Origin of the sequence: Mammaliicoccus sp. Q-M61 (assembly GCF_022386055.1) — a bacterium.
GTDB classification, from domain to species: domain Bacteria; phylum Bacillota; class Bacilli; order Staphylococcales; family Staphylococcaceae; genus Mammaliicoccus; species Mammaliicoccus sciuri_A.
Map to the genome: position 1 here is coordinate 1 of NZ_JAJNJL010000013.1, position 52,864 is coordinate 52,864.

52 protein-coding genes, 1 rRNA gene and 1 other annotated feature are annotated in these 52,864 nt (G+C 35.0%); of the genes, 42 read left to right on the forward strand and 11 right to left on the reverse strand.

The annotated features are described in order from the left end of the window. Positions 1-82, forward strand: a 5S ribosomal RNA gene (rrf, locus tag LQ677_RS14870); the annotation flags it as partial. An 87-nt stretch (positions 83-169) separates the two neighbouring features. Continuing rightward, on the forward strand, positions 170-2,053 hold the full coding sequence (locus tag LQ677_RS13350) for an FUSC family protein (RefSeq protein WP_239749025.1): 1,884 nt from the start codon (positions 170-172) through the stop codon (positions 2,051-2,053). A gap of 27 nt (positions 2,054-2,080) precedes the next feature. Here the strand turns inward: LQ677_RS13350 and pdxR are convergent, their stop codons facing one another. Next, positions 2,081-3,469, reverse strand: coding sequence for a MocR-like pyridoxine biosynthesis transcription factor PdxR (pdxR, locus tag LQ677_RS13355; RefSeq protein WP_051575458.1), 1,389 nt, complete (start codon positions 3,467-3,469; stop codon positions 2,081-2,083). 111 nt (positions 3,470-3,580) lie between these two features. On the opposite strand from pdxR, the gene pdxS reads away from it, so the two are divergent. Both pdxS and pdxT read left to right on the forward strand, forming a co-directional pair. Continuing rightward, the gene (pdxS, locus tag LQ677_RS13360) at positions 3,581-4,468 is read left to right on the forward strand and encodes a pyridoxal 5'-phosphate synthase lyase subunit PdxS (RefSeq protein ID WP_239749026.1); all 888 of its coding nucleotides are present in this window, start codon (positions 3,581-3,583) and stop codon (positions 4,466-4,468) included. A 1-nt stretch (position 4,469) separates the two neighbouring features. Further along, the gene (gene pdxT, locus LQ677_RS13365) at positions 4,470-5,045 is read left to right on the forward strand and encodes a pyridoxal 5'-phosphate synthase glutaminase subunit PdxT (protein ID WP_037589905.1); all 576 of its coding nucleotides are present in this window, start codon (positions 4,470-4,472) and stop codon (positions 5,043-5,045) included. A 55-nt stretch (positions 5,046-5,100) separates the two neighbouring features. Here the strand turns inward: pdxT and LQ677_RS13370 are convergent, their stop codons facing one another. Beyond that, entirely contained in the window at positions 5,101-6,321 is a 1,221-nt protein-coding gene (locus tag LQ677_RS13370) for a NupC/NupG family nucleoside CNT transporter (RefSeq protein ID WP_037589906.1), read from the reverse strand. A gap of 175 nt (positions 6,322-6,496) precedes the next feature. Between LQ677_RS13370 and LQ677_RS13375 the strand changes: the two genes are divergently transcribed. The 30 genes from LQ677_RS13375 (at position 6,497) to tuf (ending at position 37,500) form a co-directional block, all read left to right on the forward strand. Then, entirely contained in the window at positions 6,497-6,958 is a 462-nt protein-coding gene (locus tag LQ677_RS13375; RefSeq protein ID WP_025904841.1) for a CtsR family transcriptional regulator, read from the forward strand. 14 nt (positions 6,959-6,972) lie between these two features. Continuing rightward, entirely contained in the window at positions 6,973-7,509 is a 537-nt protein-coding gene (locus LQ677_RS13380; RefSeq protein ID WP_025904842.1) for a UvrB/UvrC motif-containing protein, read from the forward strand. Beyond that, positions 7,510-8,517, forward strand: coding sequence for a protein arginine kinase (locus LQ677_RS13385; protein ID WP_025904843.1), 1,008 nt, complete (start codon positions 7,510-7,512; stop codon positions 8,515-8,517). A 16-nt stretch (positions 8,518-8,533) separates the two neighbouring features. Continuing rightward, positions 8,534-10,987: an ATP-dependent Clp protease ATP-binding subunit gene (locus LQ677_RS13390; RefSeq protein ID WP_037589909.1), complete on the forward strand. Its 2,454-nt coding sequence runs from the start codon at positions 8,534-8,536 to the stop codon at positions 10,985-10,987. Positions 10,988-11,142: 155 nt separating this feature from the next. After that, positions 11,143-12,513: a DNA repair protein RadA gene (radA, locus tag LQ677_RS13395; RefSeq protein ID WP_025904845.1), complete on the forward strand. Its 1,371-nt coding sequence runs from the start codon at positions 11,143-11,145 to the stop codon at positions 12,511-12,513. 22 nt (positions 12,514-12,535) lie between these two features. Continuing rightward, entirely contained in the window at positions 12,536-13,594 is a 1,059-nt protein-coding gene (locus tag LQ677_RS13400) for a PIN/TRAM domain-containing protein (protein ID WP_037589912.1), read from the forward strand. 1 nt (position 13,595) lies between these two features. Further along, positions 13,596-14,282, forward strand: a complete 687-nt coding sequence (gene ispD / locus LQ677_RS13405; protein ID WP_239749027.1) for a 2-C-methyl-D-erythritol 4-phosphate cytidylyltransferase — start codon at positions 13,596-13,598, stop codon at positions 14,280-14,282. Then, positions 14,275-14,754: a 2-C-methyl-D-erythritol 2,4-cyclodiphosphate synthase gene (ispF, locus tag LQ677_RS13410; RefSeq protein ID WP_025904848.1), complete on the forward strand. Its 480-nt coding sequence runs from the start codon at positions 14,275-14,277 to the stop codon at positions 14,752-14,754. Before ispD ends, ispF begins: the two co-directional genes overlap by 8 nt. Positions 14,755-14,769: 15 nt before the next feature. Further along, positions 14,770-16,224 carry a glutamate--tRNA ligase gene (gene gltX / locus LQ677_RS13415; protein WP_204255781.1) on the forward strand — a complete coding sequence of 485 codons (1,455 nt, stop codon included), beginning with the start codon at positions 14,770-14,772 and terminating at the stop codon, positions 16,222-16,224. Between the two features lie 254 nt (positions 16,225-16,478). Further along, the gene (gene cysE / locus LQ677_RS13420) at positions 16,479-17,120 is read left to right on the forward strand and encodes a serine O-acetyltransferase (protein ID WP_025904850.1); all 642 of its coding nucleotides are present in this window, start codon (positions 16,479-16,481) and stop codon (positions 17,118-17,120) included. Beyond that, positions 17,104-18,507 carry a cysteine--tRNA ligase gene (gene cysS, locus LQ677_RS13425; protein ID WP_037589914.1) on the forward strand — a complete coding sequence of 468 codons (1,404 nt, stop codon included), beginning with the start codon at positions 17,104-17,106 and terminating at the stop codon, positions 18,505-18,507. The genes cysE and cysS overlap by 17 nt, the downstream gene beginning before the upstream one ends. Before the next feature lie 13 nt (positions 18,508-18,520). Next, positions 18,521-18,910: a Mini-ribonuclease 3 gene (locus tag LQ677_RS13430; protein ID WP_037589958.1), complete on the forward strand. Its 390-nt coding sequence runs from the start codon at positions 18,521-18,523 to the stop codon at positions 18,908-18,910. Continuing rightward, positions 18,903-19,649: a 23S rRNA (guanosine(2251)-2'-O)-methyltransferase RlmB gene (rlmB, locus tag LQ677_RS13435; RefSeq protein WP_025904853.1), complete on the forward strand. Its 747-nt coding sequence runs from the start codon at positions 18,903-18,905 to the stop codon at positions 19,647-19,649. The genes LQ677_RS13430 and rlmB overlap by 8 nt, the downstream gene beginning before the upstream one ends. Then, positions 19,649-20,167, forward strand: a complete 519-nt coding sequence (locus tag LQ677_RS13440; RefSeq protein WP_037589915.1) for an NYN domain-containing protein — start codon at positions 19,649-19,651, stop codon at positions 20,165-20,167. The genes rlmB and LQ677_RS13440 overlap by 1 nt, the downstream gene beginning before the upstream one ends. A gap of 78 nt (positions 20,168-20,245) precedes the next feature. Next, the gene (locus LQ677_RS13445) at positions 20,246-20,860 is read left to right on the forward strand and encodes a sigma-70 family RNA polymerase sigma factor (RefSeq protein WP_239749028.1); all 615 of its coding nucleotides are present in this window, start codon (positions 20,246-20,248) and stop codon (positions 20,858-20,860) included. Positions 20,861-20,910: 50 nt separating this feature from the next. Beyond that, a complete protein-coding gene (gene rpmG, locus LQ677_RS13450; RefSeq protein ID WP_075577615.1) occupies positions 20,911-21,051 on the forward strand; it encodes a 50S ribosomal protein L33 in 141 nt (46 codons plus the stop codon). Positions 21,052-21,065: 14 nt separating this feature from the next. Then, positions 21,066-21,245, forward strand: coding sequence for a preprotein translocase subunit SecE (secE, locus tag LQ677_RS13455; RefSeq protein WP_025904856.1), 180 nt, complete (start codon positions 21,066-21,068; stop codon positions 21,243-21,245). 14 nt (positions 21,246-21,259) lie between these two features. Beyond that, the gene (nusG, locus tag LQ677_RS13460) at positions 21,260-21,808 is read left to right on the forward strand and encodes a transcription termination/antitermination protein NusG (protein WP_025904857.1); all 549 of its coding nucleotides are present in this window, start codon (positions 21,260-21,262) and stop codon (positions 21,806-21,808) included. 147 nt (positions 21,809-21,955) lie between these two features. Next, positions 21,956-22,378, forward strand: a complete 423-nt coding sequence (gene rplK / locus LQ677_RS13465; protein ID WP_025904858.1) for a 50S ribosomal protein L11 — start codon at positions 21,956-21,958, stop codon at positions 22,376-22,378. 114 nt (positions 22,379-22,492) lie between these two features. Beyond that, complete coding sequence (rplA, locus tag LQ677_RS13470; RefSeq protein WP_037589918.1) at positions 22,493-23,185, forward strand: 50S ribosomal protein L1; 693 nt, start codon at positions 22,493-22,495, stop codon at positions 23,183-23,185. 41 nt (positions 23,186-23,226) lie between these two features. Then, positions 23,227-23,367 (forward strand) — a sequence feature (ribosomal protein L10 leader region). Positions 23,368-23,409: 42 nt separating this feature from the next. Beyond that, on the forward strand, positions 23,410-23,916 hold the full coding sequence (gene rplJ, locus LQ677_RS13475) for a 50S ribosomal protein L10 (RefSeq protein ID WP_025904860.1): 507 nt from the start codon (positions 23,410-23,412) through the stop codon (positions 23,914-23,916). A gap of 40 nt (positions 23,917-23,956) precedes the next feature. Beyond that, entirely contained in the window at positions 23,957-24,319 is a 363-nt protein-coding gene (rplL, locus tag LQ677_RS13480) for a 50S ribosomal protein L7/L12 (RefSeq protein WP_153653597.1), read from the forward strand. An 82-nt stretch (positions 24,320-24,401) separates the two neighbouring features. Then, complete coding sequence (locus tag LQ677_RS13485; RefSeq protein ID WP_239749029.1) at positions 24,402-25,010, forward strand: class I SAM-dependent methyltransferase; 609 nt, start codon at positions 24,402-24,404, stop codon at positions 25,008-25,010. Between the two features lie 206 nt (positions 25,011-25,216). Further along, positions 25,217-28,771, forward strand: coding sequence for a DNA-directed RNA polymerase subunit beta (gene rpoB, locus LQ677_RS13490; protein ID WP_037589920.1), 3,555 nt, complete (start codon positions 25,217-25,219; stop codon positions 28,769-28,771). A 100-nt stretch (positions 28,772-28,871) separates the two neighbouring features. Then, positions 28,872-32,489, forward strand: a complete 3,618-nt coding sequence (gene rpoC, locus LQ677_RS13495) for a DNA-directed RNA polymerase subunit beta' (RefSeq protein ID WP_037589922.1) — start codon at positions 28,872-28,874, stop codon at positions 32,487-32,489. Between the two features lie 135 nt (positions 32,490-32,624). Then, positions 32,625-32,879, forward strand: coding sequence for a ribosomal L7Ae/L30e/S12e/Gadd45 family protein (locus tag LQ677_RS13500; RefSeq protein ID WP_025904865.1), 255 nt, complete (start codon positions 32,625-32,627; stop codon positions 32,877-32,879). 91 nt (positions 32,880-32,970) lie between these two features. After that, on the forward strand, positions 32,971-33,393 hold the full coding sequence (rpsL, locus tag LQ677_RS13505; RefSeq protein ID WP_037589923.1) for a 30S ribosomal protein S12: 423 nt from the start codon (positions 32,971-32,973) through the stop codon (positions 33,391-33,393). A gap of 85 nt (positions 33,394-33,478) precedes the next feature. Continuing rightward, positions 33,479-33,949, forward strand: coding sequence for a 30S ribosomal protein S7 (gene rpsG, locus LQ677_RS13510; RefSeq protein WP_025904867.1), 471 nt, complete (start codon positions 33,479-33,481; stop codon positions 33,947-33,949). A gap of 142 nt (positions 33,950-34,091) precedes the next feature. Beyond that, positions 34,092-36,173 (forward strand): elongation factor G, encoded by a 2,082-nt coding sequence (gene fusA, locus LQ677_RS13515; protein ID WP_196307514.1) that lies wholly within the window; start codon positions 34,092-34,094, stop codon positions 36,171-36,173. A gap of 136 nt (positions 36,174-36,309) precedes the next feature. Continuing rightward, positions 36,310-37,500, forward strand: coding sequence for an elongation factor Tu (tuf, locus tag LQ677_RS13520; RefSeq protein ID WP_037589925.1), 1,191 nt, complete (start codon positions 36,310-36,312; stop codon positions 37,498-37,500). Positions 37,501-37,571: 71 nt separating this feature from the next. On the opposite strand, the gene LQ677_RS13525 is transcribed toward tuf, so the two are convergent. Genes LQ677_RS13525 through LQ677_RS13535 form a run of 3 tightly spaced genes read right to left on the reverse strand, consistent with a single transcriptional unit; the run spans position 37,572 to position 41,102 of the window. Beyond that, positions 37,572-38,747 (reverse strand): M20 metallopeptidase family protein, encoded by a 1,176-nt coding sequence (locus LQ677_RS13525; protein ID WP_037589926.1) that lies wholly within the window; start codon positions 38,745-38,747, stop codon positions 37,572-37,574. After that, positions 38,731-39,930 (reverse strand): M20 metallopeptidase family protein, encoded by a 1,200-nt coding sequence (locus LQ677_RS13530; protein ID WP_239749030.1) that lies wholly within the window; start codon positions 39,928-39,930, stop codon positions 38,731-38,733. The genes LQ677_RS13525 and LQ677_RS13530 overlap by 17 nt, the downstream gene beginning before the upstream one ends. A gap of 2 nt (positions 39,931-39,932) precedes the next feature. Beyond that, the gene (locus tag LQ677_RS13535; RefSeq protein WP_126476316.1) at positions 39,933-41,102 is read right to left on the reverse strand and encodes an amidohydrolase; all 1,170 of its coding nucleotides are present in this window, start codon (positions 41,100-41,102) and stop codon (positions 39,933-39,935) included. A gap of 153 nt (positions 41,103-41,255) precedes the next feature. Here LQ677_RS13535 and LQ677_RS13540 point away from each other — a divergent pair, with 153 nt between their 5' ends. The 4 genes from LQ677_RS13540 to LQ677_RS13555 all read left to right on the forward strand — a co-directional run bounded on the left by LQ677_RS13540 (position 41,256) and on the right by LQ677_RS13555 (position 45,856). Then, positions 41,256-42,443 (forward strand): glycine C-acetyltransferase, encoded by a 1,188-nt coding sequence (locus tag LQ677_RS13540; RefSeq protein ID WP_025904873.1) that lies wholly within the window; start codon positions 41,256-41,258, stop codon positions 42,441-42,443. 468 nt (positions 42,444-42,911) lie between these two features. Next, complete coding sequence (locus LQ677_RS13545) at positions 42,912-43,874, forward strand: L-threonine 3-dehydrogenase (protein ID WP_037589928.1); 963 nt, start codon at positions 42,912-42,914, stop codon at positions 43,872-43,874. Between the two features lie 106 nt (positions 43,875-43,980). Continuing rightward, positions 43,981-45,075, forward strand: a complete 1,095-nt coding sequence (locus LQ677_RS13550; protein WP_049319454.1) for a branched-chain amino acid aminotransferase — start codon at positions 43,981-43,983, stop codon at positions 45,073-45,075. Between the two features lie 70 nt (positions 45,076-45,145). Continuing rightward, complete coding sequence (locus tag LQ677_RS13555) at positions 45,146-45,856, forward strand: HAD family hydrolase (protein WP_239749031.1); 711 nt, start codon at positions 45,146-45,148, stop codon at positions 45,854-45,856. A 49-nt stretch (positions 45,857-45,905) separates the two neighbouring features. Here LQ677_RS13555 and LQ677_RS13560 read toward each other — a convergent pair whose 3' ends face one another. Together LQ677_RS13560 and LQ677_RS13565 are read right to left on the reverse strand one after the other, a co-directional pair. After that, a complete protein-coding gene (locus LQ677_RS13560) occupies positions 45,906-46,574 on the reverse strand; it encodes a deoxynucleoside kinase (RefSeq protein WP_025904877.1) in 669 nt (222 codons plus the stop codon). Then, positions 46,564-47,178, reverse strand: coding sequence for a deoxynucleoside kinase (locus tag LQ677_RS13565; protein ID WP_037589930.1), 615 nt, complete (start codon positions 47,176-47,178; stop codon positions 46,564-46,566). Before LQ677_RS13565 ends, LQ677_RS13560 begins: the two co-directional genes overlap by 11 nt. 83 nt (positions 47,179-47,261) lie before the next feature. Between LQ677_RS13565 and tadA the strand changes: the two genes are divergently transcribed. The 4 genes from tadA (at position 47,262) to LQ677_RS13585 (ending at position 50,099) form a co-directional block, all read left to right on the forward strand. Further along, complete coding sequence (gene tadA, locus LQ677_RS13570; RefSeq protein ID WP_037589959.1) at positions 47,262-47,729, forward strand: tRNA adenosine(34) deaminase TadA; 468 nt, start codon at positions 47,262-47,264, stop codon at positions 47,727-47,729. A gap of 59 nt (positions 47,730-47,788) precedes the next feature. Beyond that, a complete protein-coding gene (locus LQ677_RS13575) occupies positions 47,789-48,658 on the forward strand; it encodes a Cof-type HAD-IIB family hydrolase (RefSeq protein WP_107576865.1) in 870 nt (289 codons plus the stop codon). Between the two features lie 104 nt (positions 48,659-48,762). Then, the gene (locus LQ677_RS13580) at positions 48,763-49,341 is read left to right on the forward strand and encodes an NADPH-dependent FMN reductase (RefSeq protein ID WP_037589932.1); all 579 of its coding nucleotides are present in this window, start codon (positions 48,763-48,765) and stop codon (positions 49,339-49,341) included. Between the two features lie 350 nt (positions 49,342-49,691). Next, on the forward strand, positions 49,692-50,099 hold the full coding sequence (locus LQ677_RS13585; protein ID WP_239749032.1) for a GNAT family N-acetyltransferase: 408 nt from the start codon (positions 49,692-49,694) through the stop codon (positions 50,097-50,099). A gap of 65 nt (positions 50,100-50,164) precedes the next feature. Here LQ677_RS13585 and folE2 read toward each other — a convergent pair whose 3' ends face one another. The 4 genes from folE2 to LQ677_RS13605 all read right to left on the reverse strand — a co-directional run. Further along, a complete protein-coding gene (gene folE2, locus LQ677_RS13590; protein WP_239749033.1) occupies positions 50,165-51,043 on the reverse strand; it encodes a GTP cyclohydrolase FolE2 in 879 nt (292 codons plus the stop codon). 18 nt (positions 51,044-51,061) lie between these two features. Next, on the reverse strand, positions 51,062-51,730 hold the full coding sequence (gene bshB2 / locus LQ677_RS13595) for a bacillithiol biosynthesis deacetylase BshB2 (RefSeq protein ID WP_037589936.1): 669 nt from the start codon (positions 51,728-51,730) through the stop codon (positions 51,062-51,064). A gap of 12 nt (positions 51,731-51,742) precedes the next feature. After that, positions 51,743-52,102, reverse strand: coding sequence for a YojF family protein (locus LQ677_RS13600; RefSeq protein ID WP_025904884.1), 360 nt, complete (start codon positions 52,100-52,102; stop codon positions 51,743-51,745). 77 nt (positions 52,103-52,179) lie between these two features. Continuing rightward, positions 52,180-52,864: MurR/RpiR family transcriptional regulator (locus LQ677_RS13605; protein ID WP_239749034.1), on the reverse strand; the 685-nt coding region annotated here is incomplete at its 5' end.

Consider the following 52,864-nt stretch of genomic DNA (forward strand, 5'->3'; position numbering starts at 1 on the left):
CCCATGCCGAACACAGAAGTTAAGCTCTTTAGCGCCGATGGTAGTTGGGCTTACGTTCCGCGAGAGTAGGACGTTGCCGGGCAAATATTTATAAATGGATGCGATGAGCCGCACTCGAGACCTGTTAGGTCTCTTTTTTTTGCTTGAAAATTGTGAGAGGTGATATAACATGAAAAAGTATTTTGATGTGATGTTTAAAGTGAATAAGAACAATCTTGCAACTAAAAAAGCATTTATGCAAGCTATTATTGTTTTTATCATTTTAGCTGGAAGTGTATTACTTGGAAGATTCGATCTAGGACTAACTGCCTTACTAGGATCATTTAGTAATATCTACATTATTAATGGATCATATCCTTCACGAATTAGAAAAGTTATAGCAGTTTCTATAGTATTAAGTGTTTGTATCATGTTAGGAACGATTACAATAACGATTCCATTTTTATATGCATTAGTATTAGGACTCATAGGGATGATAGGTCATTTCGTTTTAAAAGCTTTTCAAATACCTGGACCTTCTTCTTTATTCTTTGTACTTACATATAGTGTAGCTTCTATTATGCCAATTATGCCTGAAGATTTCCTAAACAGAGGATTACTTGTATTATGTGGTGGTATTGTTAGTACAATTGTTGTAATAATTGATGCAATGTTTAATCATAAAAAACCGGAAGCAGAAAGTGTATCAAATATTTATAAAAATTTAGCATATTTAACTGAAAATTTTAGTGGGGAAAAATTTGATAATGCACGTAGTAATACTTTAAATGCGATACATCATGCAACAAATACTTTGACGACAGCTAATGCTTTTTGGAATAAAACGCATGGTTATAATAGAATGTTGCAGTTAAAAGGACGCAGTGAAGCTATATGGTCTGCTTGTTTAGAATTATCTTCTCAAGGTTATAAAGAGTTACCAATAGAAATAAGTGAAGCACTTACTTATATTCAGCTTAGAATTGCAGGAAATGAATCTGCTCAATATGTACCGATTAAATATGATGGAGAGAGCTCTTACATAAAGTCATTAGCTGAATTAATTAATGATACAGTCATTATTCTTAACGATAAGAATTTACAATTTGATAAACAAATTATTTATAGAAAACCGATGTACTCAAGAATTATTAAAGAAAATTTATCAAGAGATTCATTAGTTTTAATGTCTTCGATGCAATATGGAATTATATTATTTACTTCAGTTATTATTGCATTTGGTATGGGGTTTGAAAGAGCATATTGGATACCAATATCTTGTTGTTCTGTATTATTAGGTTCATCATCACTCTCTACAATCCAAAGAGCATTGCAAAGAACAGTAGGTACAATTACAGGTATGTTAGTCGCAATTTTAATTTTATCATTTGAGCCTAATACATGGACGATTGTCATACTAATGGCCATCTTGATGGGGACAGCTGAGTTATTAGTCGCATTTAATTATACAATTGCAGTCACATTCATCACGCCGAATGTTCTTTTAATGTCAGCAGCAATCACTCAACATTTCGATACATATTTAGTGATGCCAAGAATTGTTGATGTTGTAATTGGTTCAGTAATAGGTTTAATTGGTGTACTGATAGTAGGAAGAAATCAAGCATCTAAAAAATTACCTAAGACGATTAATAATACGTTAAAACTACAAGCAAGTTTGTTTCATGCAATATTTTCTTCTAATAAGTATCATCATAATATTGCAAAATCAAAAGTCATCACAGATTTGCACACTGAGATCATGAATACGAAGGCAATGTATCAAGCTGCGTTGAATGAAATGGATAACAAAGTTAAAAAGATTGAATATGTTTATCCGATTATATTTACAGTTGAACAATTAGCATTTACGTTAGAAAGAGCTTATGCACAAGGTAAGATTACGACGCTATCAGACCATGACTTAGGACTTTATTTAGCGACTTATGAGAATATTTGTAAGAAAGTGGTCTTTAATGCAGACTATGAAAAAATTGATTTACCAGAATTAAAAGAATATACAAGTATTAGAAATGAACTAATGAAATTACAAAGTTTAAGTCATAGCAAATAAAAAAAGACTTCGCGATGAAGTCTTTTTTTATTTGGTTAAACATTCTATTAAACTATTGATATGTGTTTTGGCATCTTCAATATTAATACCACCGAATCCGAGAACAAAGTGAGGTTTCTCATCAGTTTGTTTAAAGCGATAATGAGAGAGGGGTTTAATATCGATATTGCATGCTTCAATTCTTCTTATACATTCCTCTAAAGATAAACCATTATGAACATTTAATATAAAATGCATTCCCGTTAATTCCCCTGAAATCGAAAATGTTTCAGGATATTTTTTGAGTTGTTCGAGTATAATATCTCTTTTAGTTCGATATATTTTTCTCATGCGATTTAAATGTCTTTCGAAATGACCTTCATTCATAAATCTTGCTAACATGTATTGAGTATGTCTTGGTACGGTGCCACCTTCTATGTTTGTCTTTTTGTGATATAAAGCAATTAAATTTTTCGGAAGTACAGCATATGCTACACGCAACGAAGGCGAAATAGATTTAGAGAACGTACTAACATATATGACGCTATCTGAATGATCTAAACTTTGTAGTGCTGGTATCGGCCTTCCACTATATCTAAACTCTGAATCATAGTCATCTTCAATAATAAATCGATTGTCTTGTTCTGAAGCCCATTTGATGAGTTGTGTTCGTCGTTTTAAGTCCATAATGACACCAGTTGGAAATTGATGACTTGGTGTTATATACACAACATCACTATCCGTTTTGATAATTTGCTCTATATCAATCCCATTTTGCGTAACGGGGATAAAGTCAAATGGGATATGTTTTCTTTTTAATAAATCTCTCACTTGTTTGTATAATGGATCTTCTATCATATATTTAGACTCTGAAATGATATCCGTAATAATGGATAGTAACTGCTCTGTTGACGACCCAACGACAATTTGATCTGGAGAACAATTTACGCCACGACTATGAAAGACATAATAACTGATTTCTTTTCTTAAATTAAAATCACCTTGTTTATGGCCACTATCTAATAAATCTATTTGCTGTTCATCAAATGCTTCTTTAGCGTATTTTCTAAAAAGGTCGTTTGGGAAATGCGTTTTGTCTATTGCGCCTAGTTTAAAGCTATATTGATACTTTTGTTCTTCTATATAGTGAGCTTCAGGAATCTTGGATTTATAGGTTACCGGTAGATTAACGATGTCATTAATATAAAAGCCAGAACGATTTTTACTATAGATATAACCTTCATCGCAAAGTAGCTGATAAGCGTGTTCTATCGTTGTTTGACTAACTGATAAATAATGACTTAATTGCCTTTTTGAAGGTAATTTTTCGTTATACCTCATAACGTCGTTAATAATGTTTTTTTTAATATTTTCATATAGTTGTATGTATATAGGCGTATTAATCTTTCTATTGATGTCGAACATGAGCATTTCCATTTTATTCACCTCGAAAACTGACCACTAATTATTTGATAAATCTGACTCTTTTACCAGTTCAGAATTTAGTATAACCTACTAGTAAGCGATTTAAAAGGAGGAAGTTTTTCGATGTCAAAAATTACTGGTTCAGATAAAGTTAAAAGAGGTATGGCAGAAATGCAAAAAGGTGGCGTAATCATGGATGTGGTTAATGCCGAACAAGCTAAATTAGCTGAAGAAGCAGGTGCTGTTGCTGTAATGGCATTAGAACGCGTACCATCTGATATTAGAGCAGCTGGTGGGGTAGCAAGAATGGCTGACCCACGTATTGTAGAAGAAGTTATGAATGCTGTATCTATTCCTGTTATGGCTAAAGGTAGAATTGGTCATATTACAGAAGCATGCGTATTGGAATCAATGGGCGTTGATTATATTGATGAGTCAGAAGTGTTAACACCAGCTGATGAAGAATATCATTTGAAAAAAGATGAATTTACAGTGCCATTTGTTTGTGGTTGCCGTAATTTAGGTGAGGCTGCACGTAGAATTGGTGAAGGTGCTGCAATGTTACGTACGAAAGGTGAACCAGGAACTGGTAATATAGTTGAAGCAGTTCGTCATATGAGACAAGTGAACGCAGAAGTGCGTAAATTAGTTGTGATGAGTGACGACGAAATTATGACTGAAGCTAAAAATATTGGTGCACCATATGAAGTATTAAAAGAAATTAAAGATTTAGGTCGTTTACCAGTTGTAAACTTTGCAGCAGGTGGGGTAGCAACGCCAGCTGATGCTGCGTTAATGATGGAATTAGGTGCTGATGGTGTATTCGTTGGATCTGGTATTTTCAAATCTGAAGCTCCAGAAAAATTTGCTAAAGCAATTGTTCAAGCAACTACACATTATCAAGATTATAAATTAATTGCTGAATTGTCTAAAGAATTAGGACCAGCTATGAAAGGTTTAGACATCAATCAATTATCATTAGAAGAACGTATGCAAGAGCGTGGATGGTAATATGAAGATAGGTGTCCTAGGTTTACAAGGTGCTGTAAGAGAACATATAAAGCATATTGAAAAAGCTGGCCATGAAGGTATTACAATTAAGCATGTAGAGCAATTAGATGAAATTGATGGTTTAGTCTTACCTGGTGGAGAATCAACGACTATGCGTCGTTTAATGGATTTATACGGCTTTACTGAAGCACTTAGAAATAGTTCATTACCTATGTATGGAACTTGTGCTGGGTTAATACTTTTAGCGAAAGAAGTAGTAGGCCAAGAAAGTCATTTAAATAAATTGGATGTTGTTGTTGAGAGAAATTCATTTGGTAGACAAGTAGATAGCTTTGAACAAGATTTAGATGTTAAAGGTATTGAAGAAGCGGTTAATGCCGTATTTATACGTGCACCTCACATACAATCAGCTCATGAAGGTGTTGAGGTATTATCTAAGGTTGAAGATAGAATTGTAGCTGTAAGACAAAATCAATACTTAGGTATTTCATTCCATCCGGAACTTACTGAAGACTACAAAATAATGGCGTATTTCATTGAAGAAATCGTAAAACAATACCAAACAGAGCAAGTATAACAAACAAAAAAGCAGTCTACAGAACGATTATTGTTCTGTAGACTGCTTCTATTTATTATAAGAAAAATCCTGCGATTGTAGCTGATAAGAATGATACTAATGTTGCACCGTATAATAATTTAATACCGAAACGTGCGACATTATCCCCTTGTTTATCATTTAATGATTTAACAGCACCCGCGATGATACCAATAGAACCAAAGTTTGCGAATGAAACTAAGAATACTGAAATGATACCATTTGCTCTTTCTGAAATATCTGCATCAGGTAGAATACCCATCGCAACAAATTCATTTGAAAGAACTTTAGTAGCCATAATACTACCTGATTGTACTGCATCTGCCCAAGGAACCCCTGTTAAGAAGGCAAATGGTGCAAATACAAATCCGATTAATGTTTGGAAGTCCCATGATACTGAACCGCCAGAAACGAAACTTAAAATGTTAGATGTAACACCATTTAATAGTCCGATTAATGCAACATAACCGATTAACATTGCTGCTACGATAACGGCAACTTTGAAACCATCTAAAATATATTCACCTAACATTTCGAAGAATGATTGTTTTTCTTCTGATTCTTGAATCATGATGTCGTCTTCTTTTGGATCTACTGTATATGGATTAATAATGGATGCCATAATAAATCCACCAAATAAGTTTAATACGATAGCTGTTACAACGTATCTCGGTTCAACCATCGTAAAATATGCACCAACGATTGATGCAGATATTGTAGACATAGCTGAAGCTGTTAATGTATACATACGATGTTTAGGAATTAATGGAAGTTGTTTTTTGATAGAAATAAACACTTCTGATTGACCTAAAATTGCAGATGCGACCGCATTATATGATTCTAATTTACCCATACCATTAACTTTAGAAATAATTAAACCTAAATATTTAATGATAAGAGGTAAGATTTTAAGATATTGTAAAATACCGATAAGTGCTGATACAAACACAATTGGCATTAATACGTTAAGGAAATAAACTGAAACAGGCTTATCTGTCTTAGGATCGATATTTGCAATACCTGCAAATACGAAGTTTATCCCTTCCATAGCTTTTGCTATGATGTAACCAAAACCACTTGAAATACCACCTATGATAGTTAATCCACCTGTTGTTTTTAATAATAAGAAAGCAAATATAAACTGGATTACGATCATTAATCCTATATACTGCCATCTAACACGCATTTTATCAGAGCTTACTAACCATGCTAGAAATAGGAATAATAAGATACCGATAATCCCGATAATATAATGCATAATTGACACACCTTTCCCTTCGTTTATACTCAATCATAACCTACCTTATATGATAACTTATTTCTTTTGAAAGCGGTATAAAATTTTAAAAATTTTTAAAGAAACAAATTAATTGAAATAATAAACAACAGAACATATAATATAGTCAAAGAAGGTCAAAAGAGGTGATGAATTAATGCACAACATGTCGGATATCATTGAGCAATACTTAAAGCAATTGCTAGAGGAGGCTCAAGGAGATGTCGTTGAAATTAAACGTGCACATATTGCTGAAAAGTTTGATTGTGTACCTTCCCAATTAAACTATGTTATAAAAACAAGATTTACAAATGAGCACGGATACGCTATCGAAAGTAAAAGAGGCGGCGGTGGTTACATTCGTATTTCAAAAGTTGAAACGAATAGTCAATCAGCATTCATTAGACATCTAATTGAATTGACAGGTGATCAAATCTCACAAGCAAATGCATTTAGAATTGTGGATGGTTTGTATGAAAATGACTTAATTACAGATAGAGAGAAAAAAATGATTGTTCAAACGCTTCATAGAGATACATTGCAAATAGAAATACCATATAGAGATATTATTCGAGCAAATATATTGAAACGTATACTTGCCGTCATACATTATAGTTAAAAAGGAGTGACAGTATGCTTTGTGAAATTTGTGGTAAAGAAGAAGCAACAATTCAATTAACATCAACAGGTAAGAAACATAAAACAGAACAATGGATATGTAAAAACTGTGCTTCAGAACATTTTTATTTCCAAGATGATCATATGAGTGATCAAAATTTGGACCAAGAATTTGTTGTGAACCAATTTCTACAATATTTAGTAGGTAAACATGGTATTAACTTTAAACAAGTTCAACCACAAGAAGAAAAGCACTGTCCTACTTGTGGCATGACTTTAACAGATATTGCTAAAGTTGGTAAGTTTGGTTGTCATGACTGCTATGAAACTTTTAAAGATGATGTACCGCAAATTATTAGAAGAGTTCAAGCGGGCAGTGGGGAGCATACAGGTAAAATACCTGTATCTTCAAGAAGTAAAATACAACTCAAACAACAAATTGCTGAGAAAGAAAAAATACTCCAAGGCTTAATTGAAGAGCAAGCCTTTGAAGATGCAGCAGTTGTAAGAGATGAAATAAAAGCATTGAAAGCAGAAGGTGAGGTCGAGTAAATGGAAGAGCATATGAATGAACATATTAGCGATTGGATGAAAGAAACAGAAGACACGCCAATTGTCATGAGTTCTAGAATAAGACTTGCACGAAACCTTCAAGACGAAGTTCATCCGCTCAAATATGAAGAAGATGACGAAACAGGCAACAAAGTAATAGAAAAAGTGAGTAAAGCATTATCAGAATTGAAATTGACGAAGTTATCAGATTTAAGTGAACTAGATCAAAATAAACTCGTGTTCAAACACCTTATTAGCCCAGCTCTGACAAAACAGAAATTTGGTGCAGTATTATTAAATGAAGATGAATCAACAAGTGTTATGATCAACGAAGAAGATCACGTTAGAATACAAGTTATGGGCCATAATCTCGTGCTAAACGAGTTGTATGAAACAGCATCTAAATTAGATGATGAGCTTGATAAACATCTAACGATTTCTTATGATGAACAACATGGATTTTTAACGACTTGTCCAACGAACATTGGAACAGGGTTAAGAGCGAGTGTTATGTTGCACTTACCTGGCTTAAGCATCATGAAACGTATGAAACGAATTGGACAAGCTATCAATAGATTCGGATATACTATTCGAGGTATTTATGGTGAAGGTACAGGTGCACTTGGTCATGTGTATCAAATATCCAATCAATTAACACTTGGTAAGACTGAAGAAGAAATCATTGAAGATTTAACACAAATTGTTGAACAAATCATTAGTGAAGAAGAACAAATTAGACAAAGACTTGATCGCTTTAATCATATGGAAACAAAAGACAGAGTTCATCGTGCGAAAGGTATATTGAAATCTGCACAATTAATATCTGTTGAAGAAGCTTCATTAAGATTAAGTGAAATGAAACTGGGTATAGATTTAGGACATATCGAGAGTAATAACTTTAATTTTGATAATTTAATGGTTACAATACAAACACCATTCTTTGAAGGTAATGACTCGGAACAATCTGTAGATGAACAAAGAGCAACCTTTTTAAGAGAACATATATAAAATAGGAGGTTAGTTTATGCTATTTGGTAGATTAACAGAACGTGCGCAACGTGTATTAGCGCATGCACAAGAAGAAGCAATGAGATTGAATCATTCAAATATAGGTACGGAACATTTATTATTAGGTTTAATGAAAGAACCTGAAGGCATAGCAGCTAAAGTGCTAGATGCTTTCGGTATTACTGAAGAAAAAGTAACTAAAGAAGTTGAAAACTTAATTGGCCAAGGTCAAGAACAAGTTGGTGCGATTCATTACACACCAAGAGCTAAGAAAGTAATTGAACTTTCAATGGATGAAGCAAGAAAGTTAAACCATACATTTGTTGGAACAGAACATCTATTATTAGGATTAATTCGTGAGAACGAAGGTGTAGCAGCGCGTGTATTTGCTAATTTAGATTTAAATATCACTAAAGCAAGAGCACAAGTTGTTAAATCATTAGGCAGTCCAGAGCAAGGTTCAAAAAATGCTCAAACGACTAAAAATCAAGCAACACCAACTTTAGATGGATTAGCAAGAGACTTAACAGTCATTGCGCAAGATGGTACTTTAGATCCAGTAGTTGGTCGTTCAGATGAAATTACACGTGTCATTGAAGTGTTAAGTAGAAGAACTAAAAACAATCCAGTATTAATCGGTGAACCAGGTGTTGGTAAAACGGCTATCGTTGAAGGCTTAGCACAAGCAATCGTACAAAACGAAGTGCCAGAAACATTAAAAGGTAAACGCGTTATGTCATTAGACATGGGTACTGTTGTAGCAGGTACTAAATATCGTGGTGAATTTGAAGAAAGACTTAAAAAAGTAATGGAAGAAATTCATCAAGCTGGCAATATCGTGTTATTCATCGATGAGTTACACACACTGATTGGTGCAGGTGGAGCAGAAGGTGCTATCGATGCATCAAACATCTTGAAACCAGCATTAGCTCGTGGTGAACTACAATGTATCGGTGCAACTACATTAGATGAATACCGTAAATATATTGAAAAAGATGCTGCATTAGAACGTCGTTTCCAACCTGTAACAGTTGATGAACCAAATACTGAAGATTCAATTGCGATTTTAAAAGGTTTGAGAGATCGTTACGAAGCACATCACCGTATTAATATTTCAGATGAAGCGATTGAAGCGGCCGTTAATATGAGTGACCGTTACATTTCAGATAGATTCCTACCTGATAAAGCAATCGACTTAATCGATGAAGCAAGTTCTAAAGTAAGACTTAGAAACTATACAACACCTCCAAGTCTGAAAGAACTTGAATCAGAATTAGAAACAGTTAAGAAAGAAAAAGATGCTGCTGTACATTCTCAAGAGTTTGAAAATGCAGCTAATTTAAGAGATAAACAAACTAAACTTGAAAAACAATTAGAAGATACTAAAAACGAATGGAAAAAAGCACAAGGTGAGAAAAACACTTGTGTAACTGCTGAAGATATCGCAGTCGTTGTCGCAAATTGGACAGGTATTCCAATTACGAAATTAAACGAAACTGAGTCAGAACGATTACTAAACTTAGAAACTATCTTACATGAACGTGTAATCGGTCAAAACGATGCAGTTAAATCTATTTCTAAAGCAGTAAGACGTGCCCGTGCTGGTCTTAAAGATCCTAAGAGACCAATTGGTAGCTTTATATTCTTAGGACCAACAGGTGTTGGTAAAACTGAACTTGCACGTACATTAGCTGATGCAATGTTCGGTGAAGAAGATGCTATGATTAGAGTCGACATGAGTGAGTTTATGGAGAAACACTCTGTCAGTCGTTTAGTAGGTTCTCCTCCAGGTTATGTAGGTCATGATGATGGTGGACAATTAACTGAAAATGTAAGACGTAAACCATATTCAGTTATCCTATTTGACGAAATTGAAAAAGCACATCCAGATGTATTTAATATCTTGTTACAAGTGTTAGATGATGGACACTTAACAGATTCTAAAGGTCGTAAAGTAGACTTTAGAAACACTGTTATTATCATGACATCAAACGTTGGTGCACAAGAATTACAAAATGCTAAATTTGTTGGATTCGGTGCTAAAGAAAGTGGACCGGATTACGAAACTATCAGAAAAACAATGATGGATGAATTAAAACAACAATTCAGACCAGAATTCTTAAACCGTGTAGATGATATTATCGTCTTCCACAAACTTGAAAAAACACATCTTAAAGAAATTGTGAATAAAATGGCTGGTAACTTAACGAAACGATTATCAGAACAAGGCATTCACATTACGCTTTCAGATTCAGCACAAGAAAAAATTGCTGATGAAGGATTCGATCCAGAATATGGTGCAAGACCATTAACACGTGCTATTCAAAAACACGTAGAAGATAATTTAAGTGAATTAATCTTATCTGGACAAGATTTAGTAGGTAAAGATGTCATTGTAGATTACAGAGATGATGAATTTAAATTTGATTTATCAGATCATAAAGAAGCAGAAGAAACTTCAAAAGCTTAAAAATCAACAATGTTAATTTAATATTATAAAGAGTCCGCAAGCTATTTATCATAATAGTTTGCGGGCTTTTATATTGATTTTAAAGTATATTAATTTGTTTTTAATGTCAGTCAAGTTTAAAATATAACTATTCAATTAATACGGAGGTAACATGAATGGCCAAAAAGAAAGTAATATTTGAGTGTTTAGCCTGCGGATATCAATCTCCAAAATGGATGGGGAAATGCCCAAATTGTGGTGCATGGAACCAAATGGAAGAATCAATAGAACATAAAGAAACTAAAGGTCCTAAAAATACATTCAAGTCAGATGTACCCGCACAAAAAATAGAAAAATTAAAAGACGTTAAAGAAGAAGATACACCTAGAATTAAGACAAAAATCAATGAATTTAATCGCGTATTAGGCGGTGGTGTTGTAGAAGGTTCGCTTGTACTCATTGGTGGTGACCCTGGTATTGGTAAATCCACATTGTTATTACAAATTTGTGCGGCTTTATCTCAACAAAAAAATGTCTTATATGTTTCAGGTGAAGAATCTGTAAGACAAACGAAATTAAGAGCTGAAAGATTAGTTGAAGATTCAGGAGAATTAAATGTTTATGCTGAAACGAATTTAGAGATTATACATAGTATGGTTCAAAAAGAAAAACCAGATGTATTAGTAATAGATTCCATTCAAACTGTCTTCCACCCTGAAGTTACGTCTGCGCCAGGTTCTGTTTCTCAAGTTAGAGAATGTACACAAAATTTAATGCATATCGCAAAACAAATGAATATTGCTACATTTATTGTTGGACACGTAACGAAAGATGGACAAATTGCTGGTCCACGTTTGTTAGAACATATGGTTGATACAGTATTGTATTTTGAAGGCGATACACATCATGCATACAGAATATTAAGAGCAGTTAAAAACCGTTTTGGTTCGACAAATGAAATGGGTATTTTTGAAATGAAGCAAACGGGTCTTAATGAAGTTAAAAACCCGTCTGAAATGTTCTTAGAAGAAAGAACGAAACATGTATCGGGTTCAACTATTGTGGCAACTATGGAAGGTACGAGACCTATTTTAGTTGAAGTACAAGCTTTAGTAACGCCAACGACTTTTCATAATCCACGAAGAATGGCAACAGGTATTGATCACAATAGATTAAGCTTATTGATGGCTGTATTAGAGAAGAAAGAGAATTTCTTATTACAACAACAAGACGCATATATCAAAATTGCCGGTGGTGTAAAATTGAGTGAACCCGCAGTAGATTTAAGTATTGTTATCGCGATAGCTTCAAGTTTCCAAGATAAACCTACTAAAGGTGATGATTGTTTCGTAGGTGAGGTAGGCTTAACAGGTGAAGTAAGAAGGGTTGCTAGAATTGATCAACGTGTACAAGAAGCGGCTAAATTAGGGTTTAAACGTATTATCATACCTAAAAATAATATTAAAGGTTTAGAATTCCCTGAAGGTACAGAAGTTATTGGCGTATCAACAACAAGAGAAGCATTGAAAATTGCTTTTAATGCATAATTAACCATTAGGAGGTTAACGTATGAAAATTTTAAAAGGACTAATCATACTGTGTTATTTAGTCATAGGTTCCTCACTAGGCATTATGGTGATTCCAGAACTGATTAATGCGTTTAGTATCCAACCCGAACAAGTACTGACAAATCCATATATCGATGGTCTTATAGGTGCAGTTGTTATTTTCCTATTGTTTGGTTTTTTGATTGATAAGATTGTAGACATGGCTGATCAAGGAGAAAAATATTTATTAAAAAGGAGTATTCTTGAAATATTCTTCGCCACAGTTGGTGTCATGATAGGCTTAATGATCGCGGTTATGGTTTCGTTTATATTAGAAATGATCGGTGCACCAGTTCTGAAACATATTTTACCTATTATTATTGCTGCTTTTTTATGTTATCTAGGCTTTCAGATTGGTTTGCAAAAGCGAGAAGAAATTTTACGATTATTTCCTGAAAGTATATCTAATTCTTTAACGAGACAAACAACTTCGAAATACGCCAAAATTTTAGATACAAGTGCTATTATTGACGGAAGAATATTAGACGTCGTGAAGTGTCATTTTATAGATGGAGAAATCCTCGTACCTCAAGGCGTTATTGAAGAGTTACAAGTCATTGCGGATGCTAAAGACAGTGTTAAACGTGATAAAGGACAACGTGGGTTAGATATATTAAATGAATTGAAGAAAACAGATTTCTCGATTTCAATTATTGAACCAACGTCTACACATAAAGATGTAGATGCACTCTTAATCAATTTAGCTAAGCGATATCAAGCAAGTATTATTACAACAGATTATAATTTGAATAAAGTATGTGCAGTTCAAGGTATAAAAGTTCTAAATGTAAATGATTTATCAGAAGCGATTAAACCAGTACTACACCAAGGGGATATTTTCGATTTATTAATTACGAAAATAGGTAAAGAAGATGATCAAGGTGTTGGTTATCTTGATGATGGTACAATGGTCGTCATTGAAAAAGGGCGAGAATATATAGGAAAGACAATTCCTGTTGAAGTGATGAGCTTACTACAAACTTCCTCTGGTAGAATTATATTTGCGAAGAAGGTGTCATAAATTGGGGTTTACGACAATTATTCCTGCAGCTGGACAAGGTAAAAGGATGGGAACTGAAATCAACAAATTATTTCTAGAAATTAACGGTGAAACAATTATTCGTCAAACTGTTGCCGTGTTTCAAGAAATAGATTCATGTGAACAGATTTTTATTGCTGCACATCCAGACGAAGTTGAATTAATGGAAGACCATTTAAAGGACTTTAGTAAAGTTGCTGGTGTTATTCCAGGTGGTCAAGAAAGACAACATAGCATTAATGAAGTCTTGAAAGTATTGATTGATACCGAAGTTGTGATGGTTCATGATGGTGCAAGACCATTTATTACACAAGAAAAAATCAATCAATTATATCAAGATGCCTTAACAAAAGATGCTGTGATTTTAGCAGTTCAAGCTAAGGATACAATTAAGCAAGTGATCGATGGTGTTGTTGAACAAACTTATGATCGCTCAACAATGTGGCAAGTTCAAACACCTCAAGCGTTCAAAAGAAACATAATTTTAGCAGCTTATGAACAAGCAGAAGCACAAAATTACTTAGGCACAGATGATGCTTCGTTAGTAGAGAGAGCAGGGTATCAAGTACATATATCAAATGGTGATTACGACAACATCAAAATTACAACACACGAAGATTTAATCATTGCACATTCTATACTAGAGAAGCGAGGTATTTGCGATGTTTAGAATAGGTTACGGTTATGATGTGCATGAATTTGATCCGGCAAGACCATTGATCATTGGTGGTCTTGAGATTGAACATACACATGGTTTGAAAGGTCACAGTGATGCAGATGTGTTGCTCCATGCAATTACGGATGCTATTCTAGGTGCTGCAAGTCTAGGAGATATAGGAAAGCTATTCCCAGATACAGATCCAGCTTTTAAAGATGCAGATTCAAAGTTATTGCTTAAAGAATCTTATGAACAAGTTTTGAAAAAAGGATATAAACTTGGGAATGTAGATGCTACAATTGTAGCGGAACAACCTAAATTCAGGCCTTATATAGATCAAATGCGAAGTGCAATTGCTTCAGTATTAGACGTGTCTATTGAAGATATAAATGTAAAAGCAACAACGAATGAAAAATTAGGATTTCTAGGAAGAGAAGAAGGCATACAAGCACAAGCTGTGGTATTATTAACAAGTAAAGAATAAAACAGGAGTGAGACGATGAGTAACAAAGTAAGAGTAAGATACGCGCCAAGTCCGACTGGTTACTTACACATCGGTAACGCAAGAACCGCATTATTTAACTATTTATTTGCGAAACATTATAATGGGGACTTTGTTATACGTATTGAAGATACAGATATAGCCAGAAATTTAGAAGACGGAGAAGCATCACAATTTTCTAACCTTGAATGGTTAGGTTTAGATTGGGATGAGTCTGTTAATAAAGACGGAGGATACGGTCCATATCGTCAATCTGAACGTGGCGACATTTATAAGCCATTAATTGAAAAATTATTAGCTGAAGATAAAGCATATAAATGTTATATGACTTCAGAAGAATTAGAAGCAGAACGCGAAGAGCAAATTGCAAGAGGTGAAATGCCTCGTTATGGTGGTAAACACGCACACTTAACAAAAGAAGAACAAGAAGCATTTGAAGCAGAAGGTAGACAACCAAGTATTCGCTTTAGAGTGCCACAAAATAAAGAATATAAATTCGATGACATCGTTAAAGGTGAAGTATCATTTGATTCAAATGGTATCGGTGACTGGGTAATCGTTAAAAAAGATGGTATCCCAACTTATAACTTTGCAGTTGCAATTGATGATTACTACATGGAAATTTCACACGTTATTCGTGGTGATGATCATATTTCAAACACACCTAAGCAACTTATGATTTATGAAGCGTTTGGATTCGAGCCTCCACAATTTGCGCATATGACATTAATCGTTAATGAAGAGCGTAAAAAATTAAGTAAACGTGATGGTCAAATTCTACAGTTCATAGAACAATATAAAGATTTAGGTTATTTACCTGAAGCAATCTTTAACTTTATTGGTTTATTAGGATGGTCTCCTGAAGGCGAAGAAGAAATCTTCTCTAAAGAAGAATTTATTAAAATCTTCGATGAAAAACGTCTTTCTAAATCACCAGCATTCTTTGATAAGAAAAAATTAGAATGGATTAATAACCAATACATGAAAGAAAAAGATTCTGAAACAGTCTTTGAAATGACAATTCCACATATGGTTAAAGCAGGTCTATTACCTGAAAGTCCATCTGAAGCTGAATTAACTTGGGCAAGAGACTTAGTAGGTTTATATCAACAACAAATGAGTTATGCAGGAGAAATTGTTCCTTTATCTGAGTTATTCTTCAGAGAACATCTTGATTTCAGTGACGAAGCACAAGAAGTCTTAGATGGTGAACAAGTTCCAACTGTAATGGCTGAACTTGTGAAACAACTTGAAACTTTAGAGCCGTTTGAACCAGCAGAAATTAAAAAATCAATTAAAGCTGTTCAAAAAGAAACAGGCATCAAAGGTAAACAATTATTTATGCCTATACGTGTTGCTGTTTCAGGTCAAACTCATGGCCCTGAATTACCGAATACAATTGCGTTGTTAGGTCGAGATAAAGTACTTAACAGATTAAAACGTTTTGTTTGATTTTTTTAGAACGAGAAATTATTATATAAATGACTTAAAGGACAAGTAGATTAGATAATGTGAAATTAGAGAGTACATGGTTGCTGAAAATGTGCCACATTACTTAAGCGAATGCACCTTTATTACAAATATGATGATGTTAATATTTAAAAGAGTGAGCATTTTTTAATGCTAAAAAGAGTGGAACCGTGCAAAAAGGCACCTCTAGCAATTATTGTTAGGGGCGCCTTTTTGTTATCTGAGGGGGGATTTAAATGTTTAAACGAGTCAAAGATGATATTCAAATGGTTTTCGATCAAGACCCTGCAGCAAGATCTTCATTTGAAGTCGTTATGACTTACTCAGGACTACATGCTATATGGAGTTATTTGATCGCTAATTGGTTCTTTAAGAAAAAAATGTACTTTATAGCAAGGTCTATATCTCAAATTGCTCGATTTTTCACAGGAGTTGAAATTCATCCAGGTGCTACAATCGGCAAGAGGTTATTCATCGACCATGGCATGGGTATTGTAATAGGTGAAACATGTCGTATCGGCAATAATGTAACAATCTACCAAGGTGTAACACTTGGTGGGACAGGTAAAGAACGTGGAAAAAGACATCCAGATATAGGTGATAATGTACTGATAGCTGCTGGTGCAAAAGTATTAGGTAATATTGAAGTCGGCAACAATGTGAATATTGGCGCGAACTCAGTCGTTCTTAAAGATGTACCAGATTATTCTACAGTAGTTGGTATTCCAGGTAGAATTGTTAAACAAGATGGATTGAAAATTGGTAAGAACTTTAATCATACAAATTTACCAGACCCAATATATGAACAATTAAAAGAATTAGAACGTCAACTTGAAAAGACGAAGAATGGAGAGATTGTTGATGATTACGTTATATAATACGTTAACAAGACAAAAAGAAGAATTTATTCCTATCGAAGAAGGAAAAGTAAAAATGTATGTATGTGGACCGACAGTTTACAACTACATTCATATTGGTAATGCAAGAGCAACAGTAGCATTTGATGTCGTAAGAAGATATTTAGAATACCGTGGCTACGATGTACAATATGTATCTAATTTTACAGATGTTGATGACAAATTAATCAAAGCTGCAAATGAATTAGGTGAAACGGTTCCGGAAATTGCGGATCGTTTTATTGAAGCATTCTACGAAGATACAGGTGCTTTAAATTGTAAACGTGGAACAGCGAACCCAAGAGTAATGGATCACATGGACGATATTATTGCGTTTATAGCTGTATTAGTCGAAAAAGGCTATGCATATGAAAGTGGTGGTGACGTATATTATCGTACAAGACGTTTTGATGATTATGGTAAGTTGAGCCATCAATCATTAGATGACTTAAAAGTTGGCGCTAGAATAGAATCTGGTGAACAAAAAGAAGATGCGCTAGACTTCACTTTATGGAAAAAAGCTAAACCAGGCGAAATTAAATGGGATAGCCCATGGGGTGAAGGTAGACCAGGTTGGCACATCGAATGTTCTGTAATGGCACAAGTACATTTAGGCGATACGATTGATATCCATGCTGGAGGAACAGACTTACAATTCCCTCACCACGAAAATGAAATTGCCCAATCAGAAGCACACAATGATAAGACATTCGCGAATTATTGGATGCACAACGGCTTTGTAAATATTAACAATGAAAAAATGAGTAAATCATTAGGTAACTTTATTTTAGTTCATGACATTATAAAAGAAATTGACCCTGATGTATTAAGATTCTTTATGGTAGGTGCGCATTATAGAAATCCAATTAACTATGATTTAGAACTTGTACAAGCAGCTAGTAGAGGTTTAGAAAGAATAAGAAACAGTTATCAATCATTAGTTGATAGAGCACAACATGCTGTATTAGAAGAAGATGAAACAGAACAACATATCGAACGTATTAATGAAATATTAAAAGACTTTGAAACATCTATGGATGATGATTTCAATACAGCTAATGCAATGACTGCATGGTATGACTTGAATAAATTAGCTAATAAATATTTACTTGAAAATACAACTTCTACAAAAACAATTAATCGTTTCAAAGAAGTGTATGAAATCTTTAGTGAAGTTCTTGGTGTACCATTAGTAGGTAAAAAACAAAATGAATTGCTTGATGAAGAAATTGAAGCATTAATTGAAGAACGTAATGAAGCAAGAAAAGCTAAGAACTTCCAAAGAGCGGACGAAATTAGAGACGCACTAAAAGAACAAAATATTATTCTTGAAGACACAGCTCAAGGTGTGAGGTTTAGACGTGGATAAATTAACAATTAAAATGTTAAATCCGTTATCCTTAGCTTACATGGGTGATTCGATATTAGATACGTATGTCAGAAAGCATATTATCCTTAAAATAAAAGGGAAACCTAATCGATTACATCAATTGTCTAAACAATATGTTTCTGCAAAGGGACAAGCTTATGCACTTAATATTTTGATGGAAAATGAATTTTTTACAGAAGAAGAATTAGAAATTATACAACGAGGTCGTAACGCAAAAAGTTATACGAAAGCGAAGAATACGGATATACAAACGTATAGAAAAAGTTCAGCAATCGAAGCGGTCATCGGTTATTTATTCTTAATAGATGAAACAGAACGCTTGGAAGAACTCGTTAATAAAATGATTGAAATAACAGAAGAAAGGGTGGGAGCCAATGGATGAATCGATTATAGTTGGTAGGCATGCAGTCAAAGAAGCGATAACTTCAGGACATACGATTAATAAAATATTGATTCAAGAAGGTATCAATAAGAAACAAATTGGTGAAATTTTAAAAATTGCAAAATCTGAAAAAATAGTCGTCCAAACTGTACCTAAATCAAAAATTGATTATTTAACTGATGTTCCACATCAAGGTATCGCTGCTCAAATTGCACCATATCCATATAAAGAATTAGAAGATTTCATTTCAGAAACTAAAGATATTGACCATGTACCTTGCTTATTGATGTTAGATGGTTTAGAAGATCCGCATAATTTAGGTTCTATTATGAGAACAGCTGATGCAATAGGTATTGATGGCATTATTATTCCAAAGAGAAGATCTGTGCAGTTAAATGCAACAGTAGCAAAAGCTTCAACAGGTGCCATTCAACATGTTCCAGTTATTCGCGTGACGAATTTACCGCAAACAATTGAAAGACTTCAAGAAGTAGGATATTGGGTCGCAGGTACAGATGCAAAGAATGCGACTGATTATAGACAAATGGATGCTGGAATGCCACTTGTTATCGTTATAGGCAGTGAAGGCGAAGGTATGAGTCGATTAGTGAAAGATAAGTGTGATTTTTATATTAAATTACCAATGGTTGGACACGTTAATAGCTTAAATGCTTCTGTTGCAGCAAGTCTGCTTATGTATGAAGTTTATAGAAAAAGGCATCCAATAGGACAATCATAATGAAAGATATCTATTTAATTATTGATGGCTATAACTTAATAGGACAATCAAGCGAATTGTCTTCCATTGCTCAAGTTTCTTTAGAAGAAGCGAGAGATAAATTGTTAATCACACTTATCAATTATAATACCCAGCATGATGGTGAAATGATTGTTGTTTTTGATGCATATGGTGTAGAAGGTACTGAATCAGTAGAATTTAAGCACGGTGTGAAAGTTGTTTATACGAAAGGGAAAGAAACAGCAGATAGTTATATCGAAAGACTAACGTATGAATTATATCGAAAACATATTACGCATATTACAGTAGTCACAAGTGATATGAGTGAACAACATGCTATTTTTGGTTCAGGTGCGTATAGAATCTCATCAAGAGAAATGTGGTCAACAATTGCAAATCAAGAATCTGTAGTTACAAAGCATCTATCAGAAATTAAAACTAAGACGCCTAGGAATAGATTGAACTTGCCAGATGAAGTATTACAGCAATTTGAAAAATGGAGAAGAAATAATCGATAAAAATGATTTTTTGAAGTTTGATTTATAAGGAAGTCGCTCTGTAAAATATGCTCAAAACAACAACAAGGGATGAGCATGATGAATGACATGAATACTGATAATCAGTTGTTAAAATGGATTGCTGATATTCAAAACGGTGACAAAGAAGCGTTTAATCAATTATTAAATGTTTTCGAAAGTGACATTCAGAAGCGGGTAGGCACATTGAGACTACCTTATAATGATAAAGAGGACATCGCACAAATTATAAGATATAAATTGTATAAGCAAGCACTCACATTTGATTGTGACAAGCAGGAGTCCTTTATACATTGTGTGAATGTCATTATTAAAAATGCTAAAATTGATTATATAAGAAAAGTTAAAAGTACAAAGTATCAAATATTAAAAGATTCATTAAGTATTGACGAAACAAAAAGTGATTCGGTTAATTTAATAGAGTGTCTTAGAGATGGTCATGGTCAGGATTTTGAAAATGAAATGTTAACTGAGTGTTCACTATCCTATTTGATGGATTCAAATAAACTATCACCTATAGAAACGGACATTCTAAAATTAACGGCACAAGGAAAAACAAAAAAAGAAATATCAAATGAACTAGATGTACCAGTGAAACATATATACAACGCACAATACAGATTAAAAAAGAAACTGAACAAGGCTGAAATTACTTCAGCTTTGTTTGACAATTAGGTGATTTGTTTTGTATATTAATCTAGGATTAGAATGAATTAGGTGATAAGATGAGAAAAGTCCCTTTAAATTGCGAGAAATGCGGAGCTAGAAATTATACAGTCCCTAAAAAAGATACAGATCAACGATTAGAGCTAAAAAAGTTTTGTAAAACTTGTAATACGCATACATTGCATAAAGAATCCATCTAAAAGGAGGAAAATCAATGGCTAAAAAAGAAAACTTCTTTCAAGGCGTAAAATCAGAAATGCAGAAAACAAGTTGGCCAACTGGCAAAGAACTTGTTAAATATACAACAATAGTAGTGTGTACAGTAATCTTTTTCTTAATCTTTTTCTATGCATTAGATTTAGGAATTACAGAATTAATTAATTTGATTAGATAGTAAGGAGTGGCAAAATGTCAGAAGAGATAGGCGCTAAACGATGGTATGCAGTGCACACTTATTCAGGTTATGAAAATAAAGTCAAAACAAACCTAGAAAAGCGTGTTGATACAATGAACATGCAAGAACAAATTTTTAGAGTTGTGATTCCTGAAGAGGAAGAAACATCTATTAAAGATGGTAAAGCGAAGACACAAATCAAGAAGACTTTCCCTGGATATGTATTAGTTGAGTTAATTATGACTGATGAATCATGGTATGTCGTAAGAAATACACCTGGTGTTACAGGCTTCGTTGGTTCTGCAGGTGCAGGATCTAAACCAAATCCATTATTACCTGAGGAAGCGAAATTCATCCTTAAACAAATGGGTATGGTAGAAAAAACTGTCGACGTAGAAGTTGAATTAGGTGAACAAGTTCGCGTAACAAGTGGACCATTTAGTAACCAAGTTGGTGAAATCAAAGAAATCGATGTTGAGAAGTACAAATTAACAGTACTTGTTGATATGTTCGGCAGAGAAACACCAGTCGAAGTTGAATTCGATCAAATTGAAAAGTTGTAAAAAAACACTTGAAATTTCATAATTTCAATGTTATTATTTAAAGGTCGCGCTCGGACTATGCGCAACCATTTCGTCACGAAATGAAGAGTGGGAGGGTAAAATATCATTACCCCATTACCACATCACGATATCAAGGAGGTGCACATCGTGGCTAAAAAAGTAGTTAAAGTTGTTAAATTGCAAATTCCTGCAGGTAAAGCAAACCCAGCACCACCAGTTGGTCCTGCATTAGGTCAAGCCGGTGTGAATATTATGGGATTCTGTAAAGAATTCAACGCTCGTACACAAGAGCAAGCAGGTTTAATCATTCCAGTTGAAATTACAGTATTTGAAGATCGTTCATTTACTTTCATCACTAAGACACCACCTGCAGCAGTATTACTTAAAAAAGCAGCTAAAGTAGAAAAAGGTTCTGGTGAACCTAACAAAACTAAAGTTGCTACAGTAACTCAAGACCAAGTACGTGAAATTGCTAACACTAAAATGCCTGACTTAAACGCGGCATCTGAAGAAGCAGCTATGCGTATCGTTGAAGGTACTGCACGCAGCATGGGTATTGTCGTAGAATAATTGAGTTTTAAAGTTTAAGCAGGCGGCTATTTCGCTGTCTGCTATTGCATTGTCTTTATGATAATGCACGTGGGAGGTAACATTCCGCTAAAACCACTAAAGGAGGAAAACAAAATGGCTAAAAAAGGTAAAAAGTATCAAGAAGCAGTTGCTAAAATCGATCGTACTGCAACATACGCTGTTGAAGAAGCGATTAAATTAGCAAAAGAAACAAGTACTGTTAACTTTGATGCATCTGTAGAAGTTGCATTTCGTTTAGGCATTGATACACGTAAGAATGACCAACAAATCCGTGGTGCTGTAGTATTACCACACGGTACTGGTAAAACACAACGTGTATTAGTATTCGCTAAAGGCGATAAAATCAAAGAAGCAGAAGAAGCTGGAGCAGATTATGTAGGTGAAGAATACATTAACAAAATCAACCAAGGTTGGTTCGACTTTGATGTAATCGTTGCAACACCTGACATGATGGGTGAAGTTGGTAAACTTGGTCGTGTATTAGGACCTAAAGGTTTAATGCCAAACCCTAAAACTGGTACAGTAACAATGGATATCAAAAAAGCAGTAGAAGAAATTAAAGCAGGTAAAGTAGAATACCGTGCTGAAAAATCTGGTATTGTTCATGCATCTATTGGTAAAGTATCATTTGACGAGCAACAATTAGTTGATAACTTCAAAACAATTCAAGATACATTAACTAAAGCTAAACCAGCATCATCTAAAGGTACTTATTTCAAATCTGTTGCTGTTACAACAACAATGGGTCCTGGTATCAAAGTTGATACTTCAAGCTTTAAATTATAATATAAAAATATTGACTTCAACTCCAAAACGCGTTATAGTTTTGGATGTGTAATATTTAACCTAAGACAGTAGGAGTTCAATTTTGAACTTAAAAAGCGATCCTACCGAGGCTTAAATTGACTTGAACGTATAAAATTCAAGCACTTTTTGCCGTGGGTAAAAAGTGCTTTTTTGTTGAGAAACCTCATCATAAAAGCACGGACAATTAATATGGAGGTGTAGAGATGTCTAATTCAAAAATCGTTGAAGCTAAACAACAAAAAGTTGATTTAATTACTGAACAACTTAAAAATTCTGTTTCAACAATTATTGTTGACTACCGTGGTTTAACAGTTGCGCAAGTTACTGAATTACGTAAACAATTACGTGAAGCAGGTATCGAATATAAAGTTTACAAAAACACTTTAGTTCGTCGTGCTGCTGAAGCTGCTGGTATCGAAGGTTTAGAAGAAACATTAACTGGTCCTAACGCAATTGCTTTTTCAAACGAAGAAGTTGTTGAACCAGCTAAAATTCTTGCTGACTTCGCTAAAGAAAACGAAGCGTTAGAAATCAAAGCAGGTGTTATCGAAGGACAAGTTGTATCTGCAGAAGAAGTTAACACTATCGGTTCATTACCATCAAAAGACGGTCTTGTATCAATGTTACTATCTGTATTACAAGCTCCAGTTCGTAACTTTGCTTATGCAGTTAAAGCTGTTGGAGAACAAAAAGAAGAAAGTGCTGAATAATTCAGCAACAAATAAAACTATTTAATGGAGGATATATATCATGTCTAATGAAAAAATTATTGAAGCAATTAAAGAAATGTCAGTATTAGAATTAAATGACTTAGTAAAAGCTATCGAAGAAGAATTTGGTGTAACAGCAGCAGCTCCTGTAGCAGCAGCTGGCGCAGCTGGTGGAGATGCAGCAGCTGAAAAAACTGAATTCGACGTTGAATTAACTTCAGCTGGAGATTCAAAAATTAAAGTTGTTAAAGCGGTTAAAGAAGCAACTGGCTTAGGCTTAAAAGAAGCTAAAGAAATCGTAGACAACGCTCCTAAAGTTGTTAAAGAAGGTTTATCTAAAGAAGACGCTGAAGCTTTAAAAGAAAAATTAGAAGAAGTTGGCGCATCTGTAGAATTAAAATAATCTCTGTATTAAATCAAAAAACCCGTTATTATCATGATAACGGGTTTTTATTTACTCATTTAATCAATAAAGAGGTGGCGTAATGAGTCATTATTTTGATAACGATCCAAACGTGAAGTCGGAACGAGAAAGTTTCGATTATTTTTATCGCGATAACAAACTCTCTCTTCAGACAGACCATGGTGTTTTCTCAAAAGGGAAAATAGACTTTGGGTCTGATTTACTCGTAACAACTTTCTTAAATGCAAATCCCCCTGGTCCTAAAAAGAAAATATTGGATGTGGGTTGTGGTTATGGTCCAATAGGTTTAATGTGTGCGAAAGTACTTCCGCATAGTGAAGTGACAATGGTAGATGTTAATGAACGTGCATTGGATTTGGCAAAAGATAATCAACGATCTAACAACATTCAAAATGCTCAGTTGAAAGTAAGTAACTGTTTAGATGGTGTATTAGATTTAGAATTTGATTTTGTATTAACAAACCCTCCAATTAGAGCAGGGAAGGAAATTGTTCATAAAATTCTTGAGCAAAGCATCGAAGTATTATCGAGTGGTGGACAGCTATTAGTTGTAATTCAGAAGAAGCAAGGTATGCCTTCTGCAAAGAAAAAAATGCAAGATGTTTTTGGTAATGCAGAAATAATCGAAAAAAGCAAGGGTTATTACATTTTAAAAAGTGTAAAAGCTTGATTTTGGTGTTTTGTTCTGATATAGTAATAGAATGTTAAAAATTATATTCAATAAGTGTGTACTTTTGCGTCGCCCTTAATTGAATGTTAGGAATAAGTCGTACGAAATAGAAAATGGAATCATTGACTTTCCGTTTTCTTTTTGTCTTATTATATTTATTTTGTAAGGCGCAAAGTTATATTCACAATATTTGAGGGGTGAATCTGTTGACAGGTCAACTTATCCAGTATGGAAGACATCGTGTTCGTAGAAGTTATGCGAGAATTTCCGAGATTTTAGAACTACCTAACTTAATAGAGATTCAAACGAAATCATATGAATGGTTTCTAAAAGAAGGTTTATTAGAAATGTTCCGCGACATTTCTCCAATTGATGATTTTACAGGTAACCTTTCTTTAGAGTTCGTAGATTACCGTCTAGGTGAACCAAAGTATGATTTAGAAGAATCTAAAAACCGTGATGCAACATATGCAGCACCATTACGCGTTAAAGTCCGTTTAATTAACAAAGAAACAGGCGAAGTGAAAGATCAAGAAGTATTCATGGGTGATTTCCCATTAATGACTGACACTGGTACTTTTGTAATTAACGGTGCAGAACGTGTTATTGTATCTCAACTTGTACGTTCACCATCCGTTTACTTCAACGAAAAAGTTGATAAAAACGGTAAAGTGAGTTTTGGAACTACTGTAATTCCTAACCGTGGTGCATGGTTAGAGTATGAAACAGATGCTAAAGATGTTCCTTACGTAAGAATAGACAGAACACGTAAATTACCAATTACAGTATTAATCCGTGCTTTAGGATTCTCATCAGATCAAGAAATCATTGATTTACTTGGTGATAATGAGTATTTAAGAAATGCATTAGACAAAGATAATACTGAAACAACAGACCAAGCATTGCTTGAAATTTATGAGCGTTTACGTCCGGGAGAACCACCAACAGTAGAGAACGCTAAAAGTCTATTATATTCACGTTTCTTTGACCCAAAACGTTATGATTTAGCGGCAGTAGGTCGTTACAAAATGAATAAAAAATTACATCTTAAACATCGTTTATTCAACCAAACTTTAGCTGAACCTATCGTTGATGTTGAAACAGGTGAAATTGCGGCAGAAGAAGGTACTGTTTTAGACCGTCGTAATTTAGATAAAATCATCGATGTTTTAGAATCAAACGCTAATATTCATGTTTATGAACTTAATAGTGGTGTCTTAGATGAGCCAGTAGAAGTTCAAACAGTTAAAATTTATATTCCTGGTGATGAAGAAAAACGTACGACAACAGTGATTGGTAATGCATTCCCTGATGAAGCAGTGAAATGTATTACGCCAGCAGATATTATTTCTTCACTATCATATTTCTTCAACTTGTTACATGGTGTAGGTTACACAGATGACATCGACCATTTAGGTAATCGTCGTCTACGTTCAGTAGGAGAATTACTACAGAACCAATTCAGAATTGGTTTATCACGTATGGAACGTGTTGTACGTGAACGTATGTCAATTCAAGACACTGATTCAATCACACCTCAACAATTAATTAATATTCGTCCAGTAATTGCATCTATTAAAGAATTCTTTGGTAGCTCTCAATTATCTCAATTCATGGACCAAGCAAACCCATTAGCAGAGTTGACGCATAAACGTCGTCTATCAGCATTAGGACCGGGTGGTTTAACTCGTGAGCGTGCTGGTATGGAAGTACGTGACGTTCACTACTCTCACTATGGTCGTATGTGTCCAATTGAAACGCCTGAGGGACCAAACATTGGTTTAATCAACTCATTATCAAGTTATGCAAGAGTTAATGAATTTGGTTTCATTGAAACACCTTATCGTAAGGTAAACATCGAAACAAACCAAGTTACTGACAGAATTGACTACTTAACTGCTGATGAAGAAGACAGCTATGTAGTTGCGCAAGCAAACTCTGTACTTGATGAAACAGGTAAATTCGTAGATGACGAAGTACTTTGTCGTTTCCGTGGGGACAACACTACGAAACCTAAAGAACGTATGGACTACATGGATGTATCTCCTAAACAAGTTGTTTCTGCAGCGACAGCATGTATTCCGTTCTTAGAAAACGATGACTCTAACCGTGCGCTTATGGGTGCGAACATGCAACGTCAAGCGGTACCTTTAATGAACCCAGAAGCACCATTTGTTGGTACTGGTATGGAACACGTAACTGCACGTGATTCAGGTGCAGCAGTAGTTGCTAAGTATAAAGGTAGAGTTGAGCACGTAGAAGCAAAAGAAATCCTTGTTAGACGTATTGTTGAAGAGAACGGTAAAGAGATCGAAACAGAATTAGATCGTTACCCATTATCTAAATTCAAACGTAGTAACTCAGGTACTTGTTACAACCAACGTCCAATCATTGCGAGCGGAGACATTGTTTCTAAAGGTGAAATTTTAGCTGATGGTCCTTCAATGGAACTTGGTGAAATGGCACTTGGACGTAACGTAGTCGTTGGTTTCATGACTTGGGACGGTTATAACTATGAGGATGCTGTAATCATGAGTGAACGTCTTGTTAAAGATGATGTTTATACTTCAATTCACGTTGAAGAATATGAATCAGAAGCTCGTGACACTAAATTAGGACCTGAAGAAATCACACGTGATATTCCTAACGTTTCTGACAATGCGCTTAAGAACTTAGATGATCGTGGTATCGTTTATGTTGGTGCTGAAGTTAAAGACGGAGATATCCTAGTTGGTAAAGTAACGCCTAAAGGTGTAACTGAATTAACAGCTGAAGAAAGATTATTACATGCAATCTTTGGTGAAAAAGCTCGTGAAGTTCGTGATACATCATTACGTGTACCTCATGGTGCAGGTGGTATTGTATTAGATGTTAAAGTATTTAACAGAGAAGAAGGCGATGACTCACTATCTCCAGGTGTAAACCAATTAGTACGTGTATACATCGTTCAAAAACGTAAAATACATGTCGGAGATAAAATGTGTGGTCGTCACGGTAACAAAGGTGTTATCTCACGTATCTTACCTGAAGAAGATATGCCTTACTTACCAGATGGAACACCAATTGACATCATGTTAAACCCATTAGGTGTACCTTCTCGTATGAATATCGGACAAGTATTAGAACTTCATCTTGGAATGGCAGCTAAGAATTTAGGTATTCATGTTGCTTCACCAGTATTTGATGGTGCAAACGATGATGATGTTTGGTCAACTATTGAAGAAGCAGGTATGGCTCGTGATGGTAAAACTGTACTATACGATGGTCGTACTGGTGAACCGTTTGATAACCGTGTATCTGTAGGTGTAATGTACATGCTTAAACTTGCACACATGGTAGACGATAAATTACATGCGCGTTCTACTGGACCATACTCACTTGTTACACAACAACCACTTGGCGGTAAAGCTCAATTTGGTGGACAACGTTTCGGTGAGATGGAAGTATGGGCACTTGAAGCTTACGGTGCAGCATATACTTTACAAGAGATTTTAACTTATAAATCTGATGACACAGTAGGTCGTGTTAAAACTTACGAATCTATCGTAAAAGGAGAAAACATCCCTAAACCAGGTGTTCCTGAATCATTCCGCGTATTAATGAAAGAGTTACAAAGTTTAGGTCTAGACGTTAAAGTTATGGACGAACACGATAACGAAATCGAAATGCGTGATTTAGAAGATGAAGATATGATGGACAAGAAAGTTGATTTAGGTGTTTCACAAGATGCATCAATAGAAGGACAACAAGTAACTGACTAAAAGTTAATAAAGCGCATTTGATTAACCATTTGCGCTTTTCATTTGTTATACATTATCAATCAACCGGCACAACTAATTTAAATTGAAGGAGGTAGGCTCCTTGATTGATGTAAATAATTTCCATTACATGAAAATAGGACTTGCTTCACCTGAAAAGATCCGTTCTTGGTCATTTGGTGAAGTGAAAAAACCAGAAACAATTAACTACCGTACGTTAAAACCTGAAAGAGATGGTTTATTCTGTGAGAAAATTTTTGGTCCAACTAAGGACTGGGAATGTAGTTGTGGTAAATATAAAAGAGTACGCTACAAAGGCATGGTCTGTGACCGTTGTGGTGTAGAGGTTACTAAATCAAAAGTGCGTCGTGAAAGAATGGGGCACATTGAATTAGCAGCTCCAGTTTCACACATTTGGTACTTCAAAGGTATCCCAAGTCGTATGGGACTTTTACTTGATATGTCACCACGTTCACTTGAAGAGGTTATATACTTTGCTTCTTACACTGTAATTGATCCAGGTCCAACTGGATTAGAGAAGAAACAATTATTAACTGAAGGTGAATTCCGTGAGTATTATGATAAATATCCAGGTAAATTCACAGCAAAAATGGGTGCAGAAGCAATCCGTGACTTATTAAGCGATATCGACTTAGATAAAGAATTAAAAGAATTACGTGAAGAATTAGAATCAGCAACAGGACAAAGATTGACAAGAGCAATTAAACGTCTAGAAGTTGTTGAATCATTCCGTCACTCAGGTAATGATCCATCTTGGATGATCTTAGATGTATTACCAATTATTCCACCTGAAATTCGTCCAATGGTTCAATTAGATGGTGGACGTTTCGCAACAAGTGATTTAAATGATTTATACCGTCGTGTTATCAACCGTAATAATCGTTTGAAACGTTTATTAGACTTAGGTGCACCTGGTATTATCGTTCAAAATGAAAAACGTATGTTACAAGAAGCTGTAGATGCTTTAATTGATAATGGTCGTCGTGGTCGTCCAGTAACTGGACCAGGTAACCGTCCATTAAAATCATTGTCACATATGTTAAAAGGTAAACAAGGTCGTTTCCGTCAAAACTTACTTGGTAAACGTGTTGACTATTCAGGTCGTTCAGTTATCGTAGTTGGACCAAACCTTAAAATGTATCAATGTGGTTTACCGAAAGAAATGGCGTTAGAATTGTTCAAACCTTTCATTATGAAAGAACTTGTTGAACGTGAAATTGCTACAAACATCAAGAATGCAAAAGGTAAAATAGAAAGAATGGAAGAAGAAGTTTGGGATGTACTAGAAGATGTTATTAAAGAACATCCAGTACTATTAAACCGTGCACCAACACTTCACCGTTTAGGTATTCAAGCATTTGAACCTACACTAGTTGAAGGTCGTGCAATCAGACTTCATCCACTTGTAACAACTGCTTATAACGCTGACTTTGATGGTGACCAAATGGCTGTCCATGTTCCATTATCAAAAGAAGCACAAGCAGAAGCACGTATGTTAATGCTTGCAGCTCAAAACATCTTGAACCCTAAAGATGGTAAACCAGTCGTAACACCTTCTCAAGATATGGTATTAGGTAACTATTACCTAACACTTGAACGTAAAGGCGCTACAGGAGCTGGTGAAATCTTTAGTGAAACAGATGAAGTTATTAAAGCGTATGTAAATGGTTATGTTCATTTACACTCACGTATAGCTGTTCATGCAAGATCATTAAAGAACCCAACATTTACAGAAGAACAAAACAATAAATTACTTATCACATCTGTTGGTAAAGTGATATTCAATGAAATTATGCCGGATTCATTCCCGTATATTAATGAACCAACGAATTTCAATTTAGAAAAATCAACACCTGACAAATACTTTGTATCACCTACTGATATTCCAGAAGGTGGATTAATCGAGTACTTACAAGATGTTGAACTTGTTAAACCATTTAACAAGAAATTCTTAGGTCAAATCATTGCGGAAATCTTTAATAAATTCCACATTACAGATACATCAGTAATGCTTGATAAGATGAAAGATTTAGGATTTAAATACTCATCTAAAGCTGGTATTACAGTTGGGGTTTCTGACATTGTGGTACTTCCTGATAAACAAGAAATTATTGGAGAAGCAGAAGTCAAAGTAGATAAAGTACAGAAACAGTTTAGCCGTGGTTTAATTACTGAAAGCGAACGTTATGCTGCTGTAATTGAAATTTGGACAAAAGCTAAAGATGATATTCAAGCTAAATTAATGATGTCATTAGACAGCTTAAACCCAATCTTCATGATGAGTGACTCTGGTGCCCGTGGTAACGCATCAAACTTCACTCAATTAGCTGGTATGCGTGGTTTGATGGCTAACCCATCTGGTCGAATTATCGAGTTACCTATTAAATCTTCATTCCGTGAAGGTTTAACAGTACTTGAATACTTCATCTCTACTCACGGTGCGCGTAAAGGTCTTGCCGATACAGCACTGAAAACTGCCGATTCAGGTTACTTAACACGTCGTCTAGTTGACGTAGCACAAGATGTTATCGTTAGAGAAGAAGACTGTGGAACTGACCGTGGTTTACTTGTTTCAGATATTAGAGAAGGATCAGAGTTAATCGAACCATTCATTGAACGTATTGAAGGTCGTTACTCTAAAGAAACATTACGTCATCCTGAAACAGATGAAGTAATTATTAAAGTTAATGAATTAATAACTGCAGATATTGCTAAACAAATAGTTGACGCAGGTATTACTGAAATGCATATTCGCTCTGCATTTACATGTAACACTCGTCACGGTGTATGTGAAAAATGTTATGGTAAGAACTTAGCAACTGGTGAACAAGTTGAAGTTGGTGAAGCAGTTGGTACAATTGCTGCACAATCAATCGGTGAACCAGGTACTCAGCTTACAATGCGTACATTCCATACAGGTGGTGTAGCAGGTGCCGATATCACTCAAGGTTTACCTCGTATTCAAGAGCTATTTGAAGCACGTAATCCTAAAGGACAAGCTGTTATTTCTGAAATTAATGGTGAAGTAACTGAAATTACGATCGTTAAAGATCGTCAACAAGAAATTAAAGTTAAAGGCGAAAATGAAATCCGTACTTATAACGCACCAGGTACTGCTCGACTTAAAGTTGAAGAAGGTCAATACGTAGAACGTGGTGAAGTTATGACTGAAGGTTCAATTGAACCTAAAGGATTACTAGCTGTTGCAGGCTTAAATGCAACTCAAAGTTACTTACTAAAAGAAGTACAAAAAGTTTACCGTATGCAAGGTGTTGAAATTTCAGATAAACACGTTGAAGTTATGGTTAGACAAATGCTTCGTAAAGTAAGAATTATTGAAGCAGGAGATACTAAACTATTACCAGGTGCATTAGTTGATATTCATACATTCACTGATGCAAACAGAGAAGTATTTGCGACGCGTAAACGTCCAGCAACTGCTAAACCTGTATTACTTGGTATTACGAAAGCATCTCTTGAGACTGAAAGTTTCTTATCAGCTGCTTCATTCCAAGAAACAACAAGAGTACTTACAGATGCTGCTATTAAAGGTAAGCGTGATGACTTACTTGGACTTAAAGAAAATGTTATCATCGGTAAATTGATCCCTGCCGGAACAGGTATGAGAAGATATACTGGTGTTGACTTTGAAAAAGTTGAAAAAGAAGTAGTACCTGAAGAACAAGTTGTGACTGACTAATATATATGGGCTGTTCTAGGTTCCTAGAACAGCTTGTATTTTATTATAAAAACACTTTAAAAATGATTGACTTTATAACTGTGCAATGTTATTATTGTTAAGGTTGATGAAAGCAGACGCTTTGGAGGATATGAAATGTCTAATGAAAAAGCCTTAAGCTTAAATCAAGACAGTTATGTCATTGGTTTAAAACAGACCACTAAAGCATTATTGAAGCATGATGTACGTCAAGTAATCATTGCTCAAGATGTCAATATTCATATTTTGTCGAAAGTGTTATCGATAGCATTTGAGACAGGCGTTCCGATAAGTTATAGTCCTAGTCGACAAGAACTTGGATCACGCTATGGAATAGAAGTTAATGCGACAGTTGTTGCATTGCTTAAATAAATGTGTAAGCTGTGCTTACTATTTTTATTTGACTTAAAATGAACCACCTGGATGTGTGGAATTAAGAAATGAAGAGAGGAGGACATTAAAGATGCCTACTATTAACCAATTAGTACGTAAACCTCGTACTAGCAAAACACAAAAATCAACTGCACCAGCATTAAACAGAGGTTACAATAGCATGAAGAAAAAAATGACTACTGTATACTCTCCTCAAAAACGTGGTGTATGTACTCGTGTAGGAACAATGACACCTAAAAAACCTAACTCAGCTTTACGTAAATATGCTCGTGTTCGTTTATCAAACAACATCGAAGTAAACGCGTATATCCCTGGTATTGGTCACAACTTACAAGAACACAGTGTTGTACTTATTCGTGGTGGACGTGTAAAAGACTTACCTGGTGTGCGTTACCATATCGTACGTGGTGCTTTAGACACTTCTGGTGTTGACGGTCGTATGCAAAGCCGTTCACTTTATGGTGCTAAAAAACCTAAAGCTGCTAAAAAATAATTTGACATTAAATTTCTGTAAATAACAGTTTTTTAAATGACGATAAATCAATTAAACTTTATAATGAGGAAGGAGGATTACGATTATGCCTCGTAAAGGTCCAGTTGCAAAAAGAGATGTTTTACCAGATCCAATTCACAACTCTAAATTAGTAACAAAATTAATCAACAAAATCATGCTTGATGGTAAACGTGGTACTGCTCAAAGAATTCTTTATTCTGCATTCGAACTTGTTCAAGAACGTTCAGGTAAAGATGCTATGGAAGTATTCGATGAAGCTATCAACAACATCATGCCTGTACTTGAAGTTAAAGCTCGCCGTGTAGGTGGTTCAAACTATCAAGTACCTGTAGAAGTACGTCCAGAACGTCGTACTACTTTAGGTTTACGTTGGTTAGTTAACTACGCGCGTCTTCGTGGTGAAAAAACTATGGAAGAGCGTTTAGCTAATGAAATCTTAGATGCTGCCAATAACACTGGTGGTGCTGTTAAGAAACGTGAAGACACTCACAAAATGGCAGAAGCTAACAAAGCGTTTGCTCATTACCGTTGGTAAGATAGAACTTAGAACCCTAAGCGTTAAAATTATAAAGAGGCTTATTTATAGGTCATCTATAGTTTTTTAAACACTTAGGGTATCAAAGTATCTATATAAACAACAACCAAATATCCAATGTTTTGGAAGGAGTAAGAATACTATGGCAAGAGATTTTTCTTTGAAAAACACTCGTAATATCGGTATCATGGCTCACATCGATGCTGGTAAAACTACTACTACTGAACGTATTCTTTATTACACAGGCCGTATCCATAAAATTGGTGAAACACATGAAGGTGCTTCACAAATGGACTGGATGGAACAAGAGCAAGAGCGTGGTATTACAATCACTTCTGCTGCGACTACTGCACAATGGGATGGTCACCGTGTAAACATCATCGATACACCAGGACACGTAGACTTCACAGTTGAAGTTGAACGTTCATTACGTGTACTTGATGGTGCTGTAACTGTTCTTGATGCGCAATCAGGTGTTGAACCTCAAACTGAAACAGTTTGGCGTCAAGCTACAACTTACGGAGTACCTCGTATTGTATTCATTAATAAAATGGACAAAATGGGTGCTAACTTTGAATATTCAGTTGGTACACTACATGAGCGTTTACAAGCAAATGCTCACCCAATTCAGTTACCAATTGGTGCGGAAGACGATTTCAACGCTATTATTGACTTAGTAGAAATGAAATGTTTCCAATACACTAATGACTTAGGTACTGAAATTGAGGAAGTTGAGATCCCAGAATCTCACAAACAACAAGCTGAAGAAGCTCGTGAAGCTTTAATTGAAGCTGTTTCTGAATCAAATGACGAATTAATGGAAAAATACTTAGGTGGAGAAGAAATCACAGTTGATGAGCTTAAAGCGGCTATCCGTCAAGCTACTTGTGACGTTGAATTCTACCCAGTATTATGTGGTACAGCATTCAAAAACAAAGGTGTTCAATTAATGTTGGACGCTGTTATTGACTACTTACCATCACCATTAGATGTTAAACCTATTATCGGACATAGAGCTGATAACGAAGATGAAGAAGTAATTGCTAAACCTGATGACTCAGCGCCATTCGCTGCATTAGCGTTTAAAGTAATGACTGACCCATTCGTAGGTAAATTAACATTCTTCCGTGTTTATTCAGGTACAATGGAATCTGGTTCATACGTAAGAAACTCTACTAAAGGTAAACGTGAACGTGTAGGTCGTATCCTACAAATGCACGCTAACTCTCGTGAAGAGATTTCTACTGTATATTCTGGTGACATTGCAGGTGCTGTTGGTCTTAAAGATACTGGTACTGGTGATACTTTATGTGATGAAAAAGATAACATTATCTTAGAATCAATGGAATTCCCAGAACCTGTTATTCACTTATCTGTTGAGCCTAAATCTAAAGCTGACCAAGATAAAATGACTAACGCATTAGTTAAATTACAAGAAGAAGATCCAACATTCCATGCACACACTGACCATGAAACTGGACAAGTTATCATCGGTGGTATGGGTGAATTACATCTTGATATCTTAGTAGACCGTATGAAACGTGAATTCAAAGTAGAATGTACTGTTGGTGCTCCAATGGTATCTTACCGTGAAACGTTCAAAGAATCTGCACAAGTTCAAGGTAAATTCTCTCGTCAATCAGGTGGACGTGGACAATACGGTGATGTTCATATTGAATTCACACCTAACGAACAAGGTGGCGGCTTCGAATTCGAAAACGCTATCGTCGGTGGTGTAGTTCCTCGTGAATACATTCCATCAGTTGAAGCTGGTCTTAAAGACGCTATGGAAAACGGTGTATTAGCTGGATATCCATTAGTTGACGTTAAAGCTAAACTATATGATGGTTCATATCATGATGTCGATTCATCTGAAATGGCCTTCAAAGTTGCTGCGTCATTAGCACTTAAAGAAGCAGCTAAAAAATGTAACCCTGTAATCTTAGAGCCAATGATGAAAGTTGAAATCGTTATGCCTGAAGAGTACATGGGAGACATCATGGGTGACGTAACAAGTCGTCGTGGACGTGTTGAAGGTATGGAAGCACGCGGTAACGCTCAAGTTGTTCGTGCATTTGTTCCACTTTCAGAAATGTTCGGTTACGCTACAAACTTACGTTCTAACACTCAAGGTCGTGGTACTTATACTATGGTATTTGATCACTACGAAGAAGTTCCTAAATCAATTTCTGAAGAAATTATCAAGAAAAACAAAGGTGAATAATACATTCGCTTTAATAAATTGATTTTTTCATCAAAATGATTTATAAATTAACTATAGGTTATCCTCATGATGGTGAGTAACCATCATGAGGCTTAAATAAAAAATAATTTTTAATATGAATAGGAGAGATTTCATAATGGCTAAAGAAAAATTTGATCGCTCAAAAACACATGCCAATATTGGTACTATCGGTCACGTTGACCATGGTAAAACTACTTTAACAGCTGCTATCGCAACTGTATTAGCAAAACGTTCTGGTGACGGAGAAGCTCGTTCTTACGACCAAATCGATAACGCTCCAGAAGAAAAAGAACGTGGTATTACAATCAATACTTCACACATCGAATATGAAACTGAAAAACGTCACTATGCGCACGTTGACTGCCCAGGACACGCTGACTATGTTAAAAACATGATCACTGGTGCTGCTCAAATGGACGGCGGTATCTTAGTAGTATCTGCTGCTGACGGTCCAATGCCTCAAACTCGTGAGCACATTCTTTTATCACGTAACGTAGGTGTTCCTGCATTAGTAGTATTCTTAAACAAAGTTGACATGGTTGACGATGAAGAATTATTAGAATTAGTTGAAATGGAAGTTCGTGACTTATTATCTGAATATGACTTCCCAGGCGACGACGTTCCTGTAATTGCTGGTTCAGCATTAAAAGCATTAGAAGGCGACGAAGCTTACGAAGACAAAATCATGGAATTAATGGAAGCTGTTGATACATTCATTCCAACTCCAGAACGTGACTCTGACAAACCATTCATGATGCCAGTTGAGGACGTATTCTCAATCACTGGTCGTGGTACTGTTGCTACAGGCCGTGTTGAACGTGGTCAAATCACTGTTGGTGAAGAAGTTGAAATCATCGGTTTAACTGAAGAATCTTCTAAAACAACTGTAACTGGTGTTGAAATGTTCCGTAAATTATTAGACTTCGCTGAAGCTGGAGATAACATCGGTGCATTATTACGTGGTGTTGCTCGTGAAGACGTTAACCGTGGTCAAGTATTAGCTAAACCAGGTTCAATCACACCTCACACTAAATTCAAAGCTGAAGTTTATGTATTATCTAAAGACGAAGGTGGACGTCATACTCCATTCTTCACAAACTACCGCCCACAATTCTATTTCCGTACTACTGACGTAACTGGTGTAGTTAACTTACCAGAAGGTACTGAAATGGTTATGCCTGGCGACAACGTTGAAATGGACGTTGAATTAATTTCACCAATCGCTATTGAAGACGGTACTCGTTTCTCAATCCGTGAAGGTGGACGTACAGTTGGATCAGGCGTTGTTACAATCATCGAAGCTTAATTCGATATTGAACAAACTTGATTAAACAAAATAAAAGCCGAGACATTAAGTTGTCTCGGTTTTTTTATTGCTTATTTTTCTAATTCATCACTATGTTCAATAATAGATAAGAATAATTTGACGCTATTTTGTAATGCTTGTTCATCTAAATCGAATTTTGGATGGTGATGCGGATAAGTCGCTTTAAGTGCTTCGTTACCTACACCAGTAAAGAAATATGTTCCTGGAACATGTTGTAAGAAATAACCAACATCTTCGCCACCTAAAGAAGGAGGGAAATCGAATGCTTCTTCAACTGAATCAATTTCTGATGCAAGTTTTTTAGCCCATTCTGTTTCTTTCTCATGATTTACTACTGGTGGATAGCCATCGTGATATTTCAAATGACATTTAACACCATAACTTGATTCGATACCGTTTAATATGCCGTTTAATCGTTCTTTAATTTGATCTTTAACGTATGGTAAATACGTTCTAATAGTGCCTGATAATTGAACCTTATCCGCGATAACATTGAATGCATTACCACCTTTAAATGTACCGAACGTTACGACAGCCGATTCTAATGGATCTACTGTTCTTGAAACGATACTTTGTGCTTGGACAATCAATGAAGATGCAGCAACGATTGGATCTTTAGCTAGTTGAGGCATAGCACCATGTCCGCCTAGTCCTTGTATATCAATTTCAAATGAATCAGCTGCAGCATATGCTGGTCCAGAACAAAATCCAACTTTATTCGCGTCAATATGACTTGCTGTATGTGTTCCGAAGACATAATCCACACCATCGAGTGCACCGGCTTCTACCATCGCTTTAGCGCCACCTGGAAGTGACTCTTCAGCATGTTGATGGATTAACACGACATTCCCATGAATATCTTGCTCGTGCTTTTTAAGTATTTTTGCAGTGATGAGTAAACTTGCTGTATGCGCATCATGACCACAAGCATGCATCACACCATCGACTTTAGATTTATAAGGTACATCTTTCTCGTCTTGAATAGGCAATGCATCAAAATCAGCTCTTAATGCAATCGTTGGGCCTTCATGTCCACCTTTTATATAACCTAACAAGCCATTACCACCGACATCTCTTTTAACTTCAATTCCAAGGTTTTCAAGATAATCAGCTATGTATTTCTTTGTATTTTCTTCTTGAAAAGAAAGTTCGGGATGCTGGTGTAAATGTCTTCTAATTTCTATTAATTCATCCATGTATTGATTAACTTCAGTCGTTAATGTCATGAATATCATTCCTTTCCATAAACTTAAATGTTGTGAGTATGAAGATGCGTACAGCGTTTATTAAGCCTTGCTCATCAATATCAAACTTTGGATGGTGATGAGGAAAGTCAGCTTTGAAATGCTCGTTTCTTGTGCCTGTATAGAAAAATGCACCGGGAACACGCTGTTGATAATAAGAAAAATCTTCTCCACCTAAACTTGCTTCTAATTCTACGAGTTCTTCAACGCTATCAATTTCTTTAGTCGCTTCTAATATAAGATCAGTTTCACGTTCCGTGTTAATGACAGGGGGATACCCTTTACTATATTTTAAGTCGTAAGTAACGTCGGTAGAAGTCGCAATGCCTTCTAATACTTTCTTAAAGCCTTCTATGACACTATTTTGTGTATCTGAGTCGAACGTTCTAATCGTTCCGCCAATTTTGCATGTATCTGGTATGACATTATTCGTTTCTCCAGCATTGAACATTGTAATGGATAAAACGGCAGGAGAGAGTGCACTTGTTTTACGTGAAACAATGTATTGTAAATCGTTACATAATTGTATACCTGCTGCGAGTGGATCAATTAATTGATCAGGATGTGCAGCATGTCCACCTCTACCTTTCAAAGTAATCCAGAAGTCATCCGGAATACCTGTCGTTGTACCGTATTTATAGCCGATTTTACCAACATCTAAATGACTAGATACATGTTGCCCAATAATCGCATCAACGCCTGTTAAACACCCGTCAGCAATCATTTGAATAGCACCACCAGGATCGACTTCTTCAGCATGTTGGTGAATAAAGACGACGCGACCATTAATTTCATCTTTATGTTCAGATAAAATTTTCGCAGTCATTAATAATACAGCCGTATGGGCATCGTGACCACAAGCGTGCATGACACCATCAACAGTTGATTTGTAAGGTACTTCCTTTTCATCTTGGATAGGTAATGCATCAAAATCAGCTCTAATCGCTAATGTAGGACCTTCTTTATCTTTGTTTAATGTACCTATAACACCACGTCCTCCGACGCCTTCACGAACGTCAATGCCTAATTCTCTTAAGTAATGTGCAATATAAGCAGGTGTCTTCACTTCTTCAAAAGATAATTCTGGATTCATATGTAAATATCTTCTGATTTCAATCATTTCATCATAATAGTCTTCAACTTTTTGTAATAAAATATTTTTCATTCTTATAGAACACCTTCTATCTCAAGCACTTGAATAAACATTTGTGTCGTCGTCTTCATTGCTTCTTCATCTAAATCAAACATAGGATGATGGTGTGGGGCAGTTGAGCCTTTATCTTCATTACCACTACCAGTTAGGAAGAAACAACCTGGACGATTAAGTAAGTAGTATGAGAAATCTTCACCTATCATCATAGGAGGGATGTCTTCATAAGTTAAATCTAAGCGCTCAGCAGCTTCTTTAACCACTTCATATTGTTCTTCATGGTTGACGACTGTAGGATAGCCTCTGCGGTATTCAAAGTCATAAGTCGCGTTATTGGCTAAACAAATTCCTTTTAAGACACGTTCAAGCTCAGCTTCTATTGTGTCTTTAACTTCTGGTTTAAATGTTCTAACAGTACCCGCTAAAGTAGCTGTATCACTTATAACATTAAATGCAGTACCCGCATCTACTTTCCCAACTGTAATCACACCTCGATCTATTGGGTCTAAGTTTCGAGAAATGATTTTTTGGATGCTAGAAATGTATTCAGCTACGATTACAATTGGATCGATTGATGTATGAGGTTTAGCACCGTGACCACCTTTACCTTGAATGGTCACTTCAAAGTAGTCAGGTGATGCCATCATTTCATTAGGACGTGTCTTAATTGAAGATGTTTCATGACCACTCCAAAAATGGTTTCCATAAACTTTATCGACACCTTCTAATGCACCATCATCAACCATTGGACTAGCACCGCCAGGACTTAATTCTTCTGCATATTGAAAAATAAAAACAACATTCCCTTTAAGCAAATGTTGATGTTCATGCAGTATTTCACAGAATGTTAAGAGTGTAGCGGTATGACCGTCATGACCACAAGCATGCATTACACCATCAACAGTCGATTTATAAGGTACGTCTTTTTCATCTTGAATAGGTAAAGCATCAAAGTCTGCACGAAATGCGATCGTTTGACCAGGTTCATTCCCTGTTAATTTAGCGACAATACCACGTTCCCCGACTGGCGCTTTAATCTCTAATTTATCTAGTTTCTTTAATTCAGATAAAATAAAATCATGAGTTTTTTCCTCATGATAGGATAGTTCAGGATTTTTATGCATATGTCTTCTGATGTCTACAAGTCGATCGAATTTTTTATCTACTTCTTCTTTCCAATTAACCATTCATAAACCTTCTTTCAGTTCTTTAAAAATATAATATGATAATTGTAGCAAAATTTATAGAAAATTTAAACAATTCAATTTAAGATGATAACGCTTAATTCTTTGATTTTGATGTGTTATGATTGAGAAAAAGTGCTAAAGGAGAAGGTTTAAATGGTACAAACATTAGATTCATTCTTACAAACAAATTTAAATGAATTAAAAGACAATGGCCTATATAACGAGATTGATGTCGTTGAAGGTGCAAATGGTGCTGAGATTACAATTGGAGGTAAAAATTACATTAACTTATCTTCAAATAACTATCTTGGATTAGCAACAGATGAAGATTTAAAGAAAGCTGCTAAAGATGCGATAGATTCTCACGGTGTAGGTGCGGGGGCAGTACGTACAATTAACGGTACATTAGACTTACACAGAGAACTTGAAGAAACTTTAGCTCAGTTCAAAGGTACTGAAAGTGCAATTGCATACCAATCAGGCTTTAACTGTAACATGGCTGCTATTTCAGCTGTTATGAATAAAAATGATGCAATCTTATCTGATGAATTAAACCATGCTTCAATTATTGATGGTTGTCGTTTATCTAAAGCAAAAATTATTCGTGTTAATCACTCAGATATGGATGATTTAAGAGCGAAAGCTAAAGAAGCGGTTGAATCAGGTCAATATAATAAAGTTATGTACATTACAGATGGCGTATTCTCAATGGATGGAGACGTAGCAAAATTACCTGAAATTGTAGAAATTGCTGAAGAATTTGGTTTAATCACATATGTTGATGACGCGCATGGTTCTGGTGTAATGGGTAAAGGTGCAGGAACAGTTAAACATTTCGGACTTCAAGACAAAATTGACTTCCAAATCGGAACACTATCAAAAGCAATTGGTGTTGTAGGTGGTTATGTAGCTGGTACTAAAGATTTAATCGACTGGTTAAAAGTTGCTTCAAGACCATTCTTATTCTCAACTTCATTAGCACCTGGAGACACTAAAGCTATTACAGAATCAGTTAAAAAATTAATGGCTTCTACAGAATTACATGATAAATTATGGGATAACGCTAATTACTTAAAAGAAGGCTTAAAAGCAAAAGGCTTCGATATTGGTCATTCAGAAACACCAATTACACCTGTAATTATCGGTGAAGAGAAAAAAGCTCAAACATTTAGTAAGAGATTAATGGACGAAGGTGTGTATGCGAAAGCAATCGTATTCCCAACAGTTCCAAGAGGTACAGGCCGTGTAAGAAACATGCCAACAGCCGCTCATACAAAAGAACAACTAGATCAAGCAATTGATATTTATGAAAAAATCGGTAAAGAATTAGGATTACTATAATTAATATTTCATCAAGCGCATGGGACAAATGAATACGTCCCATGCGCTTTTAATTTATAGCGATTGAGGCGATAGTTAGTAACAAAACTCCATACTTTTGTAATTAAGGGAGTCGTTAGTAACAAAACTTGCGGGTTTTGTAATTAAGGAGGGCGTTAGTAACAAATCTCCGTACTTTTGTAACTAAGGATGCCGTTAGTAACAAATCTCCGTACTTTTGTAATTAAGGGAGCCGTTAGTAACAAAACTCAGAACTTTTGTAACGAAACGTACCGTAACTAACATTTTATTCTCGACTTATGTATTACAATACGATTGTTTTTTTGTATTAGGTAACTTTATTTATCTTTCTAATGTACTTCTGAAGTATACAAAACGATAAAAATATAGTAAAATATCATTGAAGAAAGCGCTTTTGTCTTTCTTGTGCGTACAAATGAACATTTCAACAATACAGGAGGATTTAAAATGAAAAAGATAATAATCACTGGGGCGTTAGGACAAATAGGGACAGAATTAGTTATAAAGTTAAGAAATAAATATGGTAATGAAAATGTATTAGCGACTGATATTAGAGAACCAGAAAGTGACAGCGAAATTAATAATGGACCATTTGAAATTTTAGATGTTACAGATCAAGAAAGATTTCATGAATTAGTTAAAAATTTCAATGCAGATACTTTAATGCATATGGCGGCATTACTTTCAGCAACTGCTGAAAAGAATCCACTATTCGCTTGGAATTTAAATATGGGTGGATTAGTGAATGCACTTGAAATAGCACGTGAATTCGATATGCAATTCTTCACACCAAGTTCAATCGGTGCGTTTGGACCAAATACACCTAAAGATATGACTCCACAAGTTACTATTCAAAGACCAACTTCAATGTATGGTGTAAACAAAGTAGCTGGGGAATTATTATGTGACTATTACTACACGAAATTTGGCGTAGATACTAGAAGTATGAGATTTCCTGGGTTAATCTCTTACGTTAAAGAACCAGGTGGCGGTACAACAGACTATGCAGTGGAAATTTATTTCAAAGCTATCAGGGAAGGAAGATACGATAGCTATATTGATAAAGGTACATTTATGGATATGATGTTCATGGATGATGCTATTGATGCAATCATTAAATTGATGGAAGCGGATAGTTCACGATTAATTAACCGTAATGCATATAATGTGAGCGCAATGAGCGTTGATCCTGAAACAATTAAAGCAGCTATCCAAAAACATATGCCTGATTTCGAATTAGGTTATGATGTGGATCCAGAAAGACAAGCAATTGCTGATAGCTGGCCAAATTCTATTGATTCAACTTGCGCGAAAGAAGAGTGGGACTTCTCACCAACTTATGATTTAGAAAAAATGACTTCATTAATGCTTAAAGCTATTGAAGAAAAAGATAATTTAGCTAAACAGTAATTTTATTGTGTATATTTTTTAAATTTTCCAAAAATTCATTGAATAACGCCTCTATGACTGATATACTTGATAACATTAATTATTAATTAGCCTAGGAGGAATCATTATGACAGAAACATTTTACGTAGAAAAGCGTGAACAGCTTAAAGAGAAACCGGATTTTTCAAATTTGGTCTTTGGCGAAATCTTTACTGATTATATGCTATCTATGTCATATAAACAGGGTGAAGGCTGGTCAGAGCCTAAAATAATTCCATATGGGCCGATTACGTTGTCACCAAGTGCACAAGGTCTTCATTATGGACAAACAGTGTTCGAAGGAATGAAAGCATATAAAGATGGGGATGAAGTTACGTTATTCAGACCTGACCAAAATTTCAAGCGAATTAATTTATCTTTAAAAAGACTTGAAATGCCTCAAATCGATGAAGAAAAAGTGTTGAACGGTTTAATTCAACTTATTGATTTAGAGCGCGATTGGATTCCAAGTGGAGAAGGTCAATCTTTATATGTTAGACCATTTGTATATGCAACTGAACCATACTTAGGTGTGCGTTCTTCTACGGACTACGAATTTTTAGTAATACTTTCTCCAGTAGGCGCTTATTACGGTGATGATCAAATGAAACCAACAAGTATATATGTTGAAGATGAATATGTACGTGCTGTAAGAGGTGGCGTTGGATTTGCTAAATGTGGTGGTAACTACGCAGCAAGTTTAATTGCGCAAACACGTGCTAATGAACTTGGATTTGATCAAGTATTATGGTTAGACGGCGTTGAACAAAAATACATCGAAGAAGTCGGAAGTATGAATATATTCTTCGTCATCGATGGCAAAGTTGTAACACCTGAGTTGAATGGTAGTATTTTACCAGGTATTACACGTAAAACAGTTCTCGAACTTGCTCAAGAGTTAGGTTATGAAACTGAAGAGAAACGATTATCTATTGATGATATTATAAATGCTCATCATGACGGTCGTTTAACAGAAATTTTCGGAACAGGAACTGCAGCAGTTATTTCTCCAGTAGGTTTCCTAAAATACGAAGAAGCTGAAATTACAATTAATAATAATGAAATCGGTCCGGTTACTCAAACGTTATTTGATGAATATACAGCAATCCAAACAGGTAAGAAAGAAGATAAACATGGTTGGAGAGTTGTTGTAGGACAAGAAAGCCACATTGAAATTGTGTAAATAAATTCAATAATAAGAAGAGAGTCTGAGACAGTATCTGTAGCAGGCTCTTTTTTAAAGGAGTAAAGTGATGATTAAATGGTTATTATTTGATAAAGATGGGACATTGCTTAAGTTTGATGAAACATGGTCTGAAATATCACTTGTGATGATCGATCGCTTTGTAGAGAAATATCATATAGAGCAGAAACAAGCATTACAAGAAGCGTTAGGATATGTAGACGGACAATTTCTATCAAGTGGTATATTAGCATCTGGAACTTTAGCTGATATCGTACGTGTGTTTACACAATTTGCACAAAATGCTGATTCAAAAGAAATTGAAGACTGGACAGTACAATTAAGCAAAGATTTAATCGCAGAGTACGAACCAGAAACGATCGTTATAGAAGGAATGGTAGAAACATTAACCGCATTTAAAGATAAATCATACCAAATCGCAATTATAACAAGTGATGATATCGACGGGACAAATCGATTTATTCAAGATGCAGGTGTAGGTCATTTAATAGATGAAAAAATAACAGCATCTATTAACGGTTATCAAAAGCCAAATCCAAAAATGGTAGAAGCATTTTATGAAAAATGGAACGTATCACCAGACGAAATTGTGATTATAGGCGATACACCAACAGACATACAAATGGGTAAGAATGCACACTTCAAGAAAGTTATTGGCGTTCTGAGCGGTACGGGTAATAAAGAAGATTTATCAGATGCAGACTTTATTTATCAAGATATTAATGAATTTTACGCACAAGAAGCGGAATGGAGTAAATAAAATAAATGGCCATAAATATGCTTATAACAGCATGTTTATGGCCATTTTATTATTTCACGCGTGTATCGATTGAACGGTGTGTTTCAATGACATGCGCAATTTTATCTATAATATGGTTAATGGAATCTGGATCTTCGTATAAGTCATAGTCGTTAATATTTACACGTACAACTGGACATTCTGTAAAGTTGTTAATCCAATTATCATAACGTGAGAATAATTTTTTCCAATATGCTTCATCTGTTTCGATTTCCATTTGACGTCCACGTCTTTGGATACGTTGAATGACGTCGTTATAGTCACATTCTAAATAGATTAATGCGTCTGGTTTAGGGAAGTAAGGTGTCATAACCATTGCTTCAAATAATTCTCTATACGTTGCATAATCTTCTTCAGTCATTGTGCCTTGTTCTTCGTGCATTTTAGCAAATATATCAACGTCTTCATATATTGAACGGTCTTGAATAAATCCGCCACCATATTCGAACATTCTCTTTTGTTCTTTAAAGCGTTCTGCTAAAAAGTAAATTTGTAGATGGAAGCTCCAACGTTCAAAGTCGTGATAAAATTTTTCTAAATAAGGGTTGTTATCGACTTTCTCAAAAGAAGTCTTGAAGTTTAGTCGTTCGCTAAGTGCTTGTGTTAAAGATGATTTTCCAACACCAACAGTACCAGCAATTGTGATGATAGCATCATTTGGTATGACTTTATTTGTCATGTATAATCTCTCCAATCAAAGGTTGTAATAAGTTTAAGACTTGTTGATAATCTGCGGTGTTATTCACGAAATCTAAATGAGAAGTATCGATTTGAATGGCATCAATTTCATTTTTTACTTCTTCATAAAATTGATTATAGTCACGTTTAAGTTGAGCTAAATAATCATTTTCAATTTGAGTTTCGTATGATCTATTTCGATGGGCAATTCGTTGTTGAAGTACTTCGAGGGATGCATCGAGAAAGATAATTTGGTCAGGCATGCGAATATCTTCAGTTAAGATATCATAAATTCTACTAAATTTATCAAATTCAGTTTCATTTAATGTGTTTTTAGCGAAAATCTTATTTTTAAAGATATGATAGTCGCTCACAATACCATTAATATTTTCTAAATCAGTTAACTGTTTGTAACGATGACACAAGAAGAACATTTCGGTTTGAAAGCTCCACTTAGAAATATCGTCATAAAAATCACTTAAATATGGATTCTCATCAACAATTTCAAATTCTTCAGTGTAATGGAGCGCTTCAGCAAGCTTTTTCGTTAAAGAGCTTTTCCCGACGCCGATTGGTCCTTCAATTGCGATAAAGGTTTTTTTCATATATATCTCTCCAGATGTTAAAATAGACATACCTATTCTATCACAAATTAAACGGAGTGAAATGTGACGTGCATGAAAAATATATGAAACTTGCAATTGAAGAAGCAAAAAAAGCTTGGGCAATGGATGAAGTACCGATTGGCGCAATAATTGTTTATAAAGATGAAGTAATTGGCAGAGGGCATAATTTAAGAGAACATGATCAAAGTCCTGTAGCGCACGCTGAGATGATAGCGATACAAGAAGCGGCCAAGCACCTTAATTCATGGCGTCTTGAAGAGACAACATTATATGCTACGTTAGAGCCTTGTGTGATGTGTTCAGGCGCTATTGTTATGAGTAGAATTCCTCATGTCGTTTACGGCGCAACAGATTTAAAAGGCGGTTGTAGTGGTAGCTTAATGAATTTAATAGAAGATACACGATTCAATCATCGAGCAACAGTTGAAAGAGGAGTGCTCGAACAAGAATGTGGAGATATGTTACGAACATTTTTTAAGGAAAAAAGGATTTTAAAAAAACAAATTAAGCAGAATAATACAGATTCATAGAGATTATTACGGTTATTTGTTAAAATTTATGTTGAATATAAAGAAAAGAGGTTACTTTCATGATTAAGTTAATCGCAACAGATATGGATGGTACTTTATTAAACGCTGCACATGAAGTTTCTAATGAAAATTATGAAGCAATAAAGTATGCACAATCTAAAGGGATAACTGTCGTTATAGCTACGGGTAGAGCATTTTATGAAGCAAACAGTCCAATTGAAAAAACAGATTTAACATTACCATATATTTGTTTGAATGGTGCAGAAGTAAGAGATGAAGAATTCAACATCGTTCATACATCTAAATTAACACGTCCATTAATCAACAAAATCACAGGCGTCTTAAATAAAGAAGATATTTATTATCAAGTATATACAAACTTTGGTATATATACAGAAGACCCAGAAAAAGATTTAGAAATCTACGTTGATATCGCTGAAAAAGCTGGTCAAAAAGCAGATGTTAAAAAAATCCGTGCCAACATTCAAAGTAGAATTGACAACGGTACTTTAAAAACGGTTGATAGCTACGATGAAATCGAAAATAGACCAGGCGAAATCATTTTAAAAATATTAGCATTCGCGAGTGACTTATCTAAAATTGATAGAGCCAAAGCTGAAATTTCTGAATCAAAAAGTTTAGCTGTATCTTCATCATCAAGAGGGAATATCGAAATTACACATTCAGATGCTCAAAAAGGTATTGCTTTAGAAGAAATCGCAAATCAATTAAACATTCCAATGTCAGACGTAATGGCAATTGGTGATAATTTAAATGACGTTTCTATGTTAGAAAAAGCAGGCTATGCAGTTGCCATGGAAAATGGTGCACCCGAAGTTAAAGAGATAGCAGATTATGTTACAGACACTAATGAACACAGTGGTGTAGGTAAAGCGATTATACATGCACTCAAAGATTATGACCGCTAAAACATCGTCCAAAAGAATGATTTTTCTATAAATTTAAATTCATAGTTTTTTTGTATGTTATAATGGTCGGTAATGATAATCATTAAAATTTTGAGGTGACAACATTGAAAGTATTACTTATTGTAGGTAGCGCAAAACAATATTCACATACACATGCACTAGCACAATTTGTTCGAGGTAATTTAGAAGAACAAGGTGCAGAAGTAACATTGTTTGATTTATATGATAAACCAATACCTTTTTTAGATGTATCAGGCAAGCATTTAAATGACGAACGCGTTAAAGATAATGTAAATGAATTACGTGAGAAAGCCGAAGAAGCCGATGCAATTATTATCGGTACACCAAATTATCACGGTTCATATTCAGGTATACTGAAAAATGCATTAGATCATTTAACGATGGATCAATTTAAAATGAAACCTGTTGGCTTAATATGTAACAGTGGTGGTATGCGCAGTACAGAACCATTATCACATTTACGTATTATTATGAGAAACTTATTAGGTATCGCAGTGCCAGTTCAAATCTCAACACAAGATGCAGATTATGGTAAAACAGAAGACGGCACATATTATGTAGATGTAGATGATATTAAATTACGCGTTAAATTATTTACAGAACAAATCACAAAATTAATACAAAATAACCCATGGATTGAAACAGAAGAAGTAAATTCATAATAAGAGGAGAGCAACAGCTTAGGCTGTTGCTCTTTTCTTTATAGAGAAAGGTGGAAATGTCGGGATGGGAGTGGGAAATATGGACCGATAAAAAAATTTATCGACCCGAAAACAGGATTTGCAGGCCGATAAATAAAATTATCGACCCGAAAACAGGATTTACAGGCCGATAAAAAAATTTATCGACCCGAAAACGGGATTATCAGGCCGATAAAAAAATTTATCGACCCGAAAATGAGACTACCACCCCATATAACATCACAAACCACCATAATAATGTATAATTACCTTAATACAATAATAAGTACTTTTGATAACTTGATGATTAAGCAATAATAGGAGGTATTACCATGGAATATTCAATAAAGAGAATACCTAGCAATGAGGATTTACAAAAGTTATATTTAAGTGTCGGTTGGGATGTATATGTAAAGAATAATGAAGATATGACTGTACTTTTAAAAAATGCATGTTACTTTGTAACTATATGGGATCATGATCAATTAGTTGGATTGACTAGAGTTATTAGTGATGACCATTCAATTGCATATGTACAAGATATTCTTATAGATCCTGATTATCAAGGTAACGGAATAGGTAGCAAACTTTTAAATATGATTAAAGAACGATTTAATCATGTCAGACAAGTTGTATTAATGACGGATACATCAGAAAAGACTATCAATTTTTATGAAAAGAATGAGTTATTGTCATTAGATAAGTATGGCTGTACTGCTTTCATGAAGATCAACCAATAGCCCTCCCGTATCCACAAACAAAAAAACGGACCGACTGTTCTACGTCGGTCCGTTCTCTATTTAAATTACTTAGTATATTTTAATCTTGCGAATGCATCGTGTTGATGTATAGATTCTTCGTTTCGGCATTCGATCTCGAATCCTTGAATCCATTCTAATTCTACTAAATCAGCTGCTACCAATCTAATTAAATCTTCTACAAATCTTGGATTCTCATATGCTCTTTCTGTTACTGCTTTTTCGTCAGTTCGTTTCAAGATTGGATATAACATTGAACTTGCGTTAGCCTCCATACCGTCTAATACAATATCTTTGTAGTTATCTGGTAGGCTTACTTCTGGATCTAAATCAATTAGGACTGTGATGATACCACGCTGATTATGAGCTGAGTATTCACTAATTTCTTTAGAACATGGGCATAACGTTGTTACAGGTACTTCTATACCTAAAGATTTCTTTGTTATTTTATCTTCTGAAACGGATAAGATATATCTAATATCTGCATGACCGACTGCCTTTTGGTTTGTAACTGGGCTAAAGCGGTTAAAGAACCATTTTGCTGTTACATCTACTGATGCAGTATTTTGAATCATTGCAGTTTGTAGTGTATTTAATAATGATGTTAAATGGTCGAAATCTAGTTTCACACCGTTATCATAATGTTTTTCAACACTTTCGATAATACGGCTCATATTAATACCTTTTTCGTCTTGATTTAAACTTGTTGAAAATTCGAAGTTTCCAACTGTTTGAAAATCATCAATTCTTACAGGGTAAATTAAGTTCTTGATACCAACATGTTCAATTTCGAACAGGAAATCTTTCTTAGAGCTTTGTAAATCAGGCATCTTTTCTTTTTCAGTTGGCTTTGTACCTTTAATAGGGTCAACTGAACCGAAATATTTCCAGCGCGCTTCACGTGTTGATAAATCTAATTGTGTCATTCACATTGCCTCCACTATCTATTCAATATGATATGTCCAGAAATGTTCTGTCTTCATCCACATATCTTTAGCCGCTTCACCTTCTTGAGTATTTGAAGCAAGGTTTTGTAACATTGGACCTGTTTGAGACGCATGAGCTTTAAGGACTTTCATCTTGCGTTCTTCGTATCCAGTAATATCTATATTAATATCCGGTTCTCCTAAATCGCTGTAAGTGTCATTACTAAATGCCACAAGGTGTAATTTAGGTCTTGCTGATGCTTCCATACGACTGACTGTTCTTACAACTGATTCTGCAGTTGCTTCATGGTCAGGGTGAACGGAATAACCAGGATAGAATGAAATAATCAATGATGGGTTAAGTTCATCTATTAATGATTTTACCATATTATCTAATTCATCTTTAGGTTCAAATTCGATTGTTTTATCTCTATAGCCCATTTTTCTTAAATCTGTGATACCAATCGCTTCAGCTGCTGCATCTAATTCACGTTCTCTTATAAATGGTAAAGATTCACGTGTAGCAAAAGGTGGGTTACCTAGGTTACGGCCCATCTGTCCTAACGTTAAACATGCGTAAGTTACTGGTGTACCATTGTCCACGAACTTACTTAATGTTCCAGATGTTCCAAATGCTTCGTCGTCTGGATGTGGAAAAATAACTAATACTTGTCTTTCGTCATTCATTGTATTCACCTCTTAATCCTTGAAAGGATTGCTACTAATTTCTAAAGTTGCAGCAAGTTGTCCTTCATAATTTAGTCCCGCTATTAATAGTTCGTTATTTTCAGTTACTTCATAATGTGTTAGTCCTTGAACATAAACCCAACCGTTGTTGTCTAATTTTAAACCAACACGATAAGGTTCTTTATTACCGCCTGTTAAATGTGCGTGTGTAAAAGTAACTTGAATATTTCTTAAAAATGTACCAGCATTAAATACTTTGCTATCAAAATGGTTTGCATAAGCACCATTTGTTGTTTCTACATGGAGATAAACTGGCTTATTTTCATATTCCGATATTAGTGATTGTACTTGATCTACTTGAATTAATTCCATGCCTTTCACTCCTCATAGTATATACTTTACTATTCTACTAAATTCTTGAGTAAATTTATATACATTCTGCTCACAAGTTATGATTTATTGTCTTGAAGTATGACATCTCTCGTATGCTGATAAAGATTCATATTATCTTGTCGCTCTAACAACATATAACTGACAACATCAATCAAGAAATGTGCTGAAATTTGTGTGTTAATGAATTGTTTATCGTTCACTCTCGTTTGATCAATCGTCATGATGACAATGTCAGAATAAGCAGTCAGTTCACTACCAGCATAGTTTGTAATCGCAATAACAGTTGCCCCTTGAGATTTCGCAATTTTAGCAGCATTAATCAGTTCTTCTGTCTTGCCACTATTAGAAAATGCAATTAACGCATCATTTTTATTTAATAGCGAAGCCCCAATTTTCATTTGATGCGCATCAGTTACAGAACTTCCAGCTATGCCCATTCTCATGGTTCGATAATAGAATTCAGTTGCCGTTAAACCAGAACTTCCTAAACCTGCAAAAAGCGTTTGACGACTATTGGTTAAAATATCAATCAATTGATTAATTTTATCATTAGATATAAATTCACCAGTTTGTTGTATAAGCGTTTGATGATATTCATGGATTCTTTTAATGAGCGGAACGTTTTGAATATCCGTCTTCTCATAAGTTTGTTGAATATTGAACTTCATATCTTGAAAATGTTGATAGTTCAATTTATGACTAAATCTAGTAATGCTAGAAGTTGATACACCAATTGCATAA

Excerpts from the sequence above, each read along its gene's own strand:
- LQ677_RS13390 (WP_037589909.1), top strand. The coding sequence starts at position 8,534 with ATGCTATTTGGTAGATTAACAGAACGTGCGCAACGTGTATTAGCGCAT.
- pdxT (WP_037589905.1), top strand. The coding sequence starts at position 4,470 with ATGAAGATAGGTGTCCTAGGTTTACAAGGTGCTGTAAGAGAACATATA.
- LQ677_RS13540 (WP_025904873.1), top strand. The coding sequence starts at position 41,256 with ATGGTACAAACATTAGATTCATTCTTACAAACAAATTTAAATGAATTA.
- LQ677_RS13385 (WP_025904843.1), top strand. The coding sequence starts at position 7,510 with ATGGAAGAGCATATGAATGAACATATTAGCGATTGGATGAAAGAAACA.
- LQ677_RS13560 (WP_025904877.1), bottom strand. The coding sequence starts at position 46,574 with ATGACAAATAAAGTCATACCAAATGATGCTATCATCACAATTGCTGGT.
- nusG (WP_025904857.1), top strand. The coding sequence starts at position 21,260 with ATGTCAGAAGAGATAGGCGCTAAACGATGGTATGCAGTGCACACTTAT.
- LQ677_RS13565 (WP_037589930.1), bottom strand. The coding sequence starts at position 47,178 with ATGAAAAAAACCTTTATCGCAATTGAAGGACCAATCGGCGTCGGGAAA.
- bshB2 (WP_037589936.1), bottom strand. The coding sequence starts at position 51,730 with ATGAATGACGAAAGACAAGTATTAGTTATTTTTCCACATCCAGACGAC.
- LQ677_RS13400 (WP_037589912.1), top strand. The coding sequence starts at position 12,536 with ATGAAAATTTTAAAAGGACTAATCATACTGTGTTATTTAGTCATAGGT.
- ispF (WP_025904848.1), top strand. The coding sequence starts at position 14,275 with ATGTTTAGAATAGGTTACGGTTATGATGTGCATGAATTTGATCCGGCA.
- radA (WP_025904845.1), top strand. The coding sequence starts at position 11,143 with ATGGCCAAAAAGAAAGTAATATTTGAGTGTTTAGCCTGCGGATATCAA.
- LQ677_RS13380 (WP_025904842.1), top strand. The coding sequence starts at position 6,973 with ATGCTTTGTGAAATTTGTGGTAAAGAAGAAGCAACAATTCAATTAACA.
- cysS (WP_037589914.1), top strand. The coding sequence starts at position 17,104 with ATGATTACGTTATATAATACGTTAACAAGACAAAAAGAAGAATTTATT.
- rpsG (WP_025904867.1), top strand. The coding sequence starts at position 33,479 with ATGCCTCGTAAAGGTCCAGTTGCAAAAAGAGATGTTTTACCAGATCCA.
- LQ677_RS13500 (WP_025904865.1), top strand. The coding sequence starts at position 32,625 with ATGTCTAATGAAAAAGCCTTAAGCTTAAATCAAGACAGTTATGTCATT.
- fusA (WP_196307514.1), top strand. The coding sequence starts at position 34,092 with ATGGCAAGAGATTTTTCTTTGAAAAACACTCGTAATATCGGTATCATG.
- LQ677_RS13530 (WP_239749030.1), bottom strand. The coding sequence starts at position 39,930 with ATGAAAAATATTTTATTACAAAAAGTTGAAGACTATTATGATGAAATG.
- LQ677_RS13350 (WP_239749025.1), top strand. The coding sequence starts at position 170 with ATGAAAAAGTATTTTGATGTGATGTTTAAAGTGAATAAGAACAATCTT.
- LQ677_RS13445 (WP_239749028.1), top strand. The coding sequence starts at position 20,246 with ATGAATGACATGAATACTGATAATCAGTTGTTAAAATGGATTGCTGAT.
- LQ677_RS13555 (WP_239749031.1), top strand. The coding sequence starts at position 45,146 with ATGATTAAATGGTTATTATTTGATAAAGATGGGACATTGCTTAAGTTT.
- folE2 (WP_239749033.1), bottom strand. The coding sequence starts at position 51,043 with ATGACACAATTAGATTTATCAACACGTGAAGCGCGCTGGAAATATTTC.
- LQ677_RS13430 (WP_037589958.1), top strand. The coding sequence starts at position 18,521 with ATGTTAAATCCGTTATCCTTAGCTTACATGGGTGATTCGATATTAGAT.
- LQ677_RS13535 (WP_126476316.1), bottom strand. The coding sequence starts at position 41,102 with ATGGTTAATTGGAAAGAAGAAGTAGATAAAAAATTCGATCGACTTGTA.
- LQ677_RS13440 (WP_037589915.1), top strand. The coding sequence starts at position 19,649 with ATGAAAGATATCTATTTAATTATTGATGGCTATAACTTAATAGGACAA.
- rplA (WP_037589918.1), top strand. The coding sequence starts at position 22,493 with ATGGCTAAAAAAGGTAAAAAGTATCAAGAAGCAGTTGCTAAAATCGAT.
- secE (WP_025904856.1), top strand. The coding sequence starts at position 21,066 with ATGGCTAAAAAAGAAAACTTCTTTCAAGGCGTAAAATCAGAAATGCAG.
- cysE (WP_025904850.1), top strand. The coding sequence starts at position 16,479 with ATGTTTAAACGAGTCAAAGATGATATTCAAATGGTTTTCGATCAAGAC.
- LQ677_RS13370 (WP_037589906.1), bottom strand. The coding sequence starts at position 6,321 with ATGCATTATATTATCGGGATTATCGGTATCTTATTATTCCTATTTCTA.
- pdxS (WP_239749026.1), top strand. The coding sequence starts at position 3,581 with ATGTCAAAAATTACTGGTTCAGATAAAGTTAAAAGAGGTATGGCAGAA.
- LQ677_RS13545 (WP_037589928.1), top strand. The coding sequence starts at position 42,912 with ATGAAAAAGATAATAATCACTGGGGCGTTAGGACAAATAGGGACAGAA.
- rpmG (WP_075577615.1), top strand. The coding sequence starts at position 20,911 with ATGAGAAAAGTCCCTTTAAATTGCGAGAAATGCGGAGCTAGAAATTAT.
- rplL (WP_153653597.1), top strand. The coding sequence starts at position 23,957 with ATGTCTAATGAAAAAATTATTGAAGCAATTAAAGAAATGTCAGTATTA.
- LQ677_RS13485 (WP_239749029.1), top strand. The coding sequence starts at position 24,402 with ATGAGTCATTATTTTGATAACGATCCAAACGTGAAGTCGGAACGAGAA.
- LQ677_RS13375 (WP_025904841.1), top strand. The coding sequence starts at position 6,497 with ATGCACAACATGTCGGATATCATTGAGCAATACTTAAAGCAATTGCTA.
- rlmB (WP_025904853.1), top strand. The coding sequence starts at position 18,903 with ATGGATGAATCGATTATAGTTGGTAGGCATGCAGTCAAAGAAGCGATA.
- rplJ (WP_025904860.1), top strand. The coding sequence starts at position 23,410 with ATGTCTAATTCAAAAATCGTTGAAGCTAAACAACAAAAAGTTGATTTA.
- tuf (WP_037589925.1), top strand. The coding sequence starts at position 36,310 with ATGGCTAAAGAAAAATTTGATCGCTCAAAAACACATGCCAATATTGGT.
- pdxR (WP_051575458.1), bottom strand. The coding sequence starts at position 3,469 with ATGGAAATGCTCATGTTCGACATCAATAGAAAGATTAATACGCCTATA.
- LQ677_RS13550 (WP_049319454.1), top strand. The coding sequence starts at position 43,981 with ATGACAGAAACATTTTACGTAGAAAAGCGTGAACAGCTTAAAGAGAAA.
- rpsL (WP_037589923.1), top strand. The coding sequence starts at position 32,971 with ATGCCTACTATTAACCAATTAGTACGTAAACCTCGTACTAGCAAAACA.
- gltX (WP_204255781.1), top strand. The coding sequence starts at position 14,770 with ATGAGTAACAAAGTAAGAGTAAGATACGCGCCAAGTCCGACTGGTTAC.
- LQ677_RS13525 (WP_037589926.1), bottom strand. The coding sequence starts at position 38,747 with ATGACATTAACGACTGAAGTTAATCAATACATGGATGAATTAATAGAA.
- LQ677_RS13600 (WP_025904884.1), bottom strand. The coding sequence starts at position 52,102 with ATGGAATTAATTCAAGTAGATCAAGTACAATCACTAATATCGGAATAT.
- LQ677_RS13575 (WP_107576865.1), top strand. The coding sequence starts at position 47,789 with ATGATTAAGTTAATCGCAACAGATATGGATGGTACTTTATTAAACGCT.
- tadA (WP_037589959.1), top strand. The coding sequence starts at position 47,262 with ATGAAACTTGCAATTGAAGAAGCAAAAAAAGCTTGGGCAATGGATGAA.
- LQ677_RS13585 (WP_239749032.1), top strand. The coding sequence starts at position 49,692 with ATGGAATATTCAATAAAGAGAATACCTAGCAATGAGGATTTACAAAAG.